Raw genomic sequence first — 44,909 nt, 5'->3', positions numbered from 1 at the left:
GGTATAGCTAGTTAAATAAACTATGCTACATTTGATTAAACCCAATATCTAAAGCCTCAAGAATAGTTTTCTGTTGTTGGCTAACAATATGTCTGACTTTTCTTTTTAGTATAGACCAAGCTTTTTCAATTGGATTGAGGTCTGGACTATAAGCAGGCAAATACATCAGCCTAGCATTGTACTGGCGAGCCAATTCCTCAATTTTTCGACCTTTGTGAATAGAAGCATTATCTAAAATTAGTAAATATTTTTGAGGCTGACCATTTTTATCTCTTGTTAGATCTTTAAGTAAATATTCAAGCCAGCCAGTAAAAGTATTGCGATCACATGAGCCCTTAAAAATTAGGGGAGCAATGAATTTAAACGTTGCACTTGATCGAACAGCACTGATTATATTTAGTCTACTTCCATGCCCACCTGTTCTTAATGCACGACAACTTTTCCTTTCTCAGACCAACCATATTCAGCAACCTCATTGGTATTTATACCTGATTCATCAATGTATAAAATATACTCTTCACCATATTGCTGTTTCCATTGTGGCAGGAACCATTGGAATACTGCTCGTCCTATTTTGCAGGCTTGTCTGTAGAGAAAACTCTTTTTTTATAACTCCACCCCAGCTTTTTTAAAGCAAATAAGATATTGGCATAGCTGACGGAATAACCAAATCTTTGCTCAAATAATGGCACCAGATCTTTAGCCTGCGAAAATGATGTTGTTTCAACAAAGATTTTGAAAGCCTTTAGGTCTTTAATTTTATAGGGTCGACCTGCTTTTTCGGGATGTGGTCTATTCGCATTTCCTTGGAGATGTTCGAGCTGAATCCAGAGATCTAAAGTCGTTCTTGCAATCTTAAAAACAGTACATGTTTTAGACTTATTCTGGCATTCTTTGTAGTAGTCTAGAGCTTTGTATCGAAGATCATTGGAGTATGGCTTAGGCATAACAGCAGTCAGTAAGGTTTTTTATAGTGTAGCAAAATTTATATATTTAGCTATATAGAATAAAAAACAAGAATAAATAAAAAAGGCTTTACCATCTGTCTACTCAAACACCTAGTAAAGCCTTCTTGATACAGCAAGAAATTAATTGGGCCACTGACCTAAAGTCACACGGTCATTACCGCCATAATCTTTTACAGTTCGAACCTGTTTAAAACCTGCACCTTTAAATATCTGCTGTACTGCCTCAGCTTGATTATAACCATGTTCAAGCACGATCCAACCTTGTGTTGCAAGCCATTTTTTACCCTGCTGGATAATATGCTCAATGTCTGCTAAACCATGTTGATCGGCAACTAAAGCACGTTCAGGTTCAGAAGCAAGCTGTGGCATATGTTCATCCTCAGCATCAATATAAGGAGGATTGGAAACAATCACATCAAAATATTGCCGATTTAAGGCATTGAACCAACTGCCCAAATAAAACTTCACCTGTGGTAAATCATGTTTTTCAGCATTGTGTAGTGCAACCTCTAAAGTTGGCTCATAAACATCTGTCGCTGTTACAGACCAATTCGGACGTTCACTTGCCAATGATAAAGCAATCGCTCCAGTCCCTGTCCCCAGATCTACAATACGGCAATCTTCTGGTAAATCTAAATGCAGTACAGTTTCCACCAAAACTTCGGTATCAGGACGAGGAACTAAAGTATCTTTGCTCACTGTTAAATCCAAGGTCCAGAACGGCTGTGAACCCGTCACATAAGCCAAAGGTTCACCAGCTTGAATACGTGCTAAACCATCCGTATATTGCTGTTCTTGTTCAGTGGTTAATTCCTGAGTTGATTTAAGTGACAAATCAAAAGCATCAATTTTTAGAATATGCTCAAGTAACCAAGCATTCTCTTGACGCTCATAACTTTCTGGCTCTCCACGTAAGGCTAATGCCTGTGCAATATTCATTATCCACCGTTTTGTTGAGCAAGCATTGCCAGCTGATCAGCTTGATATTCACGATGCAAGCTATCTAAAAGTTCAGTCAAATCACCTTCCATAACAGCATCCAACTTATATAAGGTTAAATTGATACGGTGATCTGTCATACGACCTTGCGGATAGTTATATGTACGGATTCTTTCTGAACGGTCACCAGAACCGACCAAGTCACGGCGCATTTCAGAAGTTGCAGCATCTGCCGCAGCACGTTTTGCATTTTCTAAACGTGATGCCAATAACGCCATCGCTTTGGCTTTGTTTTTATGCTGTGAACGCTCATCCTGACATTCAACAACTGTTCCCGTTGGAATATGAGTAATACGGACTGCTGAATCAGTTTTGTTAATGTGCTGACCACCTGCACCAGATGCGCGGTATGTATCGATACGCAGATCAGCAGGATTAATATCAACCGTTGTATCTACATCAACTTCTGGAAGAATTGCAACTGTACATGCAGAAGTATGTACTCGCCCTTGCGACTCTGTGGCAGGTACACGTTGTACACGATGCGCACCACTTTCAAACTTTAAGCGCCCATAAACGCCCTCACCATTGACGAGGCAAATGATTTCTTTATAGCCACCATGCTCACCCTCGTTTTCAGATAAGATTTCAATACGCCAATTTTGTGACTCAGCATATTTGCTATACATACGGAATAAATCACCTGAAAAGATCGCCGCTTCATCACCACCTGTGCCAGCGCGAATCTCCAAATATGCCGAGTTCGCATCGTTTGGGTCTTTTGGAATCATGAGAATATTCAACTCAGATTCGAGTTGCTCAATTAAAGCTTTATTCTCTTTGATTTCCTCAACAGCCATATCCTTAAAATCTGGATCGGTTAACATCACTTCAGCTGTTTCAATATCTTCTTCAGCTTGCTTATATTTTTTCCAAACTTCAGTAATTTCTGATAAATCATTATGCTCACGTGATAAATTACGAAAGCGCTTATTGTCAGAGATGACTTCAACGTCTGCCAATAATGCCTCTAATTCCTCATGCCGATCACAAAGTTGATCTAATCGTAAACGTAACGATTCTTTCATTTTAAATACATTCTCAAGCTAAGCCTTAACCACATTTTAAGATTTAAAATACAACCTCAATCACATGGCTAAGAAAATTCTAAAATTGTGCATAGTTTACCGATTCTGCCATTTAAATGACACATTTATATAGGCGCTCTGCCGTGAACTTAACGAATTTATCTGCCAATTTACGAGCTTTATGCGTATTCATAACTGTATTATCTTCATCATTTCTCCTTTTTGTCCCAGCGTTTGCATGTTTTAAAATCACTTTTAATAGAAAACATACATTCAGATACCAAACGTTATCAATTTTCGGGTTCATCTCCACATTTTTTGAAAAAACTTTTGTTACATTTGCTTCATCGAATACAGATAGAGCTGTCCATCTAAGGACATGGAGCAACAGATGAAATTTAATACAATCTTATTTAGTACTGCTTTAGCAGTAACTTCAATGTTTACAGTAAGTGCCCATGCTGACAACTCAACACGTATTGCAGCAACTTCGGCTTTAGGAAGTGTTGTTGGTACAGCTGTAGGTAAACAAATTGGCGGTAACACTGGTGCAATGATTGGTTCAGCAGTGGGTGGTGCTGGTGGTGCAGCAGCTTCAACCAATAGAAGAGATCGTACTGCTGCTGCAATCGGTGGCGGTTTAGGTGGTGTGGGTGGTTACACTGTTGGTAAAAATATGGGTGGCACTACTGGCGGCTATATTGGTGCAGCAGCAGGTGCAGCGGGTGGTTCCGTTTTAGGTAAAAAAGTATCTCAAGACCGTCATGCAGATCAACGCAAGTACAATAAAAAGTACTACAAAAAACATCGTCGTCATCACTAATTGATCCGTGAATGACATCAAGCACCTTCGGGTGCTTTTTATTTGTTATATCAGCCTTTTACACTCAATATTTAAAAATGATTACATCTCGCCTTTAATGGTCGACTGTATCCATGCCACCCAACATGATAATGGCATCAGCTAGAATTGGCTGATGGAAAAGCAAAGAACATTTCATCTATATTAAGTCAATAATATTGTCGCTACCTAAGCCCTATATGATTAATTTAACAAGTTATTTAGCTGATTGAGATAACAATAATCTTCACGAACTCATATTAAATCTTCATCCAATTTTAAATCTAACTGACGGCTCACCCGACTTATTTTTTGCTATGAGGTGCTAGGCTGTGATAGTCGCATTTAAAGTTCAATCTTCTATTTTGTCTCGCTTGTTGCATAATTTTAATATGAATGCTCTCTGATCAATCGCGCTGAGAATAAAGTTTAACATTCACATAATATGAACCAATTAAAGAGCAAGAAATACAATCTAGAAACAAAACACAGAAATTGCTTACATCCACATCCATAATTATTGCTAATTGTTTCGTTATTCTAAGCTCAAGTTAAATAATTTGAAGAAGCTTCGACAAGGAGTTTGAAATGAAACTACAAGCAATACTTGGTGCAACTGTTCTTGCAGCAACTCTAGTCACAACTGCACATGCAGGTAACTCAACCAATACAGCCTTAACATCTGCACTTGGTGGTGTTGTAGGTGCAGCAATTGGTCAACAAATGGGTGGCTCCACTGGTGCAATGATTGGTTCAGCGATCGGTGGTGGTGTTGGTGCTGGTGCGGCATCGAATAAACGCGATAGAAATGGTGCAATCATTGGTGGCGCTTTAGGTAGCGCAGGTGGTTATACTGTTGGTCGTAATGTGACAGGTACATCCACAGGTGGATATATCGGTGCAGGTCTTGGTGCTGCTGGTGGTTCAGCTTTAGGTAAAAAAGTCAGTGAAGATCGTCGTTATGATGACCGTTATGACAACCGCTATGGACGTTATAATGACCGTTATGATCGTAACGGATACCGCAATGTAGACTATCGTTATAATAATCGTAATTATCGCCATGACAACGGGCATCACTATGGTCAATATAAAAACCGTTGGTAGAGTTAATTTCCCGCTTCTACTGATATAACAATATATTCAATCAAGCATTTACCGATGCTTGATTTTTTTTATCAGTCGTATTTTCTCAGCTTTAAATACAAATATCGACAATTTTCGATATACATTACTCAACATATATCGTAGTATTTCGATATATGGTTATATCGAGTTAAAAAATGACATCTATAGCAGATTCGGCATTAAAAACTACCAAGTTTTCTATTTTAGAGCTTGCACCTGTACGTGAAGATCAAACAGTTGGGTTTTCTCTTAAACATAGCTTAGAACTTGCTCAACATGCTGAAACGTTAGGATTCGATCGTCTTTGGTTAGCTGAACATCATAATATGGATGGCATTGCCAGTTCTGCAACAGCAGTACTCTTAGGTTATATCTTGGCAAATACGCATAGCATCAAAGTTGGTTCAGGTGGGATCATGCTACCCAATCATGCACCACTGGTGGTTGCTGAACAATTTGGTACTTTGGCAACACTTTATCCGAATCGCGTTGAATTAGGTTTAGGACGTGCACCCGGTACAGATCCTCTGACTATGCGTGCATTAAGACGTGGTCGTCAAGAAACTGAAGATCAATTTCCACAAGATGTCTTAGAGATATTGAGTTATTTTGCAGATGCTCATTCAAACCAAAGAATTAAGGCAACACCTGGACAAGGCACGCATGTTCCAGTTTGGCTTTTAGGTTCAAGTTTATTCAGCGCTCAGCTTGCAGCAAAATTAGGGCTTCCCTATTCATTTGCCTCACATTTTGCACCGAGAATGTTGGGACAAGCCATCCAACTTTATCGTGAAAACTTTCAACCTTCTGAATATTTGGATCAACCTTTTGTCTCTATGGGTGTACCTACTGTCGTCGCTCAAACAGATGAAGAAGCTGAATATCTTGCAACCAGTGTCTATTTGCGAATTCAAGCTTTGCTGACAGGGCAAAGTTTAAAACTCAAACCACCTGTTGAAAGTATGGAAGGTCGATGGTCTGTTTCAGAAAAAATGGCTGTGCAGAATTTCCTCGCAATGGCGCAAATTGGTTCACCAGAAACAGTGGAAAAAGGTTTGAATCGACTGCTTGAACAATATCAAGTGGATGAATTTATTTTCACTTGTGACATCTATGACACATCGAAACGTTTAGATAACTTTAGTTTATTAATGGATTTAAAAAAATAATACAAACCCATTATCTTTTCCTCTTTACCAAAATGAAATATGAATTTTCATTTTGGTTTTTTTTGATTTCAATATTACTAAATCATTAATTTAAATATAAATTTACAGTAATTTATGATTTAAAACATAGATTAATACAACAGAAAAAATGAAAAGATTTGCCATCTCTTTTCAAATCAGCATAATAGAACATATAAAAATCAGTAGAATATCAACTAGGAACAACAATGAATCAATATATCAATAAGCCAACACCTGCTTTTGTTGCAGTAAGCTGGGTGGCACTACTTGCTGGCGCTGCCGCCTACTGTGTGGGTCTGTTTAATGCACAAATTCTCTTAAACGAAAAAGGCTATTACCTCATCTTGATTCTCTATGGATTATTTTCTGCTGTTTCATTGCAAAAAATTGTTCGAGATAAGTTAGAAGGACAACAAGTTACCGCTATTTACTATAGCTTATGTTGGGTCTCAGTGGTGATTTGTGTTGTACTTTTAGCACTAGGTTTATGGAATGCCAACATGACTTTGAGCGAAAAAGACTTTTATATTATGGCATTTTTACTCAGCCTATTCGGAGCTGTTGCAGTACAGAAAAACATTCGTGATTTAGAGTATTTGAGAACACATACACAACCTGAATTAACTCATTCTCTTCCATCCCAAGTGGAAATAAAAGAGATCGAAACACAGGATGATAAATTATAATTTGTTCAAGGCACTGATAATTTAGGTATTGATAAATTAATCAGATTGAGAGACACGCGATTCAATTTCAACAGATAAAATGATGGAAAACGCTTAGCCTAACTTTTGTTGGGCTTTTTTAATGCATCAAAATACAAAAGAAATTACCGAAATGTGCCTCCAAAAAAGTACCTCGTCTAGCCCTATGATCAAACCATCTAATGATTTATACAAGTACTTTGTTATTAATCATTGATATTCAATAAACTGTATATTCCTTAGAAGATTTTGATCATTTATATATTTCGCCCTTTTGAATCATAGATGGTCTTGCTATCGTGAAGCGACATGTATATCGCCATGTTGAGCGGGGGTATATGAGTAAAAAGCACTGCTTTGTTTGCAGCGCAAATAATGCTATTGGATAAAAAAATGGGTTGGGCAAAGTAAAGCCTCGCCTACGCAAAGCGATTTAAACTTTAGAGCTAAAACGTGGCAGTGCAAACTTTAAATCATCAAACAATCTATTGATTTTATTGATCAAAAGAAATGATATTTCACTGTATGGATTTTTCATCAGGATGACTATATGTCTCAACAATCTTTTCATATGACAAATAATTCACTGAGCTGTTATCGAATTGATATTTTCATCTCTTGATAATGAATAATTTCGCCAATCTTTTCAAAATGAGATGAAATAGAATAAACAACAATATTAACCATTCATCACGCAGAAGAATTCAGTTCAACTCTGGTGTTATTGACTAAAATCTTGACGAATATGAATATTCAAGCACATCAGAAATAGAATTTTTTTTAAACTTTAAATTTTAAAGTCATGTTTTTTATACAGTTTGTGTGATTTTTCATTACAGCCTTACATTTATAAAATATGACTGGTGAGATTTTGAAAAGACTTTACCTCTGCGATTAAGTTGGTTATATCAATAAATGTCGCGATTCTCAGCGACCTATAAATAAAAAAAGGAATAAATATGCTCACCAGGAACAAGAGCCAAAACGAAGGTTTTTTTCAAAACCAATCCGAGTTTTTTAAGCCATATACAGGTAAAATCATTGCGTCCACAGACATGAAACTGCATGACTTTTCTGGTTTAAAAGTTGCAATTATTGGGGTTGATCAATTTACTGTAACGCAACTTGATCAGTTATTAAAGCAAGCTGAACTGGTCAAAGTTTTTCAGATTTCGCCTGTTTTTGTATTACCACAAACCGAACGAGGCATACACAAACTCATTTCGCATCCATTAATTATTAAAAATCGTCGTTTGTTTAATCATCGAATTAAAGCAATGTTGGCGATTCGATATTTAGATGCGCAAGTCCAAGACCAGTGGTTAAAACGCCAGCTTACGCCTAATCTGGCAATGAAAAATAAAGTCTTTCTGAAATCCGATAATTATTATTCAGCCTTGCAACATCCTCGATGCAAGCACATTGCTTGGCCAATTGTTAAAATTACATCCAATTCAATACACGGTATGGATGGAACAGAGTATGTCGTTGATGTTGTTATTAGTACCTATACATCATAGATTTGAATAAAATTTAATTGAAGGAGGCATGTATTGCCTCCTTTTATTTTGTCTGTCCAATATAGCGATAACTATTGGCAGTCTTTTGATAGCGCAAGTAGTTGTTCGTCAGTTTTCCAGCGTTATTGATCAGCATAATATCGATATTCTTTAAATCTTTAGAAATACGGATGAAATCTTCCAATGGACGTTCCCAGTCCTGACAATCGTTTGCAACGTCTATTGAGTCCAAATTTTTTGTTTTCGTTTCAAAAATCGATTCTGGAGAGAACTTATCACTATTTACGACAAAAGAATTTATACGATAGCTTCTTGAACACGTACTACCAATAAAAACACTGGTGATTAAATATACATCTCGATTTTTTATTTTAACTTGCTCAATTTTATCGATAAATCCAACTGTCGTTAAATCTTGAGTGATTGGACCTTTTTTGCCTTTCAATTGAATCAAATTCGTGGAGTCTCGCATCGTACCGCCAGCAGAAATATCCATTGTATAAGATTTAATTTTGCGATCTGGGCTGTAATGAATTTTCAACATATTCTTTTCGGTTAGTTTAGGAAAAGAATAAGTGAAACTTGCAGGATCCTTTTTTATTTTTGTTTCAATCGCGTTAGAAATATTTTCATTGTATTGATCACATTCATTTCGCGACGTACAACTATTTTGATAATATTTCTGAATCAACGTTGTTTCGAAATCCTTTAAGGATTCGGCATGCAACTGCGTTAGTATCATGCCCTGCGCACAAAAAAACATCGCAAATGAACTTATTTTTAATATCTTTTTCATATAACAACTCAACATTATCATGATCATCCATACATATTTTATAAGAGCAAAATGTGCATTCTGCTCTTAGCAGTCATTCCATCATATTCGCAAGATCAGAGCTAAAGACAATTTATCCAATTCTGCGTTTTAAGCCTGTCATTTGTAGGACGCGTGTTGAAATTTCTTCAATCGACATTTCAGAAACATTGAGATATTTGATTCCTTCAGAAATATAAATACCCTCTACAGCACGAAGTTCCATCTGACATTGTGAAAAACTTGCATAACGACTATTGGCTTTTCGTTCTGAACGAATTGCAACCAAACGCTCAGCATCAATCATTAAACCAAATAGTTTATGTTTATGTTCTTTGAGTACAGCAGGTAAACGATTATCGTCCAAGTCTTCTTCAGTGAGCGGATAGTTAGCAACACGAATTCCAAATTGTAATGACAAATAAATAGACGTCGGTGTTTTACCTGAACGAGAAACCCCAATCAAAATCAAATCCGCTTTATCATAATGTCGCGTACGCGCACCATCGTCATTGTCTAAAGCAAAATGTACAGCATCAATACGTGCTTTATAAGACTCAGAATCGGTTACAGCATGGGTTTGTCCGACTAAAGTTGTAGGCTGAGTTCCTAAAACATCAGACAACTTACTAATAAGCCCTTCAAAAACATCAAGATTCACTGCATTTGCAGTATTAATAATGTCACGCACATAAGGGTCAACCAAAGTATCGAATACCAATGGTTGCTGACCATCTTTATCAGCTCTTCGATTGATTTCTTCGACCACATTCATCGCCGCTTCTTCAGAAGTAATGTAGGGAATGATATGAATATCAAACTTTACATGAGGAAATTGCGCTAATAATGAATGCCCAAGGGTTTCAGCTGTGATCGCCGTACCATCAGAAATAAAAAATACGCTCCGCTTTATTTGGTTACTTTCTGACATTAAAAATCTCCTCAAACATTTGTCTTAGCGATGTATAATCTTTATAGTAAGCCCATCTTACATGACTATCACTTAGTTGAATCAAAATGCTAAGTTTTTTGTTATAATTTCATGCCAAGATAGTGATTAATACTGCATAAGTGGAGTAACAACTTTGGAAGCACGCGTAATCGGTCTGGAAAAATTAGGTAAACACGACGTTGAGATCGTGGGTGGTAAAAACTCTTCACTTGGGGAAATGATCAGTCATTTAGCAAATGCTGGCGTATCTGTACCAGGTGGATTTGCAACGACTGCTGATGCATATCGCGAATTCCTAGAGCAAAGTGGCTTAAATGCTAAAATCAATGCAGAACTTGCAGCATTAAATGTTGATGATGTGATTGCACTTGCTGAAACTGGCGCAAAAATCCGCCAATGGATTGTAGAAACTCCACTTACTACAGGTCTAGAGGCTGAAGTTCGCGAAGCATTTGCTGCACTTTCTAATGGCAATCCTGACATTGCAGTTGCTGTTCGTTCTTCTGCGACTGCTGAAGATTTACCTGATGCTTCATTTGCTGGTCAACAAGAAACTTTCTTGAACATTCGTGGTATCGATAACGTTTTGATCGCAATTAAAGAAGTTTTTGCTTCTCTTTATAATGACCGTGCGATTGCTTACCGTGTACACCAAAACTTTGCACACGACATCGTTGCCCTTTCTGCTGGCGTTCAACGTATGGTTCGCTCTGAAACTGGTGCTGCGGGTGTAATGTTTACACTCGATACAGAATCTGGTTTCCGTGAAGCAGTTTTCATTACTGCTTCTTATGGTTTAGGTGAAATGGTTGTTCAAGGTGCAGTCAATCCTGACGAATTCTATATTTCAAAGCCACTTCTCAAAAATGGCAAACATGCTGTTATCCGTCGTAACCTTGGCTCTAAACACCAAAAAATGATTTATGGCGAAGAAGGTGCTGCAGGTAAATCTGTCGTTGTGGTTGATGTTGAAAAAGCAGATCGCCAACAATTTGCTCTTAATGATTTAGAGCTTCAAGAGCTTGCTAAACAAGCATTGATTATTGAAGAACATTATCAAGCGCCTATGGACATTGAATGGGCAAAAGATGGTGATGATGGTCAAATCTATATCGTTCAAGCACGTCCTGAAACAGTAAAAAGCCGTGAAAATGTTGGCACAATGGAACGTTACCTTCTTAAACAAAAAGGTACGGTTCTTTGTGAAGGTCGTTCAATCGGTCAACGTATCGGTTCTGGTAAAGTCCGTATCGTGACATCGATTAAAGAAATGGACAAAGTACAAGAAGGTGATGTACTCGTTTCAGACATGACTGACCCAGACTGGGAACCAGTAATGAAACGTGCAGCTGCAATTGTAACTAACCGCGGTGGTCGTACTTGTCACGCAGCCATTATTGCCCGTGAACTTGGTGTTCCTGCCATCGTAGGTTGTGGTAATGCCACAGAAGTCCTTGTCGATGGACAGGAAGTGACTGTCTCTTGTGCTGAAGGTGATACTGGCTTTATTTATGAAGGTTCGTTAGATTTTGAAATCCAACGTAATTCTATTGAATCTATGCCTAAACTTCCGTTCAAAATTATGATGAACGTTGGTAACCCTGACCGCGCATTTGACTTCGCTCAAATTCCAAACGAAGGTATTGGTCTTGCACGTTTAGAGTTCATTATCAACCGTATGATCGGTGTACACCCTAAAGCATTACTCAACATTGACAGCCTGCCACGCGAAACTCGTGCTGCTGTTATGGCACGTACTGCAGGTTATGCATCTCCAATCGAATTCTATGTTGAAAAATTGGTTGAAGGTATTTCTACGCTTGCAGCTGCATTTGCAGATAAACCAGTGATTGTTCGTATGTCTGACTTTAAGTCAAACGAATATGCGAACTTAATCGGTGGTAAGCTCTATGAGCCTGAAGAAGAAAACCCAATGCTTGGTTTCCGTGGTGCAAGCCGTTATGTCTCTGACAACTTCCGTGACTGTTTTGAACTTGAATGCCGCGCATTGAAAAAAGCACGTGATGAAATGGGCTTAACCAACATTCAAATCATGATTCCTTTCGTACGTACTGTATCTGAAGCGAAGCGTGTTATTGAGTTATTGGCTCAAAACGGTCTGAAACGTGGTGAGAATGGTCTTAAAGTCATCATGATGTGCGAATTGCCAACCAATGCATTATTGGCTGAACAATTCCTTGAACATTTCGACGGTTTCTCAATCGGTTCAAATGACTTAACACAATTAACTCTTGGTTTAGACCGTGACTCTGGTATTGTCTCTCACCTATTTGATGAGCGTGATGCTGCGGTTAAAGCCCTCCTCTCTATGGCGATTCATGCATGCCGTAAAGCTGGGAAATATGTCGGTATTTGTGGTCAAGGTCCTTCTGACCATCCAGATCTTGCAAAATGGTTAATGGAACAAGGTATTGAGTCTGTGTCTTTAAATCCTGACTCAGTGTTAGATACTTGGTTCTTCCTTGCAGAAGAAAAAACCAAACAAGCTTAATTTGTATGCTCTAAAAAAGACCCTCATGTAGGGTCTTTTTTATTATGGATGTCCCATCCTAAATAGAATTTCATGACCAATGTTAAAATTTTTCTTTATAAATATTTGAACACATAGTTCTTATTGATCACTAATATAAACACTAGTCGGCATACGAATCGTATACTTCCAAATATAAGGATAGAAACCTTCACTGAGTATTTCAAAATTGCATTGCTCATCTGAATGTATATACATTTCAGTAAAGATTGAATAGTCATCCGCACCATACCGATCCAAAATATTGATATTATTTATTATGAAATCTAAGAATACCTTTTCATAAGAGACACGAGTTTCGTAGTCATCATAATCTACAACTTCAACTGGATGGACAAATGAAAGGTAATTAGTAAATTCACCATCACACTCAAATTTCAATTCATTTGAATTCAAGCGCTGAACACATGATTGTGTATTAAAATTTTCGCCGCTAACATTTAATGTTAAACGCATTTTCATGATCTATATTCCTTATAAAAGCAACATGATATTGCTTCATATTTTAAGATTTCGTGTAAATTTAATATTAATATGTGCAAAAATCGAGTATACATAGTGGATTACAATGTAGATGAATATTGTTGATAACGCTTTCGTTGATCATCTACGCTTTTTGTATTTTAGATTTATTTTGAGAATTGAGTTTTATGCAAATTTACTTGGCGAGAAATAACCAACAAGCTGGACCCTATTCAATAGAACAACTGAATCAAATGCTTGCGAGTCAGCAGGTCTTATTAACTGATTTAGCTTGGCATCAAGGAATGACTGAATGGAAAGCACTTGGTGAACTTACACAAGGTAAACTTGTCTATGAACCTGTTGGTTATATTACACCGACAACATTTACCCCTGAACATCCCACTCAACAAAACCAAGCAATTACCAACATAAAAGTTGAAAGATCCACTAAAAAAGCAATTAAAGCTGCACCTGTAGGTAAACGTATTTCAGCAAAACTCGTCGATTTTGCAGTATTGTTTTTACCGCAAATTCTTGCTATTGCTTATTTTATGCCTGAAAGTGCAGTCAACATTGCTGAAGGTGGATTTTCTAGAGAAAGCCAAATGCAGATCGCTGAAATAATCAGTAAAAGCATACCAAACTATGTCAATATTGGTTTAATGGTATTCGTATTGGCAATCTTGATTATTCAATGTTTTATGATTACCAAGTCGGGGCAGTCGATTGGTAAAAAAATATTCAAACTTCAAATCGTTGATGTGAATACCAATCAACTACCGGGGTCATTCAGAGGCTTTTTTGTACGTTCGTTTTTATTTCTGATTCTCTCTCAGTTGATGAGCATTGTTCCGCTTATTGCAATTGTATTTATTGTTGATTTATTTATGTTTTTTTCAAAAAACAACTATGCACTCCATGATCGCCTGGCAAAAACCAAAGTGATTGATCTTGCAGAATAAATGAAATGGCGGTGACCCCGCCATTTTTGATACTAAATCACGAAAAAATAATAATTTATGTTTTTGTTTTTTTTAAAATTCCGACTAAAAATATCAGGTATTTTTACATTAATATATTCATGCCCTATCTATAGCTAAGTTTGCCGATATGAGGCATAATGCCCTACAACGTAGCGGTGTCAGATCATTGAGAATGCTTTCTATTTGTAAACAATAGTCATTTTCAATCATGCGACACTTTAATCGCTATCCCATATTTATATAGGGAATGGGACTCTTCACCGAGGTTGTAAAATGAGACAAACGACTTTAGCTGTATTGTCTTTATCTGCGATGGCTGCACTCTTAACTGGGTGTGGTGGTGATTTAGTACTTCTAAACTCGAAAGGTCCAGTTGCTGAAGGTCAAAGTAGCCTGATGATGACTGCGATCTATTTAATGCTTTTGGTCGTAATTCCTTCGATCTTAATGGCATTGTGGTTTGGTTGGAAATATCGCGCGTCGAATAAAGATGCAGACTATAAACCTACATGGGCACACTCAACTGCAATTGAAATTGTAGTATGGGGTATCCCGTGTATTATTATTGCTATTCTTGCGTATTTAACATGGTGGGGTTCACATAAGTATGATCCTTACAGACCATTAACAAATACTCAAGGTCAGATGGAAGAACATTTAAAAATTCAAGCTGTCGCTGAACAATTTAAATGGGTATTTATCTATCCTGAACAACAGATAGCTACAATTAACGAAGTTCGTTTCCCAGTCAATAAACCAATTGAATTTCAAATCACTTCTAACTTTACGATGAACTCTTTCTTCATTCCTAAGTTAGCAGGTCAGGTTTATGCAATGGCAGGTATGCAAACTAAGTTACATATGCTTGCAGAACATCCAAGTCCAGCAGAAGGCTACCGTGGATTCTCAGCGAACTATAGCGGCTATGGCTTTACGCAAATGCGTTTCCGTGCGCACGCTGTTTCTGATGCTGATTTCAACGCATGGGTAGACGCAATCAAAGCAGGTAAAGGAACTTCAATTAATCCTGAAGCAATCCAAAAAACCACGCTTGATGCGACTGAATTTGCTACGCTCAAAGATGGTGACCGTTCTAAACACCAAATTGAAGCAATGCTGAACAATGCGCATACGCCAGAAGAAATTAAAGCTGCACACGAAGCTGAACGTAAAGGTCCATTCCCTACTAAGCCTCATCCTGTGACTTATTATTCTTCAGTTACGCCTGACTTGTTCAAGAGCATTATCAACACTTACATGAGCAATTATCATGGTGCAGACCATGCAGGTGCTGAACATGCAGGTGCTGAACATGCAACTGCTTCTGTAGGGGAATAAGACATGTCTTTGTTATTAGGTAAACTCAATTGGGACGCGATCCCTAAAGAGCCTATTGTACTTGTGACAATGGTCGTTATGGCCCTTGGCGCAATTGCAGTTTTAGGCGGTATCACCTATTTCAAAAAATGGGGATATCTCTGGAATGTATGGTTTAAATCAGTAGACCATAAAAAAATCGGTATCATGTATATCCTTGTATCTGTAGTGATGCTACTTCGTGGCTTCGCTGATGCAATCATGATGCGTCTTCAACTGTTCCTTGCAAAAGGTGGCGGTGAAGGTTATTTACATCCAGACCACTACGATCAGATCTTCACCGCACACGGTGTAATTATGATCTTCTTCGTAGCCATGGGTCTTGTTGTAGGTATGATGAACATTACTGTACCACTTCAAATTGGTGCACGTGACGTTGCATTCCCATTATTGAACTCTGTAAGTTTCTGGTTATTTGCTGGTGCTGCTGGTTTGATGATGGTTTCGCTTGTATTAGGTGAATTTGCTGCGACTGGTTGGATGGCTTACCCTCCACTTTCAGGTATTCAATATTCTCCTGGTGTTGGTGTTGACTACTATATCTGGGCACTCCAGGTTTCGGGTCTAGGTACGCTTCTGACAGGTGTTAACTTCTTTGTTACCATCATTAAAATGCGTGCGCCTGGTATGAAACTTATGGACATGCCGATCTTTACTTGGACTGCACTTTGTACAGCCGTTTTGATCATCGCATCGTTCCCAGTATTAACAGCAACTATTGCAATGTTAACACTTGACCGTTACTTCGATTTCCACTTCTTCACCAACGAGCTTGGCGGTAGCCCAATGCTTTACGTGAACTTGATTTGGACTTGGGGTCACCCAGAAGTTTATATCTTGGTATTGCCTGCTTTTGGTCTTTACTCAGAAATCGTTTCAACGTTCTCTCGTAAAACGTTATTCGGTTACAAATCTATGGTGTATGCAACAATTGCAATTACTGTACTGGCATTTGTCGTATGGTTACACCACTTCTTTACCATGGGTGCTGGTGCCAACGTTAACGCGTTCTTCGGTATCATGACCATGATTATTGCGATTCCTACTGGTGTGAAAATCTTCTCTTGGTTATTCACCATGTATAAGGGTCGTATTACATTTACATCACCAATGTACTGGACACTTGGTTTCCTTGTGACTTTCGGTATCGGTGGTTTAACTGGTGTATTAATGGCTGTTCCACCAGCTGACTTCTTAGTACACAACTCATTATTCTTGATTGCTCACTTCCATAACGTAATTATTGGTGGTGTTGTATTCGGTATGTTCGCAGGTATCACTTTCTACTGGCCAAAAATGTTTGGTTGGAAGTTAAATGAGACTTGGGGTAAAGCATCTTTCTGGTTCTGGTTCTTTGGTTTCTATTTTGCATTCATGCCACTTTATATCCTTGGTTTCATGGGTATGACTCGTCGTCTGAATACATATGACAACCCTGAATGGGATCCGTACCTAGCTATCGCTTTATTCGGTGCTGTACTTGTCGCTATCGGTATTGCTTGTTTCTTAATGCAAGTGATCGTAGGTTTCTTACAACGTCATGACAACATGGACCACACTGGCGATCCATGGGATGGTCGTGTACTTGAATGGTCTACTTCTTCCCCTGCTCCGTTCTATAACTTTGCTGAAATTCCAAAAATCAATGGTATTGATACTTTCTGGAATGACAAAGAGAATGGTGTTGCATATGCGCGTCCTGAGAAATATGAAGATATTCATATGCCAACCGACCGTGCTGCAGGCTTTGTTATTGCGTTGTTCATTACATCAATGGGCTTTGCTTTAATCTGGCATATCTGGTGGTTAGTCGTTGTAACTTTCCTTGGTGCTGTTATTAGCTTCATCGTAAGTTCATTCACGAAGAAAGTGGATTACTATGTACCTGCTGCTGAAGTAGAACGTATCGAAAATGAGCGTTATGCTTTACTTGAAAAACACTTGAAGAAGGACTAAGGATATGGCTGAAGTACTTCATCACGACAACCATGGACACGATGAGCATCATCATCACGATGATACTGACATCACAGTCTTTGGTTTCTGGACATACTTGATGAGTGACTTGATTTTATTCGGTACACTCTTCATCGCGTTCGCTGTATTAAGCAGTCATATTCCGCCTGGTACTCCAAGTCCAAAAGAGTTATTTGGTGAGTCTTTAGGTTTCGTACTTGTAGAAACTTTCGCTCTCTTGATTTCTTCTGTGACTTTTGGTTTCGCGGTTCTTGCTTCATACAAGAAAAATGTCAACCAAGTGCTGATGTGGTTAATTATCACTTGGCTCTTTGGTGCAACATTCATCGGCATGGAACTTTATGAATTTCATCATTTAGTTCTTGAGGGTCATGGTCCTAGCCACAGTGCGTTTTTATCTGCGTTCTTTACTCTAGTTGGTACGCATGGTATCCACGTAACTTCTGGTTTAGTCTGGATGATCGTGTTAATGGTTCAAATCAAGAAATATGGTTTGACATTACCAAACACGCGTCGTCTTGCTTGCCTAAGCTTGTTCTGGCACTTCCTTGACATCGTTTGGATCTGTGTATTCAGCGTAGTTTATTTACTGGGAGCTTTATAATGAGTCATGATCATAATGCTGCTGGTGCGTCGCACGGAAACATCAAACAATACTCTATCGGCTTCATCCTTTCTGTCGTTTTGACCATCATCCCATTTGGGATGGTGATGAAAGGCATGACTGGTGGTGCTGTTGTTGCAACGATTGCGATCACTGCTGTTGCTCAGGTTCTTGTACAATTGATTTTCTTCTTGCACATGAATTCATCTTCTGAACAACGCTGGAACGTCATTGCATTCATCTATACGATTCTGACGATTGCCGTTCTCTTAATTGGTTCTGTATGGATCATGAACTACTTACATTCAAACATGATGCTCTAGGGTGTCATGTTGAAAAAATATCTATTCCTGACTAAGCCAGGAATTCTCTTTGGTAACTTCGTTACCACTTTGGGCGGCTTTTTCTTAGCCGCTCAAGGTTCAGTAGATTTCCTTTTACTTCTCATCACACTCATCGGTACAACACTTGTTGTTGCTTCTGGCTGTGTTGTGAATAACGTCATTGACCAAGACATTGACCAAAAAATGCAACGCACAATGAATCGTGCGCTTGTCAAAAAGACCATCAGTCCAACAGTTGCTTTAATATTTTCTGCTGTGCTGGGTTTAATTGGCTTTGCTTTGTTGTGGTTTTTTGTCAACGCCTACGCATTTGGCTTCGCTGTACTCGGCTTTGTTGTGTATGTGATTTTTTATAGTCTTTGGAGTAAACGTACCACCATTCATCAAACTGTGATTGGAAGTATTTCTGGCGCAAGCCCTCCTGTAATTGGTTATACTGCTGTTTCCAATGAATTTGATATTGCCGCTTTGCTGATTTTTTTAGCATATGCACTTTGGCAAATGCCACATTCTTGGGGAATTGCAATCTATCGTTTCGATGACTATAAAAATGCAGATATCCCTATTTTGCCTGTAGCACGTTCGATTTTTCGAACTAAAGTTGAAAGTTTGATTTATGTTGTACTTTTTGCTGCGGTTTTAAATGGGTTATATTGTTTTGGCTATACCAACATTTTCTTTTTAATCACCTTTAATGCTTTATGTGCCTATTGGCTCTATTTGTCTATTATTGGCTTTAAAGCAGAGAATGATCAGGTTTGGGCAAGAAAATATTTTTTGTATTCAGTAATTCTAATTACAGCGCTCAGTTTTAGCTTTAGTTTTAGTTACGTCTCCCCTGCACCACATTTGCCACTGTTTTAAAAAAGATAGAGTTTACTCTATCTTTTTTTTTGATCTTTTAATTTTCCATAAATGCATTCTCAAAATAATTGAAATCTTATTTACGTTTGAAAATATTCATCCTGTAAAAATTTATATCGAGCAAAATTTTTAATTTTTTGACATTGCAATTATATTTAATTGAATACTATCCAACCTGATTGCGATGCACCAACTCTTTGACTTATTGAAAAAATAAATTGCTTCACAGTCTTGCTGGGTTTTACTCAATTTCAGGATCAGCCTAAAGTTCGCGCTACTTTTCTTTCGTGAAAAAGATGAATAGACAAATCTTAGCCGATAAATTTAGAATTACAGCACATCACCAATCTTTTCAATAGAATTTGGACGATTTTCAGCAAAATGGTCAAAAGCAATGTGTCTAGAATTGGTTAAAATTTTCTTAGAGAAAATCAGTTGGCTGTTAAACAAGTTGCAATGCAATGTGGTTTGAATCATGAACAGATTTTAAGGCAGTTATTTATGAGAAATTTAGGTATGAGCCCTGTTGAATATAAAAAACTCTATCAATATCGATTTTAAATACAATGATTTGATTGTAGCTTCAAAAATAACGATTTAATCAAATCTCCATCTTCTAAAAAAATAGCTTGTACGCTAACCCTGTTTGTATTTACTCGACTCGGTGATTTAATTATTCAATACGACTTTTCAGCCTAAAAAGGCAACATGTAAAAACAAAGAAACAATTATGCAGTTCCAATACATAGCTTACTAAAAATTAGTGACTATAATTTAAAAAGTGACATACTTATTTCAAAGCGAACAATGAACATTTTTTCCAAAAGCATATATAAAAACATCTACATTCCATCCTAAGAACTTGTTTTTAATTGGATTTTATTCAACTTCAATTCTAAAGACTATTTAACATGTTTAATATTCAAGCAACACCCAAATAAACCAGTGCTTTGATCAGTTTAATGACTGATTTAAAAGTTAAATTAACTTCCAAAAAATACAGAATCATGCTCAAACCGAGCAAACAAATCATCCATTTTTTCAGCATATTTGAGATCTAATTGATGCCATAATTTTTGGGGCAGTGGGATAAACTCTAATGTGTCTGAACCATCAGAAGCTTTACAGAAACGGATTTCATAGTCTGGATGTAAAATTTCATTGAGTGCTCGTAAAGTTGTATCACGATCAGCACCCTCACCTTGATAAGGAATCAGTAATGTTTTTTCACCCAACTGAATCGTAATGGTAAAACCTTGTTTATTATCGGCAGCTTCAAATTTTGCAGACAGTTGTCCAGTTTCTAGAATTTTTTCACAATATGTGATGATTGCATCATCCTCCTCACCCCAATCCACCACCATGACAATGTCATAACGACCATCAAATACCTCAAAGTAAAACTCTTGTGTTGGATTTTCAATATAAGATTCAATGGTTTCAAGTTTCTCAATACGGTAGTTTGTTATTGTTGCTATCCTTTTTTATTCAGTTTTAATCTAAATAGTGACAATACAAAATTCAATTCACCCTCTGTAAAAATTTAGTGGCTTTTCCAATAAATAATTGAATATTAAATTGTGTTTGCTCATAAACTTTCCTATAATAGGCGCTCGCAATTTTGCGGCATAATCTATTGCTTTTAACTCTTGTTTAAAGCATTACAGATTGTGACTCCTTGCTTCATTCTTTTGAATGGGGCTGTATAAACCGTAAGGAGCTGACAATGCGTCACTACGAAATCGTAATTCTGGTACACCCAGACCAAAGCGATCAAGTTGTGGGAATGGTAGAACGCTACATTTCTCACATCAAAGATGCTGAAGGTCAAATTCACCGTCTTGAAGATTGGGGCCGTCGCCAATTGGCTTACCCAATTAACAAAATTCATAAAGCGCACTACATTTTGATGAACATCGAATGTAACCAAACTACGCTTAATGAATTAGAAGAATTGTTCCGTTATAACGATGCAATCCTTCGTAACGTGATTATCCGTCGTGAACACGCAATCACTGAAGAATCATTACTTGCTAAGAGTGCTGAAGAAAAACGTGCGCGTAAAGCTCAACGTGAAGAAGCACAACAAGCTCAAGATTCTGTTGAAGCATAAGGAGAACATCAATGGCACGTTTTTACCGTCGTCGCAAGTTCTGCCGCTTTACAGCTGAGAACGTTACGTACATCGACTACAAAGATATCGACACTTTAAAACAGTACATCACTGAAAATGGCAAGATTGTTCCTAGCCGTATTACAGGTACTAAAGCTCGTTACCAACGTCAATTGGCGCTTGCTATTAAACAAGCTCGCTATTTAGCGTTGATTCCTTACACTGACAATCATAAGTGAGGTTGAGCCGTGGATATTATCTTATTACAACGCATTAAAAACCTTGGTAAATTAGGCGATAAAGTATCAGTTAAAGCTGGTTACGGTCGTAACTATTTGATCCCTCAAGGTAAAGCAGTTGCTGCGACTGAAGCAAACACTGCTGCTTTTGAAGCTCGTCGTGCTGAACTTGAGAAAGCTGAAGCTGAAGTTTTAGCTGCTGCTCAAGCACGTGCTGATCAATTGAACGAAGTAAATATCGTTATCACTGCGAAAGCTGGTGATGAAGGTAAACTATTTGGTTCAATCGGTACTCGTGACATCGCTGACGCGTTAACAAATGCTGGTCTTGTTGTAGACCGTGCAGAAGTTCGTTTACCGAACGGTGCGCTTCGTCACACTGGTGAATTCAACATCGCAATCCAATTGCATCATGATGTTGTTGCTGAAGTTCTCGTTACTATCGTATCTGAGTAATTTTCAAGCAAAAAAAAGAGCATACTTTTGTATGCTCTTTTTTTATCTCTAAACTTTTAGTTTCATACTTTACAGTTGTTTTTTTCACTTCATTAAGTCTCTACTTATCGGTATTACTGTTAGATACTTTCTCAATTTTGCATTAAGATAAGTAAGTACTGAAGTGTCTCCATACATTATTTTAAATAATGTTTTCGCAAGATTTAAAACAAGGTCTTCTATGTCTCAGGCAACCGCCACTGCTCAACAAAACTCTTTCAATGCTGATGCAAAAAATAAAGACAATGCGCAGTTAAAAGAGTTTCGTACGCCACCCCACAATTTGGCAATTGAACAAGCTGTACTTGCTGCGTTAATGACTGTCGCTGAATCTTTTGAACAAGTGAGCGATACTTTAAGTGAAAATGATTTTTACGCAACGCGTCATAAATATATCTTTCGTGCAATCGAAAAACTTGCCCAAGAAAGCTCACCTTATGATGCGGTATTGGTCAATGACTGGCTGATAAAGCAAAATTTACTCGATGCAATTGGTGGTGAAGAGTATCTAATGCAATTGATGGCAGACTCCCCTTCAAGTTTCTATAATTTAGAAACTTACGCTGGAAAAATCAAAGAGTTTGCGACTTTGAGAAATATGATTAAAGTCGGCAATGAAATTTTGCAGAATGCCTATGACACCAAAGGTCGTGATGTCAGTGAGATTTTAGATCTTGCTGAAACCAACATTTTCTCTATTGCTGAGCAACACAATAATAATGCGAAGGCACAAGGTCCTAAAGCAATTACTTCCGTGGTTGCTGACGTTTTTGATAAATTGAATGAATTATCTCAGCTTGATGGCAATATCACAGGCTTAACCACAGGTTTTATGGAATTAGACAATAAAACCTCAGGTATGCAAGCGGGTGATATGATTATTGTTGCGGCACGTCCGTCCATGGGTAAAACGACCTTCGCAATGAATTTAGTCGAAAGCGTTTTATTCAACTGTGACCTACCTGCACTGGTTTTCTCTATGGAAATGCCAGCAGACTCTATTGCAATGCGTTTAATCTCTGCCTACGGTAAAGTTCATCAAGGACACTTACGTTCAGGAAAACTGGATGGTGATGAATGGTCTAAAGTGACTGGCACGATTTTACAACTTCAAGAAAAGCATCTTTATATCGACGACTCTTCTGCACTTCCTCCAACAGAGGTACGTGCACGCGCACGGCGTATTGCCAAACAACATGGTGGTAAATTGGGGTGTATCATGATCGATTATCTCCAATTAATGAAAGTCCCTGGTATGGGTGACAACCGTGTGGGTGAGATCGGTGAAATTTCACGAAGCTTAAAAGCGCTTGCAAAAGAAATGATGTGTCCTGTTATCGCACTGTCTCAGCTTAACCGTTCTTTGGAGAATCGACCAAATAAACGTCCTGTTATGTCAGACTTACGTGAATCTGGTGCGATTGAGCAGGATGCCGATTTAATTATGTTTATTTACCGTGATGAAGTTTACAACAAAGAATCAAAAGAAGCTGGCACTGCCGAAATTATCATTGGTAAACAACGTAATGGACCTATTGGTACAGTGCGTCTAGCCTTTGAAGGTCAATACACCCGATTCAGTAATTTATCTCCTGAATACTATGCTCAATACGAAGACGAAGAATAAGCTTTATCGCCAATAAATAATGAAGAGACTTTGGACTCAGATCTTGGATTTTAAAGTCTCTTTCAATTCATCAATATTTCTGATCCAGTCTTCATAATCATCTGAATCTTGCCATAGCTCATCCAATTCAGAGCTTTCAGATGTCAATAAGTTTAATGCAAGTAGGGCTTTTGGAATCAATGCATAATTTTGCTTATTTCTATTCTGCTCTAGCCATTTTTCTACAGGTTCAGGATAATATTCGTTGTCAGCAATACTCGCTGTAAAAGATTTTGCCAATACCTCTGCTGCCGCATGCGCAATACACCCCAGATCAGCGTCAATAAACTCTTCTGTGGTCATATCAATGATTTGATCAAATGCATCCTCAATCACGTCATAACCGTTATGTTCTTCAAATTCATATGCCCAATCACTGGCTGTATCATTGCCAAAAGGTTCATGTGACCATGTTCCCATACACGTATACCTTAATCATGAAATTGAATATAAAATGTACGATTTTGTAAAAAAAATAAAGATCAATATTTTTACAAATTATGTTTAAGCAAAAATACAAGAATTTTATCGATACAAAATCAATAACTCATTAAAAACACAAATGTTCGTGTCCATTTAGCCTTGATCGGACTACAATAATCTTGGTTCTTGATCATGATCTTTTTAAGACAATATAGAACCATCATTACATTTCTAACCGCATAATTTCATCAATTTTATGCTGTATTTGCCATTCCCAAGGAGTAACGAGGGTGCGCCAAGCAACAGTTTATATTGACAGCGAAGCGCTGCAATATAATTTAAACCGTGTCAAACAACTTGCCCCAACCGCAAAAATTGTCAGTATGGTAAAAGCCAATGCATATGGTCATGGCGTCAAGGATTGCTTAGCCGCCTTAAGTTCAACTGATGCTTTCGGTGTCGCCTGCCTTGAAGAAGCTTTGGAAATTCGTGAATTAGGTTATCAACAACCGATTACCCTGATTGAAGGTATTTTCAATGCAGATGAAATGCCAATTGTTCTAGACAGTAACTTTGAGCTAATGATTCACCATCAACAGCAGCTTGATTGGTTAAGCGCCTACAAAGACCAATATATCCAAAAAGGACTGAAAGTTTGGGTCAAACTCAACAGTGGCATGAATCGCTTAGGCTTTAAAGTAGCTGAAATTATTGAAGTGATCCATTCATTACAAGCTGAAGGTTTTACTTGTGTACTTGCTATGCACTTCGCAAACGCTGATGTCGATCATCACCCCTTAAATGAATTGCAAAAGCAACAATTTTTGCAAGTTAAAGAAGCATGTTCACCTATTTTGGCGTCGTGCTGTAACTCAGCCGCTATTTTTAAATGGCCTGAACTAAATTTTGATTTTGTGCGACCAGGAATCATGCTCTATGGTGCGTCACCATTTGCAGACCAATCTGCACATGATCTCGGTATTCGTCCTGTAATGACATTTACCGCTGAAATTATTGCTTTAAATCATATTCAAGCAGGTGAATCTGTCGGTTACGGTTCAACTTTCGTTTCAGACCAAGAGATGGATATCGCAATCGTTTCTATTGGTTATGGAGATGGTTATCCTCGTGCCTACCTCACGCAGAATTATGTTTCTATTCATGGGCAAGCAGCCCGTGTTATTGGTCGTGTTGCAATGGATATGATTGCCATTGATGTCACTGGATTGAATGCACCAATCGGGACAGTCGTAGAACTCTGGGGTAAAAACCGTTTAGTTGATGAAGTCGCGACAGCAAATGGTACGATTGGCTATGAATTATTATGTCGTATGACAGGTCGTCCAAAACGTAAAAAGATTTAAATCTTTTTATGCCAAATTGTACCCATCGTGCAGAATAAAAGCCATGTATATGATAGAGATGCACTTAATATCTCTATCATTTTTAGAAAAGATACTCTCGGAAGTATAAGCAAAAAAGTCAGATAAGATTCACTCGATATCGGCGATTGTCTATTTAACTGTTAAAACAAAAGCAAGAATTGAATGTTTAATTTTATCATCTTAAAAAACTTATACTCAAAGCGCAGTCCATAAAATGTACTTTTTAAATAGCATTAAAAAATGGCTTAAACAAAAGTATCAAACAATATCTTCAAATTATTCGATCTCATAAAGTAATTTGAGTAAATTGGGTATATCTTGCTTATCTAAATTTAATGGCTGAAAACGCAGAAAACCTTTGTGCTCAAAAAACTGCTGAATTTTACTGTTTCGCCTGACATACTTCATCGACCACTGAGAAAAATGCCCTCTTTCTACCTGTAAAGCTCTAAATAGCTTTATCTGATGATGTCTAGGATCTTTATATAATTTCTCCAACAGACGCAAAATTACCAACTGTTCGCCTTCAAGGCATTGAAAAAAATGCTCATCTGCAAAATAAAGTACGCCTCGAACTTGATGCAGTACATTAAAGTCTCTCGCTTCACCAAGAATTTCTCTTAGATCATTCAGTAGTTGATGATGAGGTGATGTTGTTTTACTTGCACAGCATAATTGAAAAGTCATGTAATTCTTCTATTTTTATCTTTATATTGTTATAAACAATTATCATTTAATGTACAAGCCTTAACTTTTTATTATTTAGATATTTAATTCTATTTTGATACTGTTCTAACAGACACTATTTGCATAAGTTCGTCGATTTGTTGATCAGTTAAACTCATGGGTTTAAAATGATTTAATCCACATTTTTTACAGAAAATACTGACCACTCCATTACGATCGACATACTTCATTTGCCAAGCTTCAAAGTGAAACTCTTGAATATTGTTGAGGAAACAAAAACGATAATTCTGATCTTGATGATTTAAAATATGTTGATAAATTAAATCTATTGATTCGGCTTCACCCTCAAAACAATGTAAGAAGTGTTCATTTGCATAAAATGAAACACCATGTATATGCTGCTCAGTAAAAAAAGTGGCTGCACGATGCATCGCATTCCTAAATTCAGCCATTAAACGCAAATCTTTTAAATTTATGCTTGAAACATAACAAAGTTGAACTAATTCCATGTTCTTTACATTTAAAAAATTAGAGTACTTATTAAAATAATGGATCGAGATTAAATTTTAATTAATGCACGTTTCCATCTATTGAGAAGTTTACTCAAAATAGTCCACAGTAGGTTTTGGCAGATCCTGTAATCCTTTTTTTAAGGTTTCCGACCATTGCTTACTGATATGCTGAAAATATGGATCATCTTCAACAATACGCTTCCCTTTAGGAATTTTTAAGCTGTCTTTATCATAGATCATGGCATCTAGTGGCATACCGACTGAAACATTCGAACGTAGTGTGGAGTCAAATGAAATCAAACTACAGCGTAAAGCTTCATCCAAAGGCATATCATAACTTAATGCCCGATCTAAAATCGGCTTACCATACTTACTTTCTCCAATCTGGAAATACGGCGTATCACTGGTCGCAGAAATAAAGTTCCCTTGTGGATAGATATTATAAAGCTGCATTTCTTCACCGCTGATTTGTCCACCCACCAACAAACTGCAGTAATAATTACTTTGCTCTTGGGTATCTTCAGTCACATCAGCAATCACTTTTCGTAAAGTCTGCCCAATTAAGCCAGCAACCTCAAACATGGTGTTGACGCTATATAGATTGGGTTCTTGTTTAAGAGCTAAATGATTTTCCAAATGTCCAATCACTGCTTGAGTCGTCGCCAGATTACCCGAAGTTTGTATACAGATAAAACGTTCGCCTTCGATCCCGAAAGTATAGAGCTTTCGATATACCGAAATGTGATCGACTCCAGCGTTGGTTCGAGTATCACTAATAAATACTAAACCTTGATTGAGTCTTAAAGCACAGCAATACGTCATGGAGCTACCTATATAACTAAAATTCGAAATTAATCATTTTGCAATACAAGACACTATTGATCATTCTGCATCAGCATGCAAGTACCTGAACGATAGAATACATTGTTTCTGCGCCCCCTTTTTCACGTATACCTCGAACTGGAGCAACATCCCAATAATCTCGACCAACAGCGACATAGACATGTGATTGTGGGCTAAAAAGCTGATTGCTGACATCAATCATATGCCATCGCCCTTCTAAGTAGACTTCTGTCCAAGCATGGCTTGCCAAATGTGACTGATTATTAACATACAAATACCCTGAGACATAGCGTGCAGGAATACCCAAAGCTTTTGCCATTGCAATCAATACATGACTATGGTCCTGACAAACCCCTTGTTGGGCAGAAAAGGATGCTATAGCCGTATGCGTAACCGTTGTGCTTGCGGTGATATATGGCATGTACTGTAGCAATGCTTCAGCTAATTTTTGAAAATTAGCCCAGCTTTTTTGCGGTAAATAGTATTTTGCAAAAGCAATCATTTCATCATTACACAGCGTTGCAGTTGTGGGTTGTAAAAATACGGCTGGAGCAAGTGTATCCTGTAAACCAAGTTGATTGTCTGTGTTAATTTCAACAATCCCCTGTGCCATAATCAACATTTGTTGATAAGGTTCTGTTTGCGAGCTGGTCAACCAAATATTATTGAAAGCATCTTTTTTATATTGTTTTTCTCCAGGAATACTGATTTGCCACCCCGTCACTTGTTGATGTAAATTCGATTGCGGGGTCATTTTTATATATTGAATGCTGTTTTTTGCCCAGTCAGAATACTGATAATGGGTTTGATGATTAATCATGAGTTTCATAAGCGATCCAATTCAAATAAAGAATCAATATGATCACTAAAATGATAGTAATTCATTCGATTAGGCTGCTTTTTTAGCTCCTCCCACACTTCTGGCAAGCTACACATCCCATGTTGATCCAAACTAGTGATCACCGCATTTAATTGGGTCAATGTTAGCGATTTATCTTGGCTTAGCCGTAACTGACGGTCAAACTGTTCCATTTTTTGTCCAAGACTAAAGAATAAGAACAATAACTCATCATCTTCTGCTTCAAGAACATCATTACACTCCTCACAGACATCACAGATAAAACTGGCATTTTGTTCGGCTTGGTGTAAAAACTGATTCAACTCAGCAAATGATTTCGCAGAAATAACCCCACGCAAGTCATGAATATTATTTTTGGCACATAAAAACTGTTGGTGAAATGAAGCAGGCTGCTCAGAGTCCAAAATGAGTTCATTCAAGGAACTGGCATCGAATGCAGGTAAGCAAAATGCATTTGCATAATCTAATGCCAATTCATTGGTTTTAAAAGGGAACTGGCTACATAAATATTGTATGCGGGTCAAATAACGCCCTAACCAAAATATATTTTGTGCATTTGTACTGAGTAAAATCATCTTTTCTCTCCTTTGGTTGGGATTGCTAAGGACTGATTAAATTGAATATTCATCAATCACCCATGTATCCTTAATTCCACCACCTTGTGATGAGTTAACCACCAATGAACCTTGTTGCATTGCAACTCGGGTCAAACCACCAGGAACGATTTCTATACGTTCAGGTGAGGTTAAAATGAATGGTCGTAAATCAATATGACGTTCAGCAATTCCTTGTGAGGTTAAAGTTGGCGCTACTGATAAATCTAATGTCGGTTGCGCAATATATGCTGAAGGTGAAGCCATTAATTTAATTCTAAATAAATCAATTTCTTGTTCTGTTGCTTTAGGACCGATCAGCATCCCATAACCACCAGAACCTTGAGCTTCTTTTACGACCAATTGATCGAGATTTGCCAACACATAATCCAATGCATCAGCATCACGACATTGATAAGTGGGTACATTGGATAAAATTGGCTTTTCATTCAGATAATAAGCAATCATTTGATCCACATAAGGATAAATGGACTTATCATCAGCAACCCCTGTACCTGGTGCATTTGCAATGACCACATTACCACTCAAATAAGCCGACATCAGCCCTGCAACACCTAAAGTACTGTCTGGTCTAAAACACAAAGGGTCTAAAAAACCATCATCTAAACGTCTATAAATTACATCAACCTGCTGACGTCCTCGGATAGTTTTCACATAAACCTTGTCGTTTTCAACAAAAAGGTCACGAGATGTCACCAAGGGTACACCCATCTCTCTTGCTAAAAATGAATGCTCATAATATGCACTATTGTAACGACCCGGCGTCAGCACCACGATTGTGGGTGTAGTGACTCTTGAATTTTCAGCGAGAATTTCACGCAAAAGCTGTGGATATTGCTCGATACTTGCAACTTGCTGATTGCATAATTCAGGCATCAATTTTTGACTCATCTTACGGCTTTCAATCATGTAAGACACACCAGAAGGGGTTCGTAAGTTATCTTCTAAGACAAAGAACTCCCCGTGTCGATCACGGACAATGTCGATACCACTGATTTGACTATAAATATTTCCATTTAAACTGTGATTCATCATGATCGGTTGATACGCTTCATGTGAAAGCACTGGTAACTCAGGAATAAAACCTTCTCTTAAAATATTTTGCTCATGATAAATATCAGCAAGAAATAGATTTAAAGCTTTGATACGTTGCGTACATCCTGCCTCGATTTTGTTCCATTGTTGTTTGGCAATCACTCGGGGAATCAAATCAAAAGGAATGGTGCGATCAATCCCAGATTTCTCTCCATATACAGCAAAGGTAATTCCTTGATATAAAAAATGCGCTTTAGCTGTTTCATTTAGTTTTTCAAGCTCATAAATACTATGTTGAGATAACCAATGCTCAACTTTTTCCGCAGTTTCAGGTGAAAGAACATGATCATCGGTCATTTCATTAAAGAAAATAGAATCGAGTTGTTTAAGTAAATGCACTGCTGGTTGCTGCATCTCAATATTTAAATGAACAGCTGCCTGAATATTTTTTATCTCTTTTAATTCACCTGTATTCGACTGAGTCTGCTCTTCAATCATTGACACAGCAAAACGTTCTGCATAATTTTCATTACTTGAATTTGTATCCATCGTTTCTTTTAGCATACAAACCTCTTCTTATGTTCTCTGGTGGCAGGATGAATCAAGCAATATCAATGCCAACAATCATTGAGTCTTAAAATGTTTTTTAGCATCAGGTTTGAAATCTTTTAACCAGCTTTTATTAATTCATTGTTTATTGTTTAGCTCAATGTGAGTTTTGATCGAACTTGTTTCAAAATTTTTTAGTGAGTGTTTTCAAGGTCTAACAAATTAATTTAAGGATAGAACTTGCAGAAAGTTTTTTATTTTTCTATTGTGTAGCAGATTTATTTCCCTTAAACCTTCACGATTTCAACGATATTTGACATGTCTGCACAAGAAAAAGAAACCTCCAACAGCCTCTATCGCCAATGGCAAATTTTGTCCCGACTTTCTACGGGTAAATGGATGGGAACACGTGAGTTACAAGAAGTCTTAGAACGTGAAGGAATTGAGATCAGTTTGCGTACTATTCAACGTGATCTCAATCAAATTGCGCAACGCTTTCCCATCGAAAGCAACAAGACTGTGCCTCAAGGTTGGCGTTGGCGCTCAGATGCACCAATTCAAAGCTTGCCTCATATGACCAGCTCTCAGGCAGTCACATTTATGATGGTTGAGGAACATTTAAAGCACCTGTTACCACCAAGTTTGATTGATGAAATGAATCCTTGGTTTGATCTAGCTCGTCGCAGTTTGTCAACTCAAAATAATGTTCGACAATGGATTAATCGAGTTCGTATTGTTCCTGCTAGTCAGCCTGTAATCCCTCCTTTGGTTGAGAGACAGGCGCAACAGGCAATCTATGAAGGATTACTCCAAGACAAGCAAATTGAATGTATTTACCGTTCACGTGGTCATCAAGGAGAAGAAAAAACTTATATTCTCAATCCTTTAGGCTTGGTGCAAAAAGGTGCGATCATTTATTTGATTTGTACCAGACATGATAAAACCGAAGTCCAAACTTTTGCTTTACATCGTTTTAAATCAGCAACAGTCTTAGACTTGCGAGCATTACATCCTGTTAAATTTGATATTGATGAGTACATTGATTCAGGTGCACTTGGTTTTAGAGTTGATTTTTCTCAACCGACCAAGAATGTTGAATTAAAACTGGTGATGCACGAAGATGATGCGCAGTACTTTACAGAAAGTCAGCTCAGCAAAGAGCAAAAAGTTGAACAATTAAATGAACAACTGTATCAAGTGAGTGCAGTAGTTCCCTTTACCTCACAATTGGTATGGTGGCTGAGAAGCTTCGGTAAAAAGATTGTTCGAATCGAACCTGTAGAAGTTTTTAATGCAGTTCATGAAATTGAATAATCAATATTAACTAGCATAGATACAAGTTCTACATACAAGCCCCAATAAAAAAGAGCCTCTCGGCTCTGATATCTTATTGTTTTTGTTTTTTTAAATTTTATTATTTTTGCGCTGATTAAAACTCATGTCACATTTTTACATGTCCACAAGACATGAGTTTTCATTGGAGTAAGTTGAACATCACATCAGACAGCACGCAAGTTCAGCATTGTTGTAACGGATTGATTTCATCGTCATAGTAACCACCTCTCGTTTGAATGTAGATTGACTATAACCACGATTTTTCAAACTGAAAAATAATTAAAACTGCTTTGTTTTTCACCAATTCTGTTTAAGCGTTATTTGTATAACCTTAGGTTGAATCTAATTATTTAGAATTTATCGCAAACAAAAACCAATAAGATGCGCAATTAAAATCTTTATCAAGATATGCTTAGTTGATGATTGTAGTGATAAAATCAAAGCTTCATCATTCAAATGACTTTCGATTGATATAAATATTCATTTTGAAGATGCGATGTGAATACTGAGTTTTTCCAATAAAGGTTCCACCAACGCTTTGCCTCTTAATTGATCCAACCATAGCTGAGGAATGGCATGATAACCAAAATACAATCCAGCTATACCACCAGCTACACATGCAGTTGTATCGGTGTCTCTGCCTAATGCAATCGAGCTTTTAATCACATCTTGATATGACTTTTTTTGGAGGGCATATCTTGCTGAATTTAAACAATCAACCACATAACCACTCCCCGTCCCCTGAACTAATTCATCAGGACGAATATATAACTCAAGCTGTTGCAAATCTTCTGGTCGATCTTGTAAACATTGGCGTAGTCTTACTACTGCATCCGACCACGCAGGTTCAATATCCAATCCGTTCAGAATTGATCTAGCCCATAAGCAATATAAAGCACAACACACCTTTGACCTTAGATGTGCATGGGTAATATGGGACTGAGTATACGCATCCTCAATCAACTGTTGATCTGGACCTTGATGCCACAACGCTAAAGGCAATACGCGCATAAGTGAACCATTACCATTGGCATGTTCATCATTTTTAGCAACCTGAGATAGAGGGACACCCAATAAATACTTTCTTATCGATTCAGCAGTTTGCACACCAACATCGAAAACTTGATAGTCAACTGCCATATATCCATACTGATACCAATTACACAACCGCTTCATGAGATCTTCTGCATCCATTTTATGCTTATACAGGAGTGAATCGAGCAAACTTAGCGCTTGTGCACCATCGTCCGACCATGTCCCTAGTGGAATTTCTGGATAAGTCTTAGAAAAATAAGGAGGTGGAAGCATATCAATTTGATTATATTCAGGTAACTGTTCAGGCAGATTAAACTCATAAGGCACACCGACTGCATCTCCAATCAATAGCCCATAAATTGCACCTTTAATTCGATCTTGCTTGTTCATGTTATTCTCAGTACTACTCATTTATTTTATATTGTCATAAAGACCATATATTTTCAACAAGCAACTATACATTCTTTGGGTTATAAAAAAGCCCGCAATAAGCGGGCTTTTTTAAGGATTCAAACTTAGGCAGATTTTTTCATTTGGTTATGTTTACGAATCGTAATCATCACCAATTGAACAGCCGCAGGTGTTACCCCTGGAATACGACTCGCTTGTGCAAGCGTTTCTGGCAATACATTTTTAAGTTTCATGGTAATTTCACGAGAAAGACCTGAAACAGCATCATAGTCAAAATCAGCAGGAATTTTGGTATCTTCCAAACGCTTCATTTGAGCAACATCTTCTTGCTGACGGTTGATATAGCCTGCATATTTCACCGCAATTTCGATTTGCTCACCCACAAATGCAGATACTTCAGAGCCTGTCAATTCCGCAATTTGAGAGAAATTGATATTTGGACGTTTGAGCAAATCAATCGCAGAACACTCTTTGGAAAGATCTGCACCAGTCATTTCAACGAATTTTTTACCCATCGGGTTATTTGGTGCCGCCCATAGATGTTGCAAACGACCTGTTTCTTTTTCAACTGCTTCCATTTTTTCACAATATGCAGCCCAGCGCTCATCGTCAACCAAGCCCATTTCACGACCAATCGCTGTTAAACGCTGATCTGCATTGTCTTCTCGAAGCATCAAACGGTATTCTGCACGCGAGGTAAACATACGATACGGTTCTTTAGTCCCTAAAGTAATCAAGTCATCAACCAAAACACCCATATATGCTTCATCACGCTTAGGTGTCCATTGCTCTTGATCCCAAGCACGACGAGCAGCATTTAAACCTGCCAATAAACCTTGTGCACCAGCTTCTTCATAGCCTGTCGTACCATTGATCTGACCAGCAAAATACAAGTTATTGATGGATTTTGTTTCTAACGAGAATTTCAACGATTGCGGATTGAAATAATCATATTCAATTGCATAGCCTGGACGAAGGATATGTGCATTTTCCATACCGCGAATTGAACGTACCAACTCAAACTGAACATCAAATGGCAATGATGTTGAAATACCATTTGGATAAAGCTCATGGGTGTCCAAGCCTTCAGGCTCTAAAAAAACCTGATGCGAGTCTTTATCAGCAAATTTATGAATTTTGTCTTCAATAGATGGACAATAACGTGGACCAACCCCTTCAATCACACCTGTATACATCGGTGAGCGATCCAAACCACCACGAATGATTTCATGGGTACGTTCGTTGGTATGCGTAATATAGCAATTCACCTGTTCTGGATGCATAGACACATCTCCCATGAATGACATGGTTGGAGATGGAAAGTCACCCGTTTGTGGGATCATCACAGAAAAGTCAACTGAACGAGCATCAATACGTGGTGGCGTACCTGTTTTTAAACGCCCCACTGGTAAGTTTAATTCACGTAAACGCGCAGCTAAAGAAATAGAAGGAGGATCACCTGCACGACCGCCCGACGAATTATTCAATCCAACGTGAATAACTCCACCCAAGAATGTACCTGTTGTCAACACAACTGTTTTCGCATCGAAGCGAATACCCATTTGAGTGACGACCCCCTTCACCGTATCGCCTTCAACGATAAGATCATCAGCGGCTTGTTGGAAAATGTCTAAGTTAGCTTGATTTTCCAAAGTATGACGAATTGCAGCTTTATAACGAATACGGTCAGCTTGAGCACGTGTCGCACGGACAGCAGCGCCTTTACGCGAATTCAGGATACGGAATTGGATACCACCTTTATCAGCAGCGAGAGCCATTGCTCCACCCAACGCATCGATTTCGCGAACCAGATGAGATTTACCAATCCCACCAATAGCAGGGTTACAGCTCATCTGCCCTAAAGTCTCAATGTTATGAGTCAAAAGCAGAGTCTGTCGACCCATACGCGCCGCAGCAAGTGCTGCTTCCGTACCTGCGTGACCGCCACCGATAACAATGACATCGTAAACTTTAGGATAATGCATAGTGATAAATGAGAGATAAAAAGAATGACAGGAAATTATAGCAAAAATTTACGCTCAGTTTTAGGCGGTTTTACAAAAATTTATTCCCTAAAGACCTATATTTTCAATTAAACATTTAGATACATAGGCAACATAAATTGACACTTCGTTTCAGTAAGTCCCTACAAATCAAATTTAACTTAGCAAAAAACCGCTATACCATGAAAATCACTCAGATAATTAAATTTTCCATCATGAATACAAGGAATACGATTATGAAAAATACATTGTCTAAGATGATGACGGCTTCATTGTTGAGTTGTATGGCAATTGGTTTTGCTCATGCTGCTGAGGAGAACACCAGTAAAGCTGAAGTGAAAAAGCAAATTCAGGTTTGTGCTAAGAAAAAGCAAGGTGATTGGGTCACTTATGCCAATAAAGGTGTAACTTTTAATGGTACGTGTGAACCGAATGAAAATGGTAAGCTTCAATTTAGCTTCCCTGCACCACCAGCAGGCAGTAACACAACAGGTGCTGCTGCAGCGCCAGAACCTGCAATGGAAAATCGTCCTGCTGTAGAACAAGCTGCTCCTGCAAGTGCTGATGCACCTGCAACCAATGACGCTTCTCAAGCGGAACAGCCAGCGGTTGAACAACCTAGCCAAGCTGTACCAAGTGAAGATCCTATCCAAGCTCAGTAATTTTTCTTACACTCAACAATACTTCCTGTTTCAATTGTGAATAGTAACTACATTCAACAATATTGAAACTAAATGGATGAATGTTGATAGAAAAGAGATTCCGTTTAACGGGATCTCTTTTTTTATATTCAGGGATCCTATAGTTAAACCACCTGATTATTCATACAAGTGATTTAATTTCAATCATGTATATCCAATGAACTTTATGCTTTATACAAATTGTTAGAAGTTTTGGTGATTCATTTATTTTTTGGGATTTAAAATTAGGGATAGTCTTTGAATGACCACTTGAATCCACTCCACTTATTCTAAATATAAAATATTGTATTTATTAATTTTTTAATAAAATTTATTATTCTCCAAAAGAGTATTTTTTTTAATTATTCATCAGTCATGTTTTTTATTTTTATATTTTGATTGTTTCGATTACACTCAATTTTGAGTAAGGAATATTCACCTGTTTAAATGATTTAAAACAACAAAAAGGATGAAACTATGGATTCAGGAATAATCACCATCATGCTTCCACTCGCCCTCGCCATCATTATGATTGGTTTGGGCTTAGAGCTCACTCCGAAAGATTTCGCTCGGGTATCAAAACATCCCAAAGCGGTTTTGATTGCATTATTTTGTCAATTGGTACTTTTGGTCGGTATCGCTTTTGTCATCTGTAAAGTACTCGCCCTACCACCTTTACTCGCAGTTGGATTAATGTTACTCGCTGCATCACCAGGTGGAAGTACCGCAAATTTATTTAGCTATTTATTTAAAGGTGACATTGCACTGAATATTACCTTGACTGCAATTAATTCTGTGATCGCAGCTTTTACCCTCCCCCTGATTGTTAACTTCTCCATTCAATACTTTATGAATGATGGGCAGCAAATCAGTATGCAGTTCAGCAAAATTCTTCAGGTTTTTGCAATTATTTTAATTCCTGTCTGTATCGGTATGCTGATTCGACATTATGCACCTCATTTTACGGAAAAATTAAATAAACCATTGCGCATTTTCTCAGTGGTCTTCTTGATACTCATCATTATCGGAGCAATTGCTAAAGAGCGCGCACATATTCTGGAATATCTCACTCAAGTCGGTTTAGCTACAGTAATTTTCTGTATTTGTAGTTTGCTCATCGGTTATTTTGTCCCAAGATTATTAGGTATCAATAGTGCGCAAGCACGTGCTTGCGCTTTTGAAATAGGTATTCATAACAGTACCTTGGCAATGACCATCGCATTGACAGTCATGGCAAATTCAACAGTGGCAATGCCTGCTGCAGTTTATTCGATATTTATGTATATTTTTGCAGCGATATTTGGTGCATTGATTTCAAGACATGCCACGCAAGAATCTGTAATTGAACGTGCATGAAAGATGATCCTATAAAACCGAAGTGGATGTTGATACATCCACTTTTTTTATTTTGGCTGAAGCTAGGCGCACCTTGACAGTTTCCGTTACAATATTGGCTTTAAGAAAACGATTTAGGTCTTTCCCGTGAAGTGGTTACAAATTCATATTACAGTTGAACAAGCTCAAGTTGATTTTACTGAAACTTTATTAAGTTCTTTAGGTGCAGTAAGTGTGACGCTCGATGATGCTGAAAATCAAGACTTGCTTGAGCCTCTTCCAGGTGAAACACCTTTATGGAATAAAGTCATTGTTACAGGCATTTACGCTCAAGAAGACCATGAAGAAATCGATGTAGCGGCTTTAGAGACATTTATTCGCACTCAACTCCCGACTGCCCCAATGAAAAGTGAGTTCCTAGAAGACCAAGTTTGGGAACGCTCTTGGATGGACTACTATGAACCTATTCAAATTGGTGAAAAATACTGGATCGTACCTGAGTGGTTAGAGCCTCCTGAAGCTGATGCTGTCAATATCAAACTTGATCCGGGCTTAGCCTTTGGTACAGGCAACCATGCATCCACCTTCCTTTGCTTGCAATGGCTGGGTAAAACTGATGTTAAAGACAAAATTGTGATTGATTATGGTTGTGGCTCAGGCATTTTGGGTGTTGCAGCATTGTTATTAGGCGCAAAAAAAGTCTATGCAACTGATATCGACCCACAAGCAGTCTTAGCGACAAAACAAAATGCTGAGTTGAATGGTGTACTTGAAAATCTTTATGTCGGGCTTCCAGAAGAATTTAACGAAACGTTTAAGGCTCAACAAGCAGATGTACTGGTTGCAAATATTCTTGCTGGTCCATTGATGTCCCTTGCCGAAGAATTCTCAACTTTAATTAAATCTGAGGGCGAGTTCGCACTTGCAGGTGTAATTGAAGAGCAAGTTGCTGATGTTTCTAGTGTTTATTCTGAATTTTTTGATATAGTAGAGGTAGAGAAACGCGAAGAAAACTGGTGCAGAATTTCTGGTTCGCGTAAGAAATTTTAATCGATGAATATTTAACTATCTATGGCTGAAAAACAAACCCGCTGCCCTAATTGTGCTTCAATTTATAAAGTGTCAGTTACACAGCTTACTGTTGCGCAAGGTATGGTTTGTTGTCCAAAATGTGGCGATAACTTTAATGCACTGGTTCATCTTCAGCCCTCTCCTTCTGACCAGCAAGCGATAAATACTCCTGAAACAGAACACAAATTGAATCAGGAGTCTTTTGATAATCGTCGGAATGAAACCAGCGTGCTGGATATATTCAATCGTAAAGTTGAACATTCCAATATAGATCTGAGAACCTACTTAAATAATTTGAACTACTTTAATAATGAACCTGTTCATAATATTCCCAGTTTAAATCTATCGAAGGGACTCAATCACAAAGGCGATGATCTGCTCAAACCGAAAAGTACTTTGTATTATCTGGCTTGGAGTTTCATCAATCTTTCATTGCTTAGCATTTTAATGTTCCAAATTGTTTGGTTTAACCCAAACTTGACTGACCGCTATCCTGTAATCAATACTGTTTTCACCAAAGCATGTTCAGTTTTTCATTGTGATACTGTCGATCAACGTTACAAACATATCGTGATTAGTAATCTCAGAGTAAAGGCAATTGATTCACAACAAACTCAATTTTCAGGTCAGATCAATAATCAGTACTCTAAAAGTTTAGAGCTCCCGATAATAAAGGTCACACTCAAAGCAAATGATAAAATAGTCAAAACTTATTCAATCCCAGCTGAAGACTATCTCATCAAGAGTTTGATAGGAATTAAACGAATTCCACAAAATAGCCCATATCCTTTTAAATTTGTCATTACAGAGCCTAGAAAAAGTTTTGATGACTATCAATTAGACGTCATTCATCCATAAAATTAAAAAAAACTACAAAAAAATGAAAAAAAATGTAGTTTTCTTGCTCATTTTTTCTGAGACAATGCTATCATACGCGCCACGAAAGCTTTGTCCTGCAAACTCCTCGCAATTTTTCACAAAAACTACTGTTTTGTTATGTGCTTTATATCCAATATCGCGCAAGTAGAACATTTTTTTGTTTAAAAGAGTGTAGTAACAAATATTAATCTATTGTTACGCTTATTTTTCACTCAACTCGACGATTTGTGGCAAGCTAATTGTTCTTGTTTTAGAGCCAACCGTTTTAGGATCTAAAACGGGGCTCAGATTTTTTTAGACCACATTTATATTGCTTTACCCAAGCAATATTTTGATTTTTCGGATTAACTCGCATGAATAGCAAATCTCCTATTTTTACTGCACAATCTGATGTCGCTCTTCGTATTCACGTAGATCGCGCAGTTCGTCACTATTTTGCACAATTGCAAGGTGAGCAACCATCTCAAGTGTACGATATGGTGCTAGCAGAAATGGAGAAACCTCTTTTATCTGTCGTTCTAGAATATACGCGCGGGAATCAGACACGCGCTGCTGAAATTCTCGGACTAAACCGCGGAACTTTACGCAAAAAGTTAAAAGCTCACGGTTTAATGAGTGAATAAATGATAAAATGCTCACGGCTTGCGTGGGCATTTTTTTTACCTACGTTTTGCCTACCTGTTCAATCTCTAGACTTAAAAACTGTTGATGAAGATCATGACTATTAAACGCGCTTTAATCTCTGTTTCTGATAAAACCGGGATCGTTGAATTTGCCCAGAACCTTGTTGCTCTTGGGGTAGAAATTTTATCTACTGGTGGTACATATAAGTTGCTTAAAGACAACAATGTCGCTGTAGTTGAAGTTTCAGAGCACACTGGCTTCCCTGAAATGATGGATGGTCGCGTAAAAACATTACATCCTAAAATTCATGGTGGCATCTTGGCTCGTCGTGGACTAGACGAAGCTGTCATGGCTGAACACAATATTGATGCGATTGATCTTGTTGTTGTAAACCTTTATCCATTTGCCGCAACTGTTGCTAAACCAAATTGTTCTCTTGCTGATGCAATTGAAAATATTGATATTGGTGGTCCAACAATGGTTCGTGCTGCTGCAAAAAATCATGCATCTGTGGGTATTGTGGTAAACGCAGCCGATTATGCAACGGTGATCAATGAACTCAAAACTGAGGGTGCGCTATCTTATGCAACTCGTTTTGATTTGGCAGTAAAAGCTTTTGAACATACTGCACAATATGATGGCATGATTGCATCTTACTTAGGCGCTCGAGTAGGTAAAGAAGAAGGTCAAGCAGATAAATTTGCACGTACTTTCAATACACAATTAAATAAAGTACAAGACCTGCGTTATGGTGAAAATCCTCACCAGTCTGCTGCTTTCTATGTTGAAGCAACTGCAACTGAAGCATCAGTTTCTACTGCAAAACAGTTACAGGGTAAAGAACTCTCTTATAACAATATCGCTGATACAGATGCAGCTTTAGAATGTGTGAAATCATTTGCTAAACCAGCTTGCGTGATCGTAAAACATGCCAACCCTTGTGGTGTTGCTGTATCACTTGATGGGATTCAAACAGCTTATGATCTTGCTTATGCAACAGATCCAGAATCAGCTTTTGGCGGCATCATTGCATTTAACCGCGAACTTGATGTAGCAACTGCTCAAGCGATTGTCGATCGTCAGTTCGTTGAAGTGATCATTGCACCAAGCATTGCAGACGGCGTTCTTGAAGTGACTGGTGCCAAGAAAAACGTTCGTGTCTTAGTTTGTGGCGAATTGCCAAAAATTGATGAACGTGCTGCACAATATGACTATAAACGTGTTAATGGCGGTTTACTTGTTCAAGACCAAGATCTTGGCATGATCACCAAGGATGATCTTAAAGTCGTAACAAAACGTGCTCCTACTGAAGCTGAAATTGATGATTTGATCTTCGCATGGAAAGTTGCCAAATATGTTAAATCAAATGCAATTGTCTATGCTAAAGGTCGTCAAACTATCGGTGTAGGTGCAGGTCAAATGAGCCGTGTCAACTCAGCACGTATTGCGGCTATTAAAGCTGAGCATGCTGGCTTAGTGGTTGAAGGTGCGGTAATGGCATCTGATGCATTCTTCCCATTCCGTGATGGTATTGATAATGCTGCAAAAGCAGGTATTAAATGTATTATTCAACCAGGCGGTTCTATGCGTGATGAAGAAACCATTGCAGCAGCTGATGAAGCTGGAATCGCTATGGTCTTTACAGGTATGCGTCATTTCCGTCATTAATTTACGATAAATCAAATTAGAAAATTCACCCAAATCCTCCTTTATAAAAAGGGGGATTTGTTACGAAATATAGGACGCTTTAAATTCCCGCCTCACCAATAAATGAGAGGAAAGAATTTAAAAAGGATACATTCAATGAACATTTTAGTTTTGGGTAATGGCGGTCGTGAACATGCACTTGCATGGAAAATCGCTCAAGATGAAAAAGTCACAAAAGTGTTTGTTGCGCCTGGCAATGCAGGTACAGCTACAGAGCATAAATGTGAAAATGTTGCGCTCGACATCCTCGACAACCCTGCAATTATTCACTTTGCTAAGAATAATGCAGTCGATTTAATTGTTGTTGGTCCAGAAGCACCACTTGTAAATGGTGTTGTAGATGCAGGTCGAGCTGCTGGACTTAAAATTTGGGGACCTACTCAATTCGCTGCTCAGCTTGAGGGTTCAAAAGCTTTTGCTAAGCATTTCTTAAAACGCCACAATATTCCAACCGCCTTCTATGATGTGTTCACAGAAGTAGATGCGGCGAAAGCATTCGTAGAAAAAAATGGCGCGCCGATAGTGATTAAAGCTGACGGTCTTGCTGCAGGTAAAGGCGTTATTGTTGCAATGACCAATCAAGAAGCATTTGATGCGATTGATGACATGCTTGCAGGCAATAAGTTCGGCGATGCTGGTTCTCGTGTTGTGATTGAACAATTCCTTGCAGGTGAAGAAGCGTCTTTCATCTGTATGATTGATGGTGAAAACATTCTTCCAATGGCAACATCACAAGACCATAAGCGTATTTTTGAAGGCGATCAAGGACCAAATACTGGTGGTATGGGGGCGTACTCTCCTGCCCCTGTGGTCACAGCTGAAGTCTTTGATAAAGTGATGAAAGAAGTGATGCGTCCAACTGTAGATGGCATGAAAGCAGATGGTCATGTTTATACAGGTTTCCTCTATGCAGGTTTAATGATTGATGATGAAGGTCAACCACGTGTGATTGAATTCAACTGTCGTTTTGGTGATCCTGAAACACAACCGATCATGATGCGTTTAAAATCATCTTTGGTTGATTTGGTTGAAGCGGGTATCGACGGTCAACTTCCGGCAGAAGCTGAATGGGATGAGCGTAAAACTGTAGGGATCGTTCTCGCATCGAAAGGTTATCCTGAAACTTCGAGCAAAGATGATGTCATTTCTGGTTTAGATACAGAAATGGCTGATGCAAAAGTATTCCATGCAGGCACGGCTAAAAATGCCAATGGTGAGATTGTCACTGCGGGTGGTCGAGTACTTTGCGTGACTGCTTTAGGTAACACAATTGGTGAAGCACAGGCGAAAGCTTTAGAACTTTGCCAAAAAGTGACTTTTGATGGTGTTCAATATCGTAAAGATATTGGTTACCGCGCAATTGCACGTGAAAATGCTTAAAATCTTTTGATACTTCACAAATGCCTGCGGCAGCAGACAGTTTTAAAGTGTCGTCGCTTTTAATCTCAAAGAAGTTTAAAACCCGCTTCAATGCGGGTTTTTTATTACTCATTCAAGCACAAATTTTAATTTCGTTTATTAAATTAGCTCCCTCAAATTAATCATGAGCTTCAGTTGCATTTCTTAACCAATCTAGCAATTGTGGAAATTCAATATAACCATCACTGGCAAGGAAGTGTCCAGCATTGGGTATCACTGTATAAGCAAAGTTAAGTTCTTGAGCCAACGTTAGACTTAATTCTTTTGGAACATATTGATCATGATCAGAAATAAACATCTGTCCATGCAGAATTTTATTTTTAAAAGAAAAGTCTTTTTTCGTAGCAAGAATATATCCATCCAACTGAGGTAAGGCTTTCAATCGTTCAGAAAATCCTGACACACAAACCACCCCACCGATTTGCTGAAAGTTTGATTGCGCAAGAAAATCAAGTAAGGTGATACAGCCCAAACTATGCGCAACGAAAAATGTATGTTTATCAATTCGAGGAATATTGTCTTTTAACGTTTTATTCCACGCTAAAAGATGAGGATGACTTGAATCAGGTAAAGCAATTTTTATAACACGGTTATTTTGATCGCTTATGTTACGCTCAATATAACCAAACCAATGATCATTCACATTTGCACCGTAGCCATGAATAATATAAATATTATTTTGCGCAAATGCTGCATTGATCAATAGAAAAAAACTGAATACAACAATGATAAATCTCATAAGTTTAGCACTCTGTTGACAGGACATTCATCATGCTAAAGTATGACAGTAGTGTGAGTGTCAAGTGAATTCATACCGCATTGAGAACATCACACTAACAAATTAATTCACATCAGAAATAAACTCATTCCGAGCCAGCGAAAAAGCTAAATCATGAAATATATGCCCAACTGACGTTATGATCTAAAATAACGTGAGTTCGATGTAACCACATCTTTAACTTATTGAAAAACATTAAGTCTCAGCGGAGTCTTGCTGAGTTTTCACCCAATTTCAGGATCAGCCTGCGGCTCGCCATACTTTTGTTTTGGCATGAGGAGCGAAGCTCCGCAAGGGCAACCATCTTGCGCAGCGGTATCGCTGCTCACCGCAAAACTCGTCAACCACCAGCAACATATTTAATCAATCGCAGAAACAATACCTTGTAGAAGTAGTCCTGCCTCAAACAGTTGCGGATGACGTTTCCGAGTATCAAATTTCATCAAGAGTTTTTATCGAACTCAGGTTAAAATATTCAATGAGACAAGCCAGTCAATAGATTCAAACTGATATTTTTATGAGACTAACTAGGGCGTGTTGACACTTTTAGATTAAAAAATAGCGAAGTAGTAAAATTAAATCGCCAAACCCAATTCTACTATTCGCTATGCCTCGTACCATGTTAACAGATCAACACTGGCAAAAGTTGAAAGCTATTTTGCGTAATTTATCCATTCATCTCAACTCAAATTTAAGAAATTTTATTGAAGCGATTCTTTATAGGATTAGAACTGGGTGCCCTTGGCGTGATATCCCCACTTGCTTTGGACAACCCAACTCTATTTTTAAACGTTTTAATCGTTGGTCTAGCAGTGGTAAGTTACTCACTATATTTAAATTATTATCGCTGAATACAGATATGGAATGGCTGTTCATCGATGGTTCTCATATTCGCGCTCATCA

The 44,909-nt window shown here is 38.0% G+C and carries 44 protein-coding genes and 1 pseudogene; 27 read left to right on the top strand and 18 right to left on the bottom strand.

The window, feature by feature from the left end:
• Positions 1-25 precede the first annotated feature (25 nt).
• The 4 genes and pseudogenes from ACINWC743_RS25235 to prfA form a co-directional block, all read right to left on the bottom strand.
• A pseudogene (locus ACINWC743_RS25235) lies at positions 26-427 on the bottom strand (transposase); the annotation flags it as partial.
• A 142-nt stretch (positions 428-569) separates the two neighbouring features.
• Positions 570-947 (bottom strand): IS630 transposase-related protein, encoded by a 378-nt coding sequence (locus ACINWC743_RS04325; protein WP_005029849.1) that lies wholly within the window; start codon positions 945-947, stop codon positions 570-572.
• 141 nt (positions 948-1,088) lie between these two features.
• On the bottom strand, positions 1,089-1,907 hold the full coding sequence (gene prmC / locus ACINWC743_RS04320; protein ID WP_009584488.1) for a peptide chain release factor N(5)-glutamine methyltransferase: 819 nt from the start codon (positions 1,905-1,907) through the stop codon (positions 1,089-1,091).
• Positions 1,907-2,995: a peptide chain release factor 1 gene (gene prfA / locus ACINWC743_RS04315; protein WP_005032188.1), complete on the bottom strand. Its 1,089-nt coding sequence runs from the start codon at positions 2,993-2,995 to the stop codon at positions 1,907-1,909. Before prfA ends, prmC begins: the two co-directional genes overlap by 1 nt.
• A gap of 391 nt (positions 2,996-3,386) precedes the next feature.
• Between prfA and ACINWC743_RS04305 the strand changes: the two genes are divergently transcribed.
• The 5 genes from ACINWC743_RS04305 (at position 3,387) to ACINWC743_RS04285 (ending at position 8,378) form a co-directional block, all read left to right on the top strand.
• On the top strand, positions 3,387-3,818 hold the full coding sequence (locus ACINWC743_RS04305; RefSeq protein ID WP_004824395.1) for a hypothetical protein: 432 nt from the start codon (positions 3,387-3,389) through the stop codon (positions 3,816-3,818).
• A gap of 606 nt (positions 3,819-4,424) precedes the next feature.
• Positions 4,425-4,943, top strand: a complete 519-nt coding sequence (locus tag ACINWC743_RS04300; RefSeq protein ID WP_004824397.1) for a glycine zipper domain-containing protein — start codon at positions 4,425-4,427, stop codon at positions 4,941-4,943.
• Between the two features lie 176 nt (positions 4,944-5,119).
• Entirely contained in the window at positions 5,120-6,133 is a 1,014-nt protein-coding gene (locus ACINWC743_RS04295) for an LLM class flavin-dependent oxidoreductase (RefSeq protein WP_009584496.1), read from the top strand.
• 227 nt (positions 6,134-6,360) lie between these two features.
• Positions 6,361-6,840 (top strand): inner membrane protein YiaA, encoded by a 480-nt coding sequence (gene yiaA, locus ACINWC743_RS04290; protein WP_009584484.1) that lies wholly within the window; start codon positions 6,361-6,363, stop codon positions 6,838-6,840.
• A gap of 977 nt (positions 6,841-7,817) precedes the next feature.
• Positions 7,818-8,378, top strand: coding sequence for a hypothetical protein (locus ACINWC743_RS04285; protein ID WP_009584478.1), 561 nt, complete (start codon positions 7,818-7,820; stop codon positions 8,376-8,378).
• Between the two features lie 43 nt (positions 8,379-8,421).
• Here ACINWC743_RS04285 and ACINWC743_RS04280 read toward each other — a convergent pair whose 3' ends face one another.
• Together ACINWC743_RS04280 and ACINWC743_RS04275 are read right to left on the bottom strand one after the other, a co-directional pair.
• Positions 8,422-9,174: a hypothetical protein gene (locus tag ACINWC743_RS04280; RefSeq protein ID WP_035300267.1), complete on the bottom strand. Its 753-nt coding sequence runs from the start codon at positions 9,172-9,174 to the stop codon at positions 8,422-8,424.
• 112 nt (positions 9,175-9,286) lie between these two features.
• Positions 9,287-10,123: a pyruvate, water dikinase regulatory protein gene (locus ACINWC743_RS04275; RefSeq protein ID WP_004824407.1), complete on the bottom strand. Its 837-nt coding sequence runs from the start codon at positions 10,121-10,123 to the stop codon at positions 9,287-9,289.
• A 154-nt stretch (positions 10,124-10,277) separates the two neighbouring features.
• On the opposite strand from ACINWC743_RS04275, the gene ppsA reads away from it, so the two are divergent.
• Entirely contained in the window at positions 10,278-12,656 is a 2,379-nt protein-coding gene (gene ppsA, locus ACINWC743_RS04270; protein ID WP_004824408.1) for a phosphoenolpyruvate synthase, read from the top strand.
• Between the two features lie 120 nt (positions 12,657-12,776).
• Here ppsA and ACINWC743_RS04265 read toward each other — a convergent pair whose 3' ends face one another.
• Entirely contained in the window at positions 12,777-13,157 is a 381-nt protein-coding gene (locus tag ACINWC743_RS04265) for a hypothetical protein (protein ID WP_009584497.1), read from the bottom strand.
• Positions 13,158-13,345: 188 nt separating this feature from the next.
• Here ACINWC743_RS04265 and ACINWC743_RS04260 point away from each other — a divergent pair, with 188 nt between their 5' ends.
• From ACINWC743_RS04260 to ACINWC743_RS24735, 7 genes are all read left to right on the top strand, one after another.
• Entirely contained in the window at positions 13,346-14,122 is a 777-nt protein-coding gene (locus ACINWC743_RS04260; RefSeq protein ID WP_005032196.1) for an RDD family protein, read from the top strand.
• A gap of 294 nt (positions 14,123-14,416) precedes the next feature.
• On the top strand, positions 14,417-15,481 hold the full coding sequence (cyoA, locus tag ACINWC743_RS04255; protein WP_004824413.1) for a ubiquinol oxidase subunit II: 1,065 nt from the start codon (positions 14,417-14,419) through the stop codon (positions 15,479-15,481).
• A 3-nt stretch (positions 15,482-15,484) separates the two neighbouring features.
• Positions 15,485-17,476 carry a cytochrome o ubiquinol oxidase subunit I gene (cyoB, locus tag ACINWC743_RS04250; RefSeq protein ID WP_004824415.1) on the top strand — a complete coding sequence of 664 codons (1,992 nt, stop codon included), beginning with the start codon at positions 15,485-15,487 and terminating at the stop codon, positions 17,474-17,476.
• 4 nt (positions 17,477-17,480) lie between these two features.
• Positions 17,481-18,101, top strand: a complete 621-nt coding sequence (gene cyoC / locus ACINWC743_RS04245; protein ID WP_004824417.1) for a cytochrome o ubiquinol oxidase subunit III — start codon at positions 17,481-17,483, stop codon at positions 18,099-18,101.
• Complete coding sequence (cyoD, locus tag ACINWC743_RS04240; protein WP_026040388.1) at positions 18,098-18,424, top strand: cytochrome o ubiquinol oxidase subunit IV; 327 nt, start codon at positions 18,098-18,100, stop codon at positions 18,422-18,424. Before cyoC ends, cyoD begins: the two co-directional genes overlap by 4 nt.
• Positions 18,425-18,430: 6 nt before the next feature.
• Entirely contained in the window at positions 18,431-19,309 is an 879-nt protein-coding gene (cyoE, locus tag ACINWC743_RS04235; RefSeq protein ID WP_004824421.1) for a heme o synthase, read from the top strand.
• Between the two features lie 456 nt (positions 19,310-19,765).
• On the top strand, positions 19,766-19,870 hold the full coding sequence (locus ACINWC743_RS24735; RefSeq protein WP_264753065.1) for a hypothetical protein: 105 nt from the start codon (positions 19,766-19,768) through the stop codon (positions 19,868-19,870).
• 422 nt (positions 19,871-20,292) lie between these two features.
• On the opposite strand, the gene ACINWC743_RS04230 is transcribed toward ACINWC743_RS24735, so the two are convergent.
• Positions 20,293-20,778: a hypothetical protein gene (locus ACINWC743_RS04230; protein ID WP_035300263.1), complete on the bottom strand. Its 486-nt coding sequence runs from the start codon at positions 20,776-20,778 to the stop codon at positions 20,293-20,295.
• A 257-nt stretch (positions 20,779-21,035) separates the two neighbouring features.
• Between ACINWC743_RS04230 and rpsF the strand changes: the two genes are divergently transcribed.
• The 4 genes from rpsF (at position 21,036) to dnaB (ending at position 23,783) form a co-directional block, all read left to right on the top strand.
• Positions 21,036-21,422 carry a 30S ribosomal protein S6 gene (rpsF, locus tag ACINWC743_RS04225; protein ID WP_004824425.1) on the top strand — a complete coding sequence of 129 codons (387 nt, stop codon included), beginning with the start codon at positions 21,036-21,038 and terminating at the stop codon, positions 21,420-21,422.
• Positions 21,423-21,433: 11 nt separating this feature from the next.
• Entirely contained in the window at positions 21,434-21,661 is a 228-nt protein-coding gene (rpsR, locus tag ACINWC743_RS04220; protein ID WP_004719336.1) for a 30S ribosomal protein S18, read from the top strand.
• Positions 21,662-21,670: 9 nt separating this feature from the next.
• Positions 21,671-22,117: a 50S ribosomal protein L9 gene (gene rplI / locus ACINWC743_RS04215; RefSeq protein WP_004824427.1), complete on the top strand. Its 447-nt coding sequence runs from the start codon at positions 21,671-21,673 to the stop codon at positions 22,115-22,117.
• A 220-nt stretch (positions 22,118-22,337) separates the two neighbouring features.
• Positions 22,338-23,783, top strand: a complete 1,446-nt coding sequence (dnaB, locus tag ACINWC743_RS04210; RefSeq protein WP_004824429.1) for a replicative DNA helicase — start codon at positions 22,338-22,340, stop codon at positions 23,781-23,783.
• A 36-nt stretch (positions 23,784-23,819) separates the two neighbouring features.
• Here dnaB and ACINWC743_RS04205 read toward each other — a convergent pair whose 3' ends face one another.
• Positions 23,820-24,242 (bottom strand): DUF4259 domain-containing protein, encoded by a 423-nt coding sequence (locus ACINWC743_RS04205; protein ID WP_004824431.1) that lies wholly within the window; start codon positions 24,240-24,242, stop codon positions 23,820-23,822.
• A gap of 293 nt (positions 24,243-24,535) precedes the next feature.
• Between ACINWC743_RS04205 and alr the strand changes: the two genes are divergently transcribed.
• A complete protein-coding gene (gene alr, locus ACINWC743_RS04200; protein ID WP_009584483.1) occupies positions 24,536-25,609 on the top strand; it encodes an alanine racemase in 1,074 nt (357 codons plus the stop codon).
• Between the two features lie 297 nt (positions 25,610-25,906).
• Here the strand turns inward: alr and ACINWC743_RS04195 are convergent, their stop codons facing one another.
• The 6 genes from ACINWC743_RS04195 to ACINWC743_RS04170 form a co-directional block, all read right to left on the bottom strand.
• A complete protein-coding gene (locus ACINWC743_RS04195) occupies positions 25,907-26,317 on the bottom strand; it encodes a BLUF domain-containing protein (RefSeq protein WP_009584476.1) in 411 nt (136 codons plus the stop codon).
• A gap of 89 nt (positions 26,318-26,406) precedes the next feature.
• Positions 26,407-26,826, bottom strand: a complete 420-nt coding sequence (locus ACINWC743_RS04190) for a BLUF domain-containing protein (protein ID WP_035300260.1) — start codon at positions 26,824-26,826, stop codon at positions 26,407-26,409.
• Between the two features lie 90 nt (positions 26,827-26,916).
• Positions 26,917-27,651, bottom strand: coding sequence for a proteasome-type protease (locus ACINWC743_RS04185; RefSeq protein WP_009584494.1), 735 nt, complete (start codon positions 27,649-27,651; stop codon positions 26,917-26,919).
• 70 nt (positions 27,652-27,721) lie between these two features.
• Positions 27,722-28,501 (bottom strand): transglutaminase family protein, encoded by a 780-nt coding sequence (locus tag ACINWC743_RS04180; protein ID WP_009584480.1) that lies wholly within the window; start codon positions 28,499-28,501, stop codon positions 27,722-27,724.
• Positions 28,498-29,106 carry an alpha-E domain-containing protein gene (locus ACINWC743_RS04175; RefSeq protein ID WP_009584482.1) on the bottom strand — a complete coding sequence of 203 codons (609 nt, stop codon included), beginning with the start codon at positions 29,104-29,106 and terminating at the stop codon, positions 28,498-28,500. Before ACINWC743_RS04175 ends, ACINWC743_RS04180 begins: the two co-directional genes overlap by 4 nt.
• Before the next feature lie 36 nt (positions 29,107-29,142).
• The gene (locus tag ACINWC743_RS04170) at positions 29,143-30,744 is read right to left on the bottom strand and encodes a circularly permuted type 2 ATP-grasp protein (RefSeq protein ID WP_009584491.1); all 1,602 of its coding nucleotides are present in this window, start codon (positions 30,742-30,744) and stop codon (positions 29,143-29,145) included.
• Positions 30,745-31,047: 303 nt separating this feature from the next.
• On the opposite strand from ACINWC743_RS04170, the gene ACINWC743_RS04165 reads away from it, so the two are divergent.
• On the top strand, positions 31,048-32,043 hold the full coding sequence (locus tag ACINWC743_RS04165; protein WP_004824446.1) for a helix-turn-helix transcriptional regulator: 996 nt from the start codon (positions 31,048-31,050) through the stop codon (positions 32,041-32,043).
• Positions 32,044-32,544: 501 nt separating this feature from the next.
• Here ACINWC743_RS04165 and ACINWC743_RS04160 read toward each other — a convergent pair.
• Both ACINWC743_RS04160 and mnmG read right to left on the bottom strand, forming a co-directional pair.
• Positions 32,545-33,489, bottom strand: coding sequence for an ADP-ribosylglycohydrolase family protein (locus ACINWC743_RS04160; protein WP_009584493.1), 945 nt, complete (start codon positions 33,487-33,489; stop codon positions 32,545-32,547).
• 125 nt (positions 33,490-33,614) lie between these two features.
• Positions 33,615-35,495: a tRNA uridine-5-carboxymethylaminomethyl(34) synthesis enzyme MnmG gene (gene mnmG, locus ACINWC743_RS04155; protein ID WP_009584489.1), complete on the bottom strand. Its 1,881-nt coding sequence runs from the start codon at positions 35,493-35,495 to the stop codon at positions 33,615-33,617.
• Between the two features lie 254 nt (positions 35,496-35,749).
• On the opposite strand from mnmG, the gene ACINWC743_RS04150 reads away from it, so the two are divergent.
• The 7 genes from ACINWC743_RS04150 to purD all read left to right on the top strand — a co-directional run bounded on the left by ACINWC743_RS04150 (position 35,750) and on the right by purD (position 43,189).
• Positions 35,750-36,175 carry a hypothetical protein gene (locus ACINWC743_RS04150; protein WP_004824452.1) on the top strand — a complete coding sequence of 142 codons (426 nt, stop codon included), beginning with the start codon at positions 35,750-35,752 and terminating at the stop codon, positions 36,173-36,175.
• 495 nt (positions 36,176-36,670) lie between these two features.
• Positions 36,671-37,549 carry a bile acid:sodium symporter family protein gene (locus ACINWC743_RS04145; protein ID WP_009584495.1) on the top strand — a complete coding sequence of 293 codons (879 nt, stop codon included), beginning with the start codon at positions 36,671-36,673 and terminating at the stop codon, positions 37,547-37,549.
• Between the two features lie 126 nt (positions 37,550-37,675).
• Positions 37,676-38,578 (top strand): 50S ribosomal protein L11 methyltransferase, encoded by a 903-nt coding sequence (gene prmA, locus ACINWC743_RS04140; RefSeq protein ID WP_004824454.1) that lies wholly within the window; start codon positions 37,676-37,678, stop codon positions 38,576-38,578.
• Positions 38,579-38,599: 21 nt separating this feature from the next.
• Positions 38,600-39,457, top strand: a complete 858-nt coding sequence (locus ACINWC743_RS04135) for a zinc-ribbon and DUF3426 domain-containing protein (protein WP_009584477.1) — start codon at positions 38,600-38,602, stop codon at positions 39,455-39,457.
• 374 nt (positions 39,458-39,831) lie between these two features.
• On the top strand, positions 39,832-40,101 hold the full coding sequence (fis, locus tag ACINWC743_RS04130) for a DNA-binding transcriptional regulator Fis (protein ID WP_001086304.1): 270 nt from the start codon (positions 39,832-39,834) through the stop codon (positions 40,099-40,101).
• A gap of 94 nt (positions 40,102-40,195) precedes the next feature.
• Complete coding sequence (purH, locus tag ACINWC743_RS04125; RefSeq protein WP_004824458.1) at positions 40,196-41,770, top strand: bifunctional phosphoribosylaminoimidazolecarboxamide formyltransferase/IMP cyclohydrolase; 1,575 nt, start codon at positions 40,196-40,198, stop codon at positions 41,768-41,770.
• A 135-nt stretch (positions 41,771-41,905) separates the two neighbouring features.
• Positions 41,906-43,189, top strand: coding sequence for a phosphoribosylamine--glycine ligase (gene purD, locus ACINWC743_RS04120; RefSeq protein WP_005032218.1), 1,284 nt, complete (start codon positions 41,906-41,908; stop codon positions 43,187-43,189).
• A 157-nt stretch (positions 43,190-43,346) separates the two neighbouring features.
• Here the strand turns inward: purD and ACINWC743_RS04115 are convergent, their stop codons facing one another.
• Positions 43,347-43,967, bottom strand: coding sequence for an RBBP9/YdeN family alpha/beta hydrolase (locus ACINWC743_RS04115; RefSeq protein WP_009584479.1), 621 nt, complete (start codon positions 43,965-43,967; stop codon positions 43,347-43,349).
• Between the two features lie 646 nt (positions 43,968-44,613).
• Here ACINWC743_RS04115 and ACINWC743_RS04110 point away from each other — a divergent pair.
• The coding region (locus ACINWC743_RS04110) for an IS5/IS1182 family transposase (protein WP_009584487.1) at positions 44,614-44,909 on the top strand (296 nt) is incomplete at its 3' end.

The organism is Acinetobacter sp. WC-743 (assembly GCF_000335555.1).
Taxonomy (GTDB): domain Bacteria; phylum Pseudomonadota; class Gammaproteobacteria; order Pseudomonadales; family Moraxellaceae; genus Acinetobacter; species Acinetobacter bereziniae.
Note: the sequence above shows the minus strand (reverse complement) of the source record. Positions and strands in the feature narration are given on the sequence as shown.

Excerpts from the sequence above, each read along its gene's own strand:
- mnmG (WP_009584489.1), bottom strand. The coding sequence starts at position 35,495 with ATGCATTATCCTAAAGTTTACGATGTCATTGTTATCGGTGGCGGTCAC.
- ACINWC743_RS04295 (WP_009584496.1), top strand. The coding sequence starts at position 5,120 with ATGACATCTATAGCAGATTCGGCATTAAAAACTACCAAGTTTTCTATT.
- cyoC (WP_004824417.1), top strand. The coding sequence starts at position 17,481 with ATGGCTGAAGTACTTCATCACGACAACCATGGACACGATGAGCATCAT.
- prfA (WP_005032188.1), bottom strand. The coding sequence starts at position 2,995 with ATGAAAGAATCGTTACGTTTACGATTAGATCAACTTTGTGATCGGCAT.
- ACINWC743_RS04160 (WP_009584493.1), bottom strand. The coding sequence starts at position 33,489 with ATGAACAAGCAAGATCGAATTAAAGGTGCAATTTATGGGCTATTGATT.
- ACINWC743_RS04170 (WP_009584491.1), bottom strand. The coding sequence starts at position 30,744 with ATGCTAAAAGAAACGATGGATACAAATTCAAGTAATGAAAATTATGCA.
- cyoE (WP_004824421.1), top strand. The coding sequence starts at position 18,431 with ATGTTGAAAAAATATCTATTCCTGACTAAGCCAGGAATTCTCTTTGGT.
- dnaB (WP_004824429.1), top strand. The coding sequence starts at position 22,338 with ATGTCTCAGGCAACCGCCACTGCTCAACAAAACTCTTTCAATGCTGAT.
- ACINWC743_RS04285 (WP_009584478.1), top strand. The coding sequence starts at position 7,818 with ATGCTCACCAGGAACAAGAGCCAAAACGAAGGTTTTTTTCAAAACCAA.
- ACINWC743_RS04280 (WP_035300267.1), bottom strand. The coding sequence starts at position 9,174 with ATGAAAAAGATATTAAAAATAAGTTCATTTGCGATGTTTTTTTGTGCG.
- cyoB (WP_004824415.1), top strand. The coding sequence starts at position 15,485 with ATGTCTTTGTTATTAGGTAAACTCAATTGGGACGCGATCCCTAAAGAG.
- prmC (WP_009584488.1), bottom strand. The coding sequence starts at position 1,907 with ATGAATATTGCACAGGCATTAGCCTTACGTGGAGAGCCAGAAAGTTAT.
- ACINWC743_RS04165 (WP_004824446.1), top strand. The coding sequence starts at position 31,048 with ATGTCTGCACAAGAAAAAGAAACCTCCAACAGCCTCTATCGCCAATGG.
- ACINWC743_RS04300 (WP_004824397.1), top strand. The coding sequence starts at position 4,425 with ATGAAACTACAAGCAATACTTGGTGCAACTGTTCTTGCAGCAACTCTA.
- ACINWC743_RS04150 (WP_004824452.1), top strand. The coding sequence starts at position 35,750 with ATGAAAAATACATTGTCTAAGATGATGACGGCTTCATTGTTGAGTTGT.
- ACINWC743_RS04205 (WP_004824431.1), bottom strand. The coding sequence starts at position 24,242 with ATGGGAACATGGTCACATGAACCTTTTGGCAATGATACAGCCAGTGAT.
- ACINWC743_RS04275 (WP_004824407.1), bottom strand. The coding sequence starts at position 10,123 with ATGTCAGAAAGTAACCAAATAAAGCGGAGCGTATTTTTTATTTCTGAT.
- ACINWC743_RS04195 (WP_009584476.1), bottom strand. The coding sequence starts at position 26,317 with ATGACTTTTCAATTATGCTGTGCAAGTAAAACAACATCACCTCATCAT.
- ACINWC743_RS04115 (WP_009584479.1), bottom strand. The coding sequence starts at position 43,967 with ATGAGATTTATCATTGTTGTATTCAGTTTTTTTCTATTGATCAATGCA.
- fis (WP_001086304.1), top strand. The coding sequence starts at position 39,832 with ATGAATAGCAAATCTCCTATTTTTACTGCACAATCTGATGTCGCTCTT.
- rpsR (WP_004719336.1), top strand. The coding sequence starts at position 21,434 with ATGGCACGTTTTTACCGTCGTCGCAAGTTCTGCCGCTTTACAGCTGAG.
- ACINWC743_RS04260 (WP_005032196.1), top strand. The coding sequence starts at position 13,346 with ATGCAAATTTACTTGGCGAGAAATAACCAACAAGCTGGACCCTATTCA.
- purH (WP_004824458.1), top strand. The coding sequence starts at position 40,196 with ATGACTATTAAACGCGCTTTAATCTCTGTTTCTGATAAAACCGGGATC.
- ACINWC743_RS04305 (WP_004824395.1), top strand. The coding sequence starts at position 3,387 with ATGAAATTTAATACAATCTTATTTAGTACTGCTTTAGCAGTAACTTCA.
- ACINWC743_RS04175 (WP_009584482.1), bottom strand. The coding sequence starts at position 29,106 with ATGATTTTACTCAGTACAAATGCACAAAATATATTTTGGTTAGGGCGT.
- ACINWC743_RS04265 (WP_009584497.1), bottom strand. The coding sequence starts at position 13,157 with ATGAAAATGCGTTTAACATTAAATGTTAGCGGCGAAAATTTTAATACA.
- ACINWC743_RS24735 (WP_264753065.1), top strand. The coding sequence starts at position 19,766 with ATGCAATGTGGTTTGAATCATGAACAGATTTTAAGGCAGTTATTTATG.
- ACINWC743_RS04145 (WP_009584495.1), top strand. The coding sequence starts at position 36,671 with ATGGATTCAGGAATAATCACCATCATGCTTCCACTCGCCCTCGCCATC.
- rpsF (WP_004824425.1), top strand. The coding sequence starts at position 21,036 with ATGCGTCACTACGAAATCGTAATTCTGGTACACCCAGACCAAAGCGAT.
- ACINWC743_RS04325 (WP_005029849.1), bottom strand. The coding sequence starts at position 947 with ATGCCTAAGCCATACTCCAATGATCTTCGATACAAAGCTCTAGACTAC.
- ACINWC743_RS04185 (WP_009584494.1), bottom strand. The coding sequence starts at position 27,651 with ATGACGTATTGCTGTGCTTTAAGACTCAATCAAGGTTTAGTATTTATT.
- ACINWC743_RS04190 (WP_035300260.1), bottom strand. The coding sequence starts at position 26,826 with ATGGAATTAGTTCAACTTTGTTATGTTTCAAGCATAAATTTAAAAGAT.
- ACINWC743_RS04135 (WP_009584477.1), top strand. The coding sequence starts at position 38,600 with ATGGCTGAAAAACAAACCCGCTGCCCTAATTGTGCTTCAATTTATAAA.
- ACINWC743_RS04180 (WP_009584480.1), bottom strand. The coding sequence starts at position 28,501 with ATGAAACTCATGATTAATCATCAAACCCATTATCAGTATTCTGACTGG.
- cyoA (WP_004824413.1), top strand. The coding sequence starts at position 14,417 with ATGAGACAAACGACTTTAGCTGTATTGTCTTTATCTGCGATGGCTGCA.
- purD (WP_005032218.1), top strand. The coding sequence starts at position 41,906 with ATGAACATTTTAGTTTTGGGTAATGGCGGTCGTGAACATGCACTTGCA.
- yiaA (WP_009584484.1), top strand. The coding sequence starts at position 6,361 with ATGAATCAATATATCAATAAGCCAACACCTGCTTTTGTTGCAGTAAGC.